At 61.0% G+C, this 57671-nt stretch carries 45 protein-coding genes (1 of these 45 running past the window's edge); 30 read left to right on the top strand and 15 right to left on the bottom strand.

What is annotated here, in order from left to right; all coding sequences use genetic code 11:
* The 5 genes from boxC to MA04_RS16850 form a co-directional block, all read right to left on the bottom strand.
* Positions 1–413: the 5' portion of a 2,3-epoxybenzoyl-CoA dihydrolase gene (gene boxC, locus MA04_RS16870; RefSeq protein WP_262461713.1), read on the bottom strand. 1231 nt of this gene lie to the left of the window's left edge; the window shows 413 of its 1644 coding nt (coding positions 1–413); its start codon is at positions 411–413; its stop codon lies off the left edge, out of view.
* A 162-nt stretch (positions 414–575) separates the two neighbouring features.
* On the bottom strand, positions 576–1370 hold the full coding sequence (locus tag MA04_RS16865; RefSeq protein WP_163126786.1) for an alpha/beta fold hydrolase: 795 nt from the start codon (positions 1368–1370) through the stop codon (positions 576–578).
* Positions 1367–2962 (bottom strand): benzoate-CoA ligase family protein, encoded by a 1596-nt coding sequence (locus MA04_RS16860; protein WP_163126787.1) that lies wholly within the window; start codon positions 2960–2962, stop codon positions 1367–1369. The genes MA04_RS16865 and MA04_RS16860 overlap by 4 nt, the downstream gene beginning before the upstream one ends.
* A gap of 230 nt (positions 2963–3192) precedes the next feature.
* Complete coding sequence (locus tag MA04_RS16855; protein ID WP_262461711.1) at positions 3193–4065, bottom strand: NADPH:quinone oxidoreductase family protein; 873 nt, start codon at positions 4063–4065, stop codon at positions 3193–3195.
* Entirely contained in the window at positions 4029–4187 is a 159-nt protein-coding gene (locus tag MA04_RS16850) for a hypothetical protein (RefSeq protein WP_262461709.1), read from the bottom strand. Before MA04_RS16850 ends, MA04_RS16855 begins: the two co-directional genes overlap by 37 nt.
* Before the next feature lie 256 nt (positions 4188–4443).
* Here MA04_RS16850 and MA04_RS16845 point away from each other — a divergent pair, with 256 nt between their 5' ends.
* From MA04_RS16845 to MA04_RS16835, 3 genes are all read left to right on the top strand, one after another.
* Positions 4444–7692, top strand: a complete 3249-nt coding sequence (locus MA04_RS16845) for a carboxyl transferase domain-containing protein (protein ID WP_262461707.1) — start codon at positions 4444–4446, stop codon at positions 7690–7692.
* Positions 7693–7765: 73 nt separating this feature from the next.
* Positions 7766–9490, top strand: a complete 1725-nt coding sequence (locus tag MA04_RS16840) for a class I adenylate-forming enzyme family protein (RefSeq protein WP_262461705.1) — start codon at positions 7766–7768, stop codon at positions 9488–9490.
* On the top strand, positions 9487–10134 hold the full coding sequence (locus MA04_RS16835) for a TetR/AcrR family transcriptional regulator (protein ID WP_205475442.1): 648 nt from the start codon (positions 9487–9489) through the stop codon (positions 10132–10134). Before MA04_RS16840 ends, MA04_RS16835 begins: the two co-directional genes overlap by 4 nt.
* Positions 10135–10143: 9 nt before the next feature.
* Here MA04_RS16835 and MA04_RS16830 read toward each other — a convergent pair whose 3' ends face one another.
* Positions 10144–12027, bottom strand: coding sequence for a hypothetical protein (locus tag MA04_RS16830; RefSeq protein WP_262461703.1), 1884 nt, complete (start codon positions 12025–12027; stop codon positions 10144–10146).
* Between the two features lie 173 nt (positions 12028–12200).
* Complete coding sequence (locus MA04_RS16825; RefSeq protein ID WP_262461701.1) at positions 12201–13208, bottom strand: helix-turn-helix transcriptional regulator; 1008 nt, start codon at positions 13206–13208, stop codon at positions 12201–12203.
* A gap of 165 nt (positions 13209–13373) precedes the next feature.
* Between MA04_RS16825 and MA04_RS16820 the strand changes: the two genes are divergently transcribed.
* Both MA04_RS16820 and MA04_RS16815 read left to right on the top strand, forming a co-directional pair.
* Complete coding sequence (locus MA04_RS16820; RefSeq protein ID WP_262461699.1) at positions 13374–14210, top strand: TauD/TfdA dioxygenase family protein; 837 nt, start codon at positions 13374–13376, stop codon at positions 14208–14210.
* Between the two features lie 46 nt (positions 14211–14256).
* Positions 14257–14991 carry a hypothetical protein gene (locus MA04_RS16815; protein WP_262461697.1) on the top strand — a complete coding sequence of 245 codons (735 nt, stop codon included), beginning with the start codon at positions 14257–14259 and terminating at the stop codon, positions 14989–14991.
* 12 nt (positions 14992–15003) lie between these two features.
* Here the strand turns inward: MA04_RS16815 and MA04_RS16810 are convergent, their stop codons facing one another.
* A complete protein-coding gene (locus MA04_RS16810) occupies positions 15004–16560 on the bottom strand; it encodes a long-chain-fatty-acid--CoA ligase (RefSeq protein WP_262461696.1) in 1557 nt (518 codons plus the stop codon).
* Between the two features lie 210 nt (positions 16561–16770).
* On the opposite strand from MA04_RS16810, the gene MA04_RS16805 reads away from it, so the two are divergent.
* The 3 genes from MA04_RS16805 to MA04_RS16795 all read left to right on the top strand — a co-directional run bounded on the left by MA04_RS16805 (position 16771) and on the right by MA04_RS16795 (position 19619).
* Positions 16771–17061, top strand: a complete 291-nt coding sequence (locus MA04_RS16805; RefSeq protein WP_014994520.1) for a DUF1330 domain-containing protein — start codon at positions 16771–16773, stop codon at positions 17059–17061.
* Positions 17062–17167: 106 nt separating this feature from the next.
* A complete protein-coding gene (locus MA04_RS16800; protein ID WP_262461695.1) occupies positions 17168–18097 on the top strand; it encodes an AraC family transcriptional regulator in 930 nt (309 codons plus the stop codon).
* A 121-nt stretch (positions 18098–18218) separates the two neighbouring features.
* The gene (locus tag MA04_RS16795; protein WP_262461694.1) at positions 18219–19619 is read left to right on the top strand and encodes an amidase; all 1401 of its coding nucleotides are present in this window, start codon (positions 18219–18221) and stop codon (positions 19617–19619) included.
* Positions 19620–19669: 50 nt separating this feature from the next.
* Here MA04_RS16795 and MA04_RS16790 read toward each other — a convergent pair whose 3' ends face one another.
* The 3 genes from MA04_RS16790 to MA04_RS16780 form a co-directional block, all read right to left on the bottom strand.
* Positions 19670–20929: an MFS transporter gene (locus MA04_RS16790; RefSeq protein WP_262461692.1), complete on the bottom strand. Its 1260-nt coding sequence runs from the start codon at positions 20927–20929 to the stop codon at positions 19670–19672.
* A gap of 177 nt (positions 20930–21106) precedes the next feature.
* Entirely contained in the window at positions 21107–22054 is a 948-nt protein-coding gene (locus MA04_RS16785; protein ID WP_262461690.1) for a pirin family protein, read from the bottom strand.
* A 69-nt stretch (positions 22055–22123) separates the two neighbouring features.
* Positions 22124–22969, bottom strand: a complete 846-nt coding sequence (locus MA04_RS16780; protein WP_262461689.1) for a hypothetical protein — start codon at positions 22967–22969, stop codon at positions 22124–22126.
* A 177-nt stretch (positions 22970–23146) separates the two neighbouring features.
* On the opposite strand from MA04_RS16780, the gene MA04_RS16775 reads away from it, so the two are divergent.
* The 7 genes from MA04_RS16775 (at position 23147) to MA04_RS16745 (ending at position 32885) form a co-directional block, all read left to right on the top strand.
* Positions 23147–23938 carry a M15 family metallopeptidase gene (locus MA04_RS16775; protein ID WP_262461686.1) on the top strand — a complete coding sequence of 264 codons (792 nt, stop codon included), beginning with the start codon at positions 23147–23149 and terminating at the stop codon, positions 23936–23938.
* Positions 23939–24130: 192 nt separating this feature from the next.
* The gene (locus MA04_RS16770) at positions 24131–25423 is read left to right on the top strand and encodes a PAAR domain-containing protein (RefSeq protein WP_262461685.1); all 1293 of its coding nucleotides are present in this window, start codon (positions 24131–24133) and stop codon (positions 25421–25423) included.
* Positions 25420–25899 carry a hypothetical protein gene (locus MA04_RS16765; RefSeq protein ID WP_262461684.1) on the top strand — a complete coding sequence of 160 codons (480 nt, stop codon included), beginning with the start codon at positions 25420–25422 and terminating at the stop codon, positions 25897–25899. Before MA04_RS16770 ends, MA04_RS16765 begins: the two co-directional genes overlap by 4 nt.
* 369 nt (positions 25900–26268) lie before the next feature.
* Complete coding sequence (locus MA04_RS16760) at positions 26269–27351, top strand: hypothetical protein (RefSeq protein WP_262461682.1); 1083 nt, start codon at positions 26269–26271, stop codon at positions 27349–27351.
* Between the two features lie 8 nt (positions 27352–27359).
* On the top strand, positions 27360–31112 hold the full coding sequence (gene tssM / locus MA04_RS16755) for a type VI secretion system membrane subunit TssM (RefSeq protein ID WP_262461680.1): 3753 nt from the start codon (positions 27360–27362) through the stop codon (positions 31110–31112).
* Entirely contained in the window at positions 31105–32103 is a 999-nt protein-coding gene (tagF, locus tag MA04_RS16750; RefSeq protein WP_262461678.1) for a type VI secretion system-associated protein TagF, read from the top strand. Before tssM ends, tagF begins: the two co-directional genes overlap by 8 nt.
* Positions 32100–32885, top strand: a complete 786-nt coding sequence (locus MA04_RS16745; protein ID WP_262461677.1) for an OmpA family protein — start codon at positions 32100–32102, stop codon at positions 32883–32885. Before tagF ends, MA04_RS16745 begins: the two co-directional genes overlap by 4 nt.
* Positions 32886–32904: 19 nt before the next feature.
* Here MA04_RS16745 and tssA read toward each other — a convergent pair whose 3' ends face one another.
* From tssA to tssJ, 4 genes are all read right to left on the bottom strand, one after another.
* Entirely contained in the window at positions 32905–33948 is a 1044-nt protein-coding gene (gene tssA / locus MA04_RS16740) for a type VI secretion system protein TssA (protein WP_262461676.1), read from the bottom strand.
* A gap of 31 nt (positions 33949–33979) precedes the next feature.
* Complete coding sequence (icmH, locus tag MA04_RS16735) at positions 33980–34771, bottom strand: type IVB secretion system protein IcmH/DotU (RefSeq protein ID WP_262461674.1); 792 nt, start codon at positions 34769–34771, stop codon at positions 33980–33982.
* Positions 34768–36096: a type VI secretion system baseplate subunit TssK gene (gene tssK, locus MA04_RS16730; protein WP_262461672.1), complete on the bottom strand. Its 1329-nt coding sequence runs from the start codon at positions 36094–36096 to the stop codon at positions 34768–34770. Before tssK ends, icmH begins: the two co-directional genes overlap by 4 nt.
* 151 nt (positions 36097–36247) lie before the next feature.
* Positions 36248–36841, bottom strand: a complete 594-nt coding sequence (gene tssJ / locus MA04_RS16725) for a type VI secretion system lipoprotein TssJ (RefSeq protein WP_240342785.1) — start codon at positions 36839–36841, stop codon at positions 36248–36250.
* Between the two features lie 550 nt (positions 36842–37391).
* Here tssJ and MA04_RS16720 point away from each other — a divergent pair.
* The 15 genes from MA04_RS16720 to MA04_RS16650 all read left to right on the top strand — a co-directional run.
* A complete protein-coding gene (locus MA04_RS16720; protein ID WP_163126812.1) occupies positions 37392–37955 on the top strand; it encodes a tetratricopeptide repeat protein in 564 nt (187 codons plus the stop codon).
* 35 nt (positions 37956–37990) lie between these two features.
* Positions 37991–38506, top strand: a complete 516-nt coding sequence (tssB, locus tag MA04_RS16715; RefSeq protein ID WP_133490773.1) for a type VI secretion system contractile sheath small subunit — start codon at positions 37991–37993, stop codon at positions 38504–38506.
* A gap of 5 nt (positions 38507–38511) precedes the next feature.
* Complete coding sequence (gene tssC / locus MA04_RS16710) at positions 38512–40002, top strand: type VI secretion system contractile sheath large subunit (protein WP_262461667.1); 1491 nt, start codon at positions 38512–38514, stop codon at positions 40000–40002.
* 123 nt (positions 40003–40125) lie between these two features.
* Positions 40126–40617, top strand: a complete 492-nt coding sequence (locus tag MA04_RS16705; RefSeq protein ID WP_022995904.1) for an Hcp family type VI secretion system effector — start codon at positions 40126–40128, stop codon at positions 40615–40617.
* Between the two features lie 119 nt (positions 40618–40736).
* Positions 40737–41246 (top strand): type VI secretion system baseplate subunit TssE, encoded by a 510-nt coding sequence (gene tssE, locus MA04_RS16700; RefSeq protein ID WP_163126814.1) that lies wholly within the window; start codon positions 40737–40739, stop codon positions 41244–41246.
* Between the two features lie 2 nt (positions 41247–41248).
* Positions 41249–43084, top strand: a complete 1836-nt coding sequence (gene tssF, locus MA04_RS16695) for a type VI secretion system baseplate subunit TssF (protein WP_163126815.1) — start codon at positions 41249–41251, stop codon at positions 43082–43084.
* Positions 43048–44142, top strand: coding sequence for a type VI secretion system baseplate subunit TssG (tssG, locus tag MA04_RS16690; protein ID WP_163126816.1), 1095 nt, complete (start codon positions 43048–43050; stop codon positions 44140–44142). The genes tssF and tssG overlap by 37 nt, the downstream gene beginning before the upstream one ends.
* Before the next feature lie 39 nt (positions 44143–44181).
* Positions 44182–46884, top strand: coding sequence for a type VI secretion system ATPase TssH (tssH, locus tag MA04_RS16685; RefSeq protein WP_262461664.1), 2703 nt, complete (start codon positions 44182–44184; stop codon positions 46882–46884).
* Entirely contained in the window at positions 46881–47231 is a 351-nt protein-coding gene (locus MA04_RS16680; protein ID WP_262461662.1) for a hypothetical protein, read from the top strand. The genes tssH and MA04_RS16680 overlap by 4 nt, the downstream gene beginning before the upstream one ends.
* Positions 47232–47298: 67 nt before the next feature.
* Positions 47299–50250: a type VI secretion system Vgr family protein gene (locus MA04_RS16675; protein ID WP_262461661.1), complete on the top strand. Its 2952-nt coding sequence runs from the start codon at positions 47299–47301 to the stop codon at positions 50248–50250.
* The gene (locus tag MA04_RS16670; protein WP_262461659.1) at positions 50247–51902 is read left to right on the top strand and encodes a hypothetical protein; all 1656 of its coding nucleotides are present in this window, start codon (positions 50247–50249) and stop codon (positions 51900–51902) included. Before MA04_RS16675 ends, MA04_RS16670 begins: the two co-directional genes overlap by 4 nt.
* Entirely contained in the window at positions 51902–52651 is a 750-nt protein-coding gene (locus MA04_RS16665) for a hypothetical protein (protein ID WP_262461657.1), read from the top strand. The genes MA04_RS16670 and MA04_RS16665 overlap by 1 nt, the downstream gene beginning before the upstream one ends.
* A gap of 59 nt (positions 52652–52710) precedes the next feature.
* Positions 52711–53640 carry a DUF4123 domain-containing protein gene (locus tag MA04_RS16660; RefSeq protein ID WP_262461655.1) on the top strand — a complete coding sequence of 310 codons (930 nt, stop codon included), beginning with the start codon at positions 52711–52713 and terminating at the stop codon, positions 53638–53640.
* Positions 53637–57110 carry a T6SS effector BTH_I2691 family protein gene (locus MA04_RS16655; protein WP_316252621.1) on the top strand — a complete coding sequence of 1158 codons (3474 nt, stop codon included), beginning with the start codon at positions 53637–53639 and terminating at the stop codon, positions 57108–57110. The genes MA04_RS16660 and MA04_RS16655 overlap by 4 nt, the downstream gene beginning before the upstream one ends.
* An 8-nt stretch (positions 57111–57118) precedes the next feature.
* The coding region (locus MA04_RS16650) for a DUF6708 domain-containing protein (protein WP_262461651.1) at positions 57119–57671 on the top strand (553 nt) is incomplete at its 3' end.

Here is a 57671-nt window from a genome sequence, read left to right as displayed (position 1 = left end):
AGTTCATAACCGCCGCCGGCGGCGGTGCCGTTCACTGCGCACATCCAGATCTGTCCGGATTCGGCGCTGGCTTCCTCGATGGCATTGCGGGTTTCGTTGGTGAACTTGCAGAAGTTCACCTTGTGGCCATGGCTGGCGCCGCCGAGCATGCGGATATTGGCGCCGGCGCAGAAGATTTTTTCGTTGGCGGATGCCAGCACCACGGCTTTTACTTCCGGGTGCTCGAAACGCAGGCGCTGGACAACGTCGTTGAGTTCAATGTCCACGCCCAGGTCATAGGAGTTCATCTTCAATTGATAGCCGTCGAACAGGCCGGCGTTTTCATTCACCGCCATGGTCACATGGGCGACGGGGCCGTCGGTGGTCAGTCGCCAGTGCCGGTACTGGTCGGGGGAGGTCCGGAAGTCGATCATTTCGCTGCCTCTTCGGTTGTTGTGGGTGGCGCGTTCCGGGAAGCCCGATGTCCTCGGGCCGAGCCGGTCATCAAATGTCATCTGGAATTATAATGCATCTTTTGAGATGATAATGAATTAAAATGCCATTCATGGCAAGGGTCATGACTTATAGTTCCTGATTCAGGTTGGAGGTCGGCCCTTGAGGTCGAGATCCGCGACAAAGTGCCGGATAGCTTTCAGAGTGGCTTCGGGTTGTTCGCGGTGAGGGGAATGGCCGCAGTGATCCAGCCAGACCACCTGGCAGGGCCCGGAACAACCCGTCTCAATGGCGTCCAGCTGCCTGTGGGTTCCGTACTGGTCCTGGCGCCCCTGCAGCAATAGCGAAGGGCATTGGATACCGGGAATGAACCCCTGCAGATTCCAGGCGGCGAAATCCGGATCCAGCCAAGCGTCGTTCCACCCCTGAAACGCCACATCCACATGGTGGTGATAACGGGCCAGGCCCTGACGCAGCGAGCCGCTTTGCCAGGCCTCCCGGGCGGTGCGGATGCTGTCCAGCCCCATCGGCTCGGTAAACACATGGGGCGCCATCAGGACCAGGCCGCGTACCCTTGGATCGACCACGGCCGCCGCATTGATCAGGGCGATGGAAGCGCCGTCGCTGTGGCCGATCAACACCGCCCGCTGTACGTTGGCGGCGTCGAGTACCCGAGGCAGAATCTCGCGAGCCTCTTCGTGCATATAGGTCAATGGACGCGGCAGAGTGACCGGATCGGAAGCGCCATAGCCGGCGCGGCTGTAGGCCAGCACACCACATCCGGTCAGTTCCGCCAGGCGCTGTGGAAACGCTTTCCACAACGCCACGCAGCCCAGTCCTTCATGGAGCAGCACCAGGGTGGCGGCCTGATCCGGAGGAGGGCCAAACCAGGCGGCTTCCAACCGCACACCCAAGACGGTCAACGCTGTCAGCGTCATGCCGGCACCTGTTCCCGGGCCCGCAGTTTGAAGCGCTGGATTTTGCCGGTGGCGGTTTTCGGCAGCTCATCAACGAAATACACCCAGCGCGGGTATTTCCACAGTTCAATACGTGAGCGCACGAAATCCTGCAGCTCCCGGCTGAATGCCTCTTCGTCGGCGACCGCGGCTTTCAACACCACGTAGGCCGCCGGCTTGAGGTTTTCGGTGTCGTCGCTGCGTGCCACCACCGCCGCTTCCATGACCCCCTCGTGTTGCATCAGCGTGGACTCCACCTCGAACGGAGAGACCCAGTTGCCGCCGGACTTGAACATGTCGTCACTGCGCCCGCAGTAGTGATAGCGGCCCTGTTCGTCGCGATAGTATTTGTCGCCGGTGCAGGTCCATTCGCCAACAAAGGTACGCAGACTTTTGTCCCGTTGATTCCAGTAGCCGCCGGCGGCGCTGGGGCCTTTCACCAGCATTTCGCCGATCTCATTGGCCGCTTCGATGTCGTCGCCGTTTTCATCCACCAGTTTCACCTGGTAGCCGGGTACCGGGCGGCCGGAGCAACCGTACTGAACGTCACCGGGTTGATTGGTGAGATAGATGTGCAACATCTCGGTGGAGCCGACGCCGTCGAGAATGGGAGAGCCGAAGCGCTTTTCCCAGCGTTCGCCGGTCTCTTTGGGCAGCGCCTCGCCGGCGGAAATACTGCGACGTAATGCCTTTGATCCAGGGTGTTGCGCCAATTCAGGATCGGCCAGCAGGGCCGCGTACAGCGTTGGTACGCCGCAGAAGATAGTCGGCTGGTGCCGCTCCATGATGTCCAGTGCCGCCGCGGGTGTCGGGCGGCCGTCGTAGAGGATGGCGGTGGCGCCCACCGACAACGGAAATGTCATGCCGTTACCTAAACCGTAGGCGAAGAACAGTTTGGCGATGGAAAAAATACGGTCATGGGGCTGAATACCCAATACGCCCTTGCCGTACAGCTCGGCGGTCCAGTACAGGCTGGCGTGACGATGGGGAACGCCTTTGGGGTTGCCGGTGGAGCCGGAAGAATAGAGCCAGAAGGCAATGTCGTCGCAGGTCGTCGCGACGCTGCGGCTTTCCAGAGAGGCGCTGTCGAGCCGTTCCGCCAGAGTATCGTGGTTGGCCTCCCGGCCATTCACCACAATCACTTTTTCGAGATTGGGCAGCGCCGGGATCAACTCGGCGAATTGGGCATAAAGGGACTGCTCCACGATCAACACCTGGGCGCGGCAATCGCCGAGGATGTAATGGTATTGGTTCGGGGTCAGCAGGGTGTTCAGGCAGACCGGCACAACACCGGCTTTCAACGCGCCCCAGAAACAGGCGAGGTAGTCGGCGCTGTCGGACATGGCGAGTGCCACCCGGTCTTCCTGGCGCAGTCCCAGGGCACGGTACATGGAGGCGGCTCGGGCCACCCGTTCGGCAAGGCGCGCGTAGTTCATTTCGCCGTCGCGGTCGATGATCGCCAGATGTCCGGCGCGGCCTTCTTTCAGGTGGCGGTCGATGAAATGGTCGGCGGCGTTAAAATGGCGGGGCAGGGGCTCACAGGCGGGCTCGTGCATAGCCTTGGCTTGTGTCATGTCGGCTTCTCTCCCTTGCTGTCGAGATTGTTGTGGTTATCGATTCGGTGCTAGGTACAGCCAGTACACTGACATGTACTATAATGCATGATGCGGCAAGGGCAAGAGGCAGGGAGGGGTGGAGTTATTGATTTATGATATGTATTTTGAAATATAGTGCGCTTTTTGAGATAAGGCACCCAGGGAGGGAATGGCCGCCGTATCGTCGTCCCATCCGGCGGCCAACGGCCTTACAGATCGGCGCTTTCCAAGTCGGCGATTTCGACCACGGTTTTACCCAATCCGGTGCCGCTCAGCGCGAACTCCAGCGCCTTGGCGAACGCCTCCAGAGGAAAGGCGCGCCCCACCGGCGGTTGCAGCCGGCCCTCATCCACCCAGCTCAGCAGTTGCGCCAGATGCGCCTGACCCCGCTGTTCTTCCAACTGCAGAAACTGCCTGACATCCACGCCGATCAGTCCGGCGCCTTTCATCAGCGGCAGATTGACTCGCAACGAGGGAATCGGCCCGCCGGTAAATCCCAGCACCAGATGGCGCCCACGCCAGTGCAGCGAGCGGAAAGCCGGCTCGAACAACGGACCGCATACCGGATCGAACACCACGTCCGGTGCCACGCCACCGCAGGCGGCCCGCAACCGGTCCCGCCAGCCGTCCGGCTCGGTATCCAGCACTTCGTCCGCGCCCAGTCCCTGGCAGAACGCCCGTTTTTCATCGGAGGAAGCCACCGCCACCACGCGGGCGCCGAGTAGCTTTGCCACCTGGACGCCCGCCGCGCCCAGACCGCCGGCGGCGCCGAACACCACCACGGTTTCCCCTGGTTGCAACGCGGCGCGGTCGACCAGCCCGTGCAGAGCGGTCAGGTAGTTGATGCGGAACCCGGCGGCTTCGGCGAACGTCATGGCATCGGGGATCCGCCGCACTTCCGCTTGCGGGGCCAGGGCGTACTCGGCCAGTCCGCCGTTGACGGTGGCCATCACCCGCTCTCCCACTGGTGATGGTTCGATGCCGTCGCCCACCGCGACGATCCGGCCCGCCACTTCGCGGCCAGGTGTGTGCGGAAGCGCGGGTTTCACCTGGTAGCGACCCAGGGCGACCAGGGAATCCACGTAACCGAGCCCGCAGGTGGCGATGCGTACCAGAATCTCCCCTTCGCCGGGGTAGGCCGCTCGGTTTCGATCAGTTGATAGTCGGTGATGGATGCCAGCGATTCGGCGATCACTTTTTGCATGGTCGGAGTTCCTGTTGTCCGGCGGCTCTGCGGCCGCGGTGAGAGTCCGGGGTGAGAGTCTGGAAGGTAAAGATGTAACGCCCGAAGAGGTCGTTGTACACGGCGGAACCGCTCCGATGTCCGGGAAAACAGCACGCTTTTGGCCAACCGGGAAGAGCCGGTCATAAGAACCATGAAAAACGTAAAAGGACTTGACGCATTAAACGGGCGCCCCGCATAGTCCTTTGACACTAATGTCAACAATAAAGAGGTGTTCATGGCCGGGACCACAGACCATGGCGTGACCAGCGTGCTGGTGGCCAATCGTGGAGAGATCGCCGTACGTATCATCCGGGCGATTCATGAGATGGGCGGGCGGGCCGTCGCGGTCTTCCCGGAGGACGACAAAGATGCGTTGCATGTTCATCGTGCCGACCAAGCGGTAGCGCTGCCGGGAACCGGGGTGGCTGCCTATCTGGATGCCGCTGCCCTAATCGAAGCCGCTGTCTCATCCGGTTGTGGCGCGATTCATCCGGGCTACGGGTTTCTCAGTGAGAACGCGGATTTCGCCCACCGTTGCGCCGAGGCCGGAGTGGTCTTCGTCGGCCCGAGCGCCGATACCCTGAGCATGCTCGGAGACAAGGCACGGGCGAGGGCCTTCGCGATGGAGCAGGGCGTTGCCGTCATGCCCGGCACCACCGGCGCCACCACGCTGGCCGAGGCGGAGGCGTTTGCCGATGAGCATGGAGTGGTGATGATCAAAGCGCTGGCCGGCGGCGGCGGGCGCGGCATGCGCGCGGTCACCGATCGCAGCGAATTGCCCGCCGCGTTCGAACGGTGCCGGTCCGAGGCCGGACAGGCTTTCGGCAATGATGCCCTGTACGTCGAGCGTCTGGCCCGTAACCCCCGTCATATCGAGATCCAGGTGGTGGGGGACGGTGTCAGCGTCCAACATCTGGGTGAGCGCGACTGCAGTATCCAGCGCCGCCATCAGAAACTCATCGAAATCGCGCCGAGTCCCGCGCTCGAAGCCGGCCAGCGTGACCGCATCATCGACGCGGCGCTCCAACTCGCCAGGGCGTTGAAGTATCGCGGTCTGGGAACCTTCGAATTCCTTGTCGACGGTGATGAGGTGTTCTTCATGGAGGCCAATCCGCGATTGCAGGTGGAACATACCATCACCGAACAAGTGACCGGGGTCGACCTGGTGGTGGCTCAGCTGCGCATCGCGAGTGGAGCGCAGTTGACGGATATCGGCCTGGCGGAACCGCCGGTGCCGCGAGGGTTCGCGATCCAGGCCCGGGTCAATCTGGAAACGCTGGACGCCGAGGGCGCGCCGCGACCGGGCAGCGGTGTGATCGACACCTTTACCTTGCCCTCCGGTCCGGGCTTGCGTGTGGATACCTATGGCTATGAGGGTTACCGCGTCAGTCCCCGCTACGACTCCCTGATCGCCAAGGTCATCGGTCATGCCGAGGATTTTAGCGGCGCCCTACGGAGAACCGCCGCGGCGCTGGCGGAATTCGGAATCACCGGGGTTCCCACCAACCTGGGCTTGCTGCATGGCATTCTCACCGAGCCGGATTTCGCGCGGGGACGGTTCGATACCGGGTATCTGGATACGCACCTTCCGGCACTGCTTGAGCATCGGCGACCCGGGCACCACCTGCCGACGGCAGTGAAGGCGGAGGAGGGCGGCAACGCCGGGCCCAGGGCGCCGGAAGGCGCCAGCGTCGCCCGCTCGCCCCTGGGAGGTGTGCTGCTGAGTGTCGAGGTGGCCGTCGGTGATGTGGTCGCGGCGGGGGCGCCGCTTCTGGTGGTCGAGGCGATGAAGATGGAACATGTGGTCCGCGCCACGGAATCCATGCGTGTGGACGCGGTGGTTGCGGCGGTGGGCGACTTCGTTGACGAGGGTGATCTGCTTGCTTATGGCAGCGCCGTGGACCATGCCGATGACCCCGCCGCCGAGGCCGCCGGGGAAGACTGGTCGGCGGAGGTGGCGGAGATCGAACGCCGTCGCCAACTCGCCGAGGCCATGGGCGGCACGGCGAAAGTCGAACGGCAACGGGCGGCGGGCAAGTTGACGGCGCGGGAGCGCATCACCGCGCTGGCCGATCCGGACAGTTTCCGTGAGATCGGTGCCCTGACCGGTTTCGCGGACTACAAAGGTGGGCACGCCGAACGTATCCTGCCGGCCAACTTCGTCGCCGGGACAGCGGCGGTGGCCGGCCGCAAGGTGGTGCTCGGCGTGGACGACTTCACCGTGCGCGGTGGTTCCGGCGATGCCGCGATCCACGACAAGCAGATCTATGCCGAGCGCTACGCGCGCGAGATGCGTCTGCCGGTGGTGCGTCTGCTCGATGGCGCCAGTGGCGGCGGCAGTGTCAAGACGGCGCGCGAGAATGGCTTCACTTACATTCCGGTCAACCCGGCCTGGGACGCGGTGGTGGACAACCTCTCCCTGGTGCCGGTGGCGGCGGCGTGCCTGGGGCCGACGGTGGGGCTGGGAGCGGCGCGTCTGGTGATGTCGCATCTGGCGGTGATGGTCGAAGGGCTGGGGCAGCTGTTCACCGCGGGCCCGCCGGTGGTGCGTGGTGGCACGGGCGAGGACCTTACCAAGGAGGAGCTTGGTGGCGCCGATATACATCGCGGTACCGGCTCGGTGGAACGGATCGTGCCCGATGAGGCCGCTGCCTTCGCGGTAATCCGGACGTTCCTGGGATATTTGCCCGCCAGCGCCTTCGAGACTCCCCCGGTGGTGGCGTCGGCGGATCCGGTGGATCGTCGGGAGACGTCGCTGCTGAGTGCGATCCCGCGCAACCCGAGGCACCCGTACGCCATCGGGCCGATTCTGGAAGCTATCTTCGATGCCGGCTCCGTGTTCACCTATGCCGAGTACGGGGACGGTATCGTCACCGCTCTGGCGCGGCTGGACGGGCACCCGGTCGGTGTGATCGCGTCGGATCCGATGCGGGGCGCGACCATGTCGGTGGAAGGCGCACAGGCGGTGGGCCGCCTGGTGGACCTGTGCGAGACTTTCCATTTGCCAATTGTCAGTCTCACCGATCAGGCGGGCATGACCATCGGTTCGGTGGCGGAGCGCCGCGCCACTATCCGTGCGGGAGCGCGGGCGATCGCCGCCGTCTATCAGGCGCGGGTACCGCAGGCCGAGATCATTCTGCGCCGCGTCTACGGCGTCGGCGGCGCCGGCATCATCAATCGTCACCGCGCCAGCCGCAGTTGGTCATGGCCGTCAGGCGATTGGGGATCGCTCCCGGTTCAGGGTGGCATCGAGGCGGCGTTCCGCGCTCAGATCGAAGCCAGCGATGATCCGGCCGCCACCATTGCCGAAATCGCCGCGGAGCTGAAGGCGATTTCGTCTCCGTTCCGAACCGCCGAGCACTTTGGCGCCCAGGACCTCATTGACCCCCGTGACAGCCGCGCCTTGCTGTGTGATTGGGTACGCGATGCTTATCGATTGCTGCCCGAGCAGGTTGGGCCGCCGGCGTTTGGGACGCGGCCCTGATCACAAAAACAAGGGCACAATAAAAACGGCGAAATAACAACAAATCAGACTTTGATTCGGGAGAGAAACCACAATGAATGAGACGGAACTGACCGCCCTGCTGCGGGAAGACGGCGAAATCATTACCGAACGGCTCGATCACTGGGCGAAGGTGGCCGGGGAAAGAGCGTTCTTCCATTACGGCGAGGACGGCGTCACCCTCACATACGCCGACTTCGGCGAACGTACCGACCACATTGCCGGTAACCTCGCCGCGCTCGGCATTGGCAAGGGAGACCGGGTCAGTGTCTTCACCCTGAATCCCATGGTGAGCGCGCTGATGATGTTCAGTATCTGGAAGGCCGGTGCCGTGTACTGTCCGGTGAACTTCAGCTACACCGGGCGGTTGCTTTCGTACCAGCTCAATGACACCGCGCCGAAACTGTTGCTGACTGATCCGGCCCTGCTGAGCGCGGTCAACCAGGTCGCCGGTGATCTGGCGGCGGCGCCCTCGGTGATCGTCTACGATCCGCCGGCCGGTGCTCACGATCATGTGAATAACCGTGACGAGGTCGATAGCCGTTTCGCCGAGTTGCCCTGGGGGGCACTCATCGCGCCGGCCGGGCGGCCGGACATTACCGTGTCCTTTGATGATCCGGCCAACGTGGTCTATACCTCCGGCACCACCGGACCGGCCAAGGGCGTGCTGCAGCCGTATCGCTGGATGGCGCAGTACACCTTCAAACTGCGGCAACCGCTGACTCCGGACGATGTGGTCTACAACGATCTGCCCATGTATCACGTCGGTGGCGCCATCGCCAATGTGGCGCGTGCCGCCTGGGTGGGCTGTGAGGTGGCGGTATGGAACCGTTTCAGCCCCGGTGATTTCTGGAAACGCGTTGCCTCCCGGGGAGCGACCACGGCGATCCTGCTGGATGTGATGATCCCGTGGCTGACCAAGGCGCCGGAAGGGCCGGATGACCGGCGCAATACCTTGAACAAGGTGCATATGCAGCCGTTGCCCGAGCATCATGCTCTGGTGGCGCGCCGGTTCGGGCTTGATTTCGTCACCGCCGGGTTCGGGCAAACCGAATCGGGCTCGCCCCTCGGCTTGCTTTTCGAGGAGACCGCGGAAGGCGAGGGCACGCCCGCGGAGTTGTACCGGGGCCGTTCCCACGAGGAGGTCAAACAGCGGGCGGCGGCGGCGGGCATGGCGGTCCTGCCCGGCGGCGAGGACCGGCCCAGGCGGTTGATGGGACACCCGGCGCCGTTTATGGACGTGGCGGTACTGGATCAACAGGATCAGCGGTGCGGCCCCGGCGAACCGGGTCAACTGGCGGTGCGTCCAAAGCTGCCGGGGCTGATCATGAGCGAGTATCTGGGTAAGCCGGAGGCCACCGTCGCGGCCTGGCGCAACCTGTGGTTCCATACCGGCGACGCGGCGATGCAGCTGGAAGACGGCATGTTCGCCTTCCTGGATCGGCTCGGTGACCGGATCCGGGTGCGCGGCGAAAACCTGTCGTCATTCCAGGTGGAGGATTTGCTCAATCAACATGCCTCCGTGGCCCTGGCCGCGGTGTTCGCCATCGCCAGCAGCGAGGGCGATGAGGACGATGTGGTGGCTTATGTGACGGTGGAGGAGGGTGCGCGGCTGAGCGAGCAGGCATTGCACGATTTCGCCGCGGAGACCATGCCCAAATACATGCGGCCGCGTCACATTCGGCTGATCGATGAGATTCCGCGTACCCCCACCAATAAAATCGAGAAGTACAAGTTGCGCGCGCGGATCCTCAAGGAACTGGGACGGGAGCCACAATGATGTCGGATCATGCCGCGGAACCGGCTTGCGGGAAGAATCAGCCGGCCTGGGCGGCGGCGCGTCAGCGACGGGCTGGCGAGGAGCATCGCATGCGCACGGTGCTGCTGGAGGCGGCGGCACGGGCCTTTGCCCGATCCGGGTACGGCGGCACTTCCATCGGCGCCATCGCCGCCGAGGCCGAAGTGTCCCGGCCGGCGTTCTATGCCTACTTTGCTTCGAAGCGGGAGGCCTTCCTCGAAGTTGTCGCGGCGTTACGGGATGAATTTCTTGCCGCCCATGAATTCCCCGGAATGGATGACCCCTATGAGCTGGGGCGGGCCGCCACCCGCGCTTTTCTTGCCGCCCATGCCGCCAACGCGGCGCTGCTCACGGTGGTGGAACATGAAGCGGAAGGGGATGAGGAAGTGCGTGCCATGCGTGACGAGATGCGGCGTCGCCCGGCCCGGCGCATGGCCCATTATGTCGAACGGCTGGTGGCGGAAGGGCGGGCCGACCCGGTGGCCGACCCGGAGTTGCTGGCGGGGGTGATGAACGCCACTTTCACCCGCTTCGCACGAGAGCTGCCCGATGATGCCGCCGCCTTCGAACAGAAGGTCGAAGAATTCACCGCGATTTATCTGAGGCTGATCGGAGTGCGTGGATAAACACCGGGGCTACGGACAGTCGCTGATAATGCCGAGACTGCTCACCGATTCCAGGCTGGGGTAGCTCATGTACAGATCCCGCACACCCACGACTTCAAGGGTCTGGCCAATCATGGCCGGGTTGTTGGCGGGACTGTATTCGGCCCGTTGATCCGCTTCCAGTTTCACGTAGACCGTGGCGTTGCTGTTCAGGTCTCCCAGCTCCAGCGCATAGGGATCGTTGACGCCGCTGATCACCTCGCCGATCACGGTAAGCGGGGTACCCGGGCTGGCGGCATAGGCCTGTTCCACCGAGGCGGCATCGGCACCGCAGGGGTTGGCGCCGGTGTCCGTCAACTGCATATCCGTGACGTATTCGATGCTGGCCTCGCCCATGTACAGATCCCGCTCACCGCTGACTCGCAGACTTTGCCCGATCAGGGCGGGATCGTTCTGCGGGCTGAATTCCTGTCGGTACTGACTTTCCAGTTTCACATAAAGAGTGGCGGTGCCGTCCAGGTCCTGGATTTCCAGAGCATACTCGCCGTTGATGGCCTGAGTGATGGTGCCTTCCACGGTAACGCTGCTACCGGCGGGCAGGGCCAGTGCCTGGCTGACACTAATGGCTTCGCCATCTCCGCCACCATCTCCGCCGCCACCACTGTCACCGCCCGGACCTTCCGGTGCACCGTAGGCGCCGTAGTCGAAGGTGCTGGCATCCCAAGGATTGTAGCCGCTGGAGGGGCTGCTCCAGGGTTGACCATTGTCCGGGTCGTCCATTTCCTCGGCGGCCATGGGCGTCGGTGTGGCGGTACCGGCGGGGTGGGCGCTGCTGTTGAACTGGCTGTAGCTTTCAGGGGTGGCCAGCCAGTCGACCAGATTGATGCTGAGCTGGGCGGCGTTGCCGGCATCGGTCCAGCCCGGGTAGGTGCTCTTGCTGTTGCCATTGTCCTGCCGCTTGTACTTGGGCGAGGCATCCTCGATCGGGCTGGAATCGCCGATGAAGGCCGCCTTGCCGGGGCCGGACTTGGCGATGGCGACATAGGGGCCTTCCGCTTCACCGCCGAAATAGAGGCCGGAGTCCACCGCATGGTTCCAGCGGCTGGGACTGTCACTGGCGGAAAAATAAACCAGCCCCTTGGCCCGGTTAGGGTCGGTGATGGCCAGGGTGGCGCCTCCGGCCATGAGGACCGGGCCAACACCGGTGGTGAGGCCTTCCACCTGACTGGCGGCTTCGATGCCGCTGGCGCCACTGTGCCAATCGATGGCGTTGAAGCGGAAGCGGATACCGAAGTTCTGCGCCAGCCAGCCGCTGCCGGGGTTCCCAGGGTTGCGCAGATCACCATAGCCGCCACCGATGTTGAACTGGGCCAGGGTGGAACGATTGTAGCCGTTGAACACCTCGGTGCTGTCCCAGGTGTTCAGGTTGCGGTCGGCGTTGTAATGATCGGCGATAAAGAAAATGCCTTTGCCGTCGGCGACGAAAGCCTCCAGCGCCTGCAGCTCGGCCAGACTGAAGGGACGGTTGCTTTCCGCCAGCACCAGCACATCGGCATGGCTGATGGCGGCGAAGGTAATGACCGCCTCGTTGGCATCGCTGTTGGCGCTGGCGGGGTCGGTGTAATCGTCCACGAACTGGATGACGCCGTCGCTGTTTTTATCCACGCCTCGATATTCCTGGACCGTGTAGCCTTCGGCCACCAGAGCATCGGCGAAATCGGAGAAGGCGCCATCGATCACCCAGTCCGCGTTACCCTCGGTGCCACCATGAGAGGCGTCGAACAGCACCACCTTGCCATTATCGTTGCTGCCCGGCGTTTTGATCGGCGCCGGATAATTCCATTGATAAGGGGCGGCCTGAGCCAGTCCCACGGTACCGCCCAGCAAGGCAGCCAGTAAGGTTGTTTTCATCATCGTTGCGCATCCTGCGAATAAAAATAGAGGAGCTTGCAGACTGGCAACGGAATAAGAACAGGCGATAAAAACAACGTGATGGTTTGGTGACGCAGTCAAGGTTTGTGGCCGGCTTGGCAATCACCGGGGGCTTCACGGGGGCGTCATGACACAGTCATTGTCCTGACTTGATTTTACACATGCGGCTGTTCCCTGAAGCGTCGGGGTGACACACCAAACCAGTTCTTGAAGGCGCGATGAAAGGTGCTGAGGTCGGCGTAACCCAATTCCTCGGCGACGGCATCGGTACGCCAGCCCTGAACGATCATGCGTTGCAGGGTGCGGGTCTTCAGCACGGAGATCTTCAACTGGCGAAAACTGGTGTCGTGTTCACGCAGGTGACGTTGCAGCACGCGTTTGTGCAACCCCAGAGCCAGGGCCACATCGTCGATGGTGCGGAGCGCGGGCTGGCCGTCATCAATCAGTTCCTTGATGCCATCGATGAAGGTCTGCCGACGGCGCTTGGCACGAATCAGCCCTTCAGCGTAACTGAGATTGATCTGGTAGAGGTGCTCGTCCCGCTCGCTGACCGGCGCCGCCATGGCCTCGCCGTCGATTTCGAGAAAGAAGTTCCCGGAATGTGCCCGGCAGGGACAGTTCAGCGCCTGGCCGATACGTTCCGCCGCCATCCCTTCGGGCACCAGGAAGCGCCGCACCTCCAACTGATGGTTGGTGACCGTGCGCAGCAGTCCCAGCGTTTGCGTGACAATGGACAGCACCTGTTGGTTGGAGACCAGCACGGCACCCGGTGCCGGAACATATTCGCAGCGTACCACCCGGTTTGCGGCCCTGGGGAGGATCCGGTACTGGCCGCTGTCGCTGAGCAGGGGCTGGTAGTCCACCATGTGGCGCAACGCCTGCAACGCGGTCGGGCTGTGCAGCATGATGGGCAGCAGGACGCCGCCGGTGCGCGGGCTCTGCCTCCGAGCCACGTCAATGCCCAACAGCGGGTTATTGCTGATGGCACTGGCACGATGCCACAGGGTGCGGGTGGCTTCGATGCCAAGATGGTGACCATCAATAATTTGCCCTTCACGAATCTCGCGGATTCCTATGCCAAGTTGCCGGGTATCGAGGCCGACTTTCTCGAACGCCTGCAACAGTCCGGAAACCCACAGATGGGCCACGTGGAAGTGGTTCATGGCTCGTCTCCTGATCCGGATAAGCATAACCAGAACGGGATGGGTGCGGTTAGTGGCAGGACGGACAGGTGTCGCCAACTGCAAATAAAGCTCGCCTTCCAGCAATGTATTGACCGGCGGGCTCCCGCATAGTCGTTCGCATGATAAACAAAACAGGAGCAAGCCATGTCTTTCACCGTAAGCCCCACCGGTGCTGCCTGCGGCGCCACGATTAACGGACTGGATCTGTCCCGGCCTTTGGACGCGGCCACGGTGGCGGCGGTTCGGGACGTTTGGCTGGAACACAAGGTGGTGGTGTTTCCCGACCAGGACCTGTCGGATGACGATCTGGAGCGGTTCAGCCGCTATTTCGGCGAGTTCGCCGGTGATCCCTATATCGCTTCGATGGAAGACCGGCCCAATATCATCGAGCTGCGCCGTACCGCGGATGAAACCTCACCGATCTTCGCGGACAGCTGGCACACCGATTGGAGCTTCGGTGAAACTCCGCCGGCGGCTACCATTCTGTACGGCATCACCATTCCGCCCCAAGGCGGCAATACGGATTTCATTAACCAGGAAAAAGTGCTGCGGGACATGCCGGAAGAACTGCGGCAGCGGCTGCAGGGCAAGGTGGCTCTGCATTCGGCGCAACGGGCCTACGCACCGGACGGGATCTACGGCGATCAGGATTCCAGCAAAGGGCGGGGCTTCAAAATCCTGGCCTCCGATGATGCCTACAAAGTACAGCCGCACCCGATCATCCGTTCGCATCCGGAAACCGGCAATGAGTCGATCTTCGGCTGTATTGGTTACATCCTCGGATTCCAGGATATGGAACCGGATGACAGCATGGCGTTGTTGATGGATCTGTACCGCTGGCAAACCCGGGAGGAATTCCAGTATCAGCATGAATGGCAACCGGGCATGTTGGTGATGTGGGACAACCGGGCGGTATTACACAAAGCCAACGGCGGTTATGAAGGCCATGAGCGGGTGTTGCACAGGACCGTGATCAGATAATCGAAACAGAAATCATCCGAGACGAAGCATGGCAAAGGCCGCTGTTATGACCGATCAGACTTCATGGATACCGCTGCTCGCGGAGGCCGTTACCCGGCACAAGACATTGCCGCCACTGCCGCCCGGTTTGACCGAAACGGAAGGGTATCAACTGGCACGCCGGCTGGCGGAAGCGGTGGCCGGGGATCAGGCCCATTGTGGATTGAAAGCGGGGCTGACCGATCCGCGCATACAGAACCATCTGGGGTTGAAAGAAGCGATGTTGGGGCATCTTTACCCCAATAGACGCCTGGAGCCGGGAGGCCGTTTGTGCCCCCGTGGCAAGGCCATGATCGAGTGCGAGCTGGCGGTCTTCGTGGACGCCGGGGGGCGACCGCTGTCGGTGGCACCAGCGCTGGAGTTCGTCAACGTGGACTTCGCCCGCCCCGAGGACCTGACGCCTCCCAATCTGGCGGCGATCAACCTGGGTGCCGACGCCTTTATGGTGGGTGAGACACGGCCGTGGGATAACGCCGCCCTGGCCAGTCTGGATAGCGCCCGGATTCAACTGTATCGGGAGGACGAGCTGTTGTTGGACGTGCCGGCCAACACTTCTCTTGGCGGTGCCGCGGAAGCGTCACGGTGGATGCTCGACAAGGCCCGCCGGCTGGGCTGGTCATTGAGCGATGAAACCCTGCTGATGACCGGCACCGTGGGCAAGCCATTGGCGTTCGTGCCAGGGCTTTACCGCGCCGATTATGGGCCGTTTGGCTCGGTGTCGTTCACCATCGATGACCAGTAAAACAGGCACGACTCAACTGACTTGCCGTTCGCGTCCCCCCCAATGCTCTTCACGCAGCTTGTACTTCAACAACTTGCCGGCGGGGGACAAGGGCAACTCGGAGCGTACTTCCAGGCTGCGTGGGATCTTGTAGTTGGCGATCAGTGTTTTGCAGTGCGCCATCAGTTCATCCAGTTCCAGTGTGCCGCCGTCCTGCAATACCACCGCGGCGTGGACGCGTTCGCCCCAGTCGTCGTCGGGAATGCCGATCACCGCGCACTGGGCCACCTGCGGCAGTTGCAGCACGGCTTCTTCCACTTCGGCGGAATAGACGTTCTCGCCGCCGGTGACAATCATGTCCTTGATCCGGTCGACCACATAAACAAAACCGTCTTCATCCATGTAGCCGGCGTCGCCGGTGTGCATCCAACCGCCGCGCAGAGCGTCCTCGGTTTGCTCCGGTTTGTTCCAGTAACCCTGCATCACCACCGGACCACGCACCACGATCTCACCGCGAGTGTGGGCGGGCACCGGTTCATCGTTATCGTCGACGATGCGCATTTCCACCATTGGCAGAGGGCGGCCGGCGGACATCATCTTGCCACTGCGGAAGCCTTCCTCGGTGTGCCAGTCCGGGGTGAGGATGGAGACCGTGGGGGACAACTCCGTCATGCCGTAGGCTTGCAGGAAGCGGGCCTGGGGCAGGGCTTCGCGGGCACGGTTCAACAGCGTGCTGTCAATCGGCGAGGCGCCATAAAGCAGATGTTTGAGGCTGCTCAGGTCGTATTGCGCGAAGTCCGGATGGCTCAACACCATGCGTATCATGGTCGGCACCAGAAAAGCCTCCAGGATCCGCTCCTGCTGGATCGCCCGCAGCACCGCCAGCGGCTCGAACATGGGAATGATGACACTGGTGTTCAGACGTGCGGTGGCCTGCAGGATCAGCCCCGTGCCGGCCACATGGAAGGTCGGGGCCGCGTGCAGGGTCACCGAGCGGTAAGGCATGCCGGACACCGCCTGGGAGCCAAGCCCGTCGATGTACAGGTTGGTGTGGCTGAGCATGACGCCCTTGGGTTTGCCGGTGGTACCGCCGGTGTACATCACCGCCGCCAGATCATCGCCATGACGATGGGCGTCCGCCACCGGCGCGCTGTCGGCGATCAGGGTTTCAAAATCATGGGTGCCGGCGGGAGCGGCTTTCTCGCCGGCATAAATGACGGTTTTCAACGAGCGGGATCCTTGCCGCAGTTCCTCAAGCAAAGGCAAAAAGGTATCGTCCACCATCAGAATGGTGCTGTCGCAGTCGTCCAGGGAGTAAATGATTTCCTTCGGACTCCAGCGAATGTTGACAGGATTGATCACGCCGCCGGCCCAGAAGGTGGCGTAGATGGCTTCCATGTAACGGTCGGAATTGAGACTCAGAATGGCGACGCGATCACCGGCGTCGAGCCCCAGTGTTCGCAGCCCGCCCGCCAGCCGCGAGACTCTCGAGACCAGATCGCGATAGCTGCGCCGCCGTTCACCGTGGATCGTGGCGGTGCGTTCGGGCACTTCCAAAAGGGCTTTGTGCAATGGCTGAGTGAGATACATGGGGCCTCCTGGCGTTATTGTTAGCGGGTCCCGCGGTCCGGGTTGTGCGATTTGGCGGCGGCCCGGCCAGCGTTTCTGAAACTAGAAGAGCGGCATGGGCCGAACCATCGTCGGAAGCGACGATTTGCCCGGACAGGCCGATCGGGCGCCTGGCTTCAGACGGAGTGCCATGCCGGCCTACCAGAACCGAAATTTAATCAGGAGAACGTTATGACCGCGTACATCGTATTGATGAAGGAAACCACCCATGACCCGGCGGAACTGGAGATTTATGCCCAAGGCGCCAAGGCCGCGCGGGGTGACCATCCGATCACCCCGCTGGCGTTTTACGGTGATCTGGAAGTGCTGGAAGGACCGGCAATGGAGGGCGCGGTCATTCTCCAGTTTCCGGATGTGGAGGCGGCACGCGCCTGGTATTACAGCCCGGCCTACCAGGAAGCCATGCAGCATCGGGTCAAGGGTGCGGATTGGCGCGCATTCATCGTCAAAGGGGTGGCCTGAAAGCTTGCCATCGGCGTCGACGCGGCGCAGCTTAACAGGTCGCGGGCCGACTCCGGGGGAGCACCGGGATACGCCTGCCGAACCCCGAGCCGCCTGGAGCCCGCCCATGCATGTGGAATACGCCACCGATCATCTTGAGCGTCCCCGCCGCTTCGAGTATTGGCATGATGTGGTGTGCCGGCACTGTATTCCCGCCGACAGCCGTTTGTTGAGTCAAACCCCGTTTGATGGCCGTCTGTCGGTGCGGGATCTCGGCTCCAGCGCCATCAGCACCATGGTGGCGCCGTTACACCAGTGGAGCCGGGAGGCCAGTCATCTGCGTACCCATCCGGATGAGGATTTATGGATTGGCTTCGCCGAATCGGGCCATGGCGTGTTGGAACAGAATGGTCATCAGACGCCGCTGGCCGATGGCACCCTGGTGCTTTATGACGCCGCCCGGCCGTTTCAATGCACACTGGAAGCCGGCCGGGTTTATCTGGTCCGGCTTCCGCGTCGGGCTCTGTTAAGACGCTTCCCTCAGGCGGAGCGTGGCATCGGACAGGCGTTGGCGCCACACCGGCCAGGGGTGGCGCCCCTGCGCACCATGATCCAGCAAGCCGCGACTCTGGAGGTGAGCGATGAGCGGATCGGCGCCGCGGAACAGTTTGGCCGGGCGTTGCTGGACCTGGCGGCGGTGGCGCTGGAATGGCAGGGCGAGTTTCTCGACGGCGCCATTGAACACGATCTCCATGGACGTCTCTGCCGGTTCATCGAGGCGCATTTCGAAGACCCGTCGTTATCACTGGTGGCGCTGGCCCGTGCCCACCATGTGTCGCCTCGCACCGTGACCCGCGCTTTCGCCCGCCATGATCAGACGGCCATGGGCATGGTCTGGCGTGTGCGTTTGGAAGCGAGCCGGCGGGCGTTGGAGGAGGGGCGTGTGGCCAGCGTCACCGAAGCGGCGTTCAATCACGGTTTTACCGACGTCTCCCATTTCAGCCGCGCCTTCCGCCGGACGTTCGGCAGGGCACCGCATACCCTGTTGCGGCACTGACCGCAAGAGCGCCACTGATTCTGTCCTTCCGGGCACAACGGCTTGTCCTTCTCAGTCCAGCGCCGGGTGGGCGGTCTTGCTAGCGTTGGCGCTGGTAATCCGGGCTCGAGGAGCAATGAGAATGACAAACAACGAACTGCACTATATGGATTTGATGGAAGTGGGCCGGCAGATCCAGAGCCGGCAGCGATCCTCCGAGGAGGTCACCCACCACATGCAGGAACGGGTCGATGCGGTGGATACACGCTTGCACAGTTATGTCACCGTGATGGCGGATCAGGCATTGCGGGATGCCCGCGCCGCCGACAAGGAGATTGCCGCGGGGCAGGCCCGAGGTCCGTTGCACGGCGTACCGCTGGCGGTGAAAGACCTGTTGTGGACCGCCGGCACCGCCACTTCCCATGGCATGCCTATTCTGCGTGATCATGTGCCCACGGAGGATGCCACCACGGTACGGCGTTTGCGTGCCGCCGGTGCCGTGCTGCTGGGTAAGTTGCAGCAAACCGAAGGCGCCTTCGCCGACCACCACCCGGACGTCACCGCGCCGCTCAATCCCTGGGGAGAAACCTTGTGGTCCGGTGTCTCTTCCAGCGGTTCCGGCGTGGCCACGGCCGCGGGGTTGTGCTTCGGCTCCCTGGGCACCGACACTGGCGGCTCGATTCGCTTCCCGTCCTCCGCCAACGGGGTCACCGGGCTCAAGCCCACCTGGGGCAGAGTCAGCCGTTATGGAGCGTTCGAACTGGCGGCATCGCTGGATCATATCGGCCCGATCGCCCGTAATACCGCGGACGCCGCCGCCATCCTGGGGGCCATCGCCGGTGCCGATCCACTGGATCCCACCGCCGCGCGGCAGCCGGTGCCGGATTATTTGGCATTGATGACGCGTGGCGTGACCGGTCTGCGTCTCGGGTTTGATCCCGACTGGGGAATGCAGCCGGCGGACCAGGCCACCCAGGCGGTGGTGCGCGAAGCTCTCAAGGTGTTGGAGAGCGCCGGCGCGGAACCCCGTGAAGTGCGTTTTCCCGACACCGACCAGGCCGTGGCGGACTGGAGCCCACTGTGTGGCCTGGAAACGGCGGTTGCCCATGAGGAGACTTATCCGTCTCGCCGCTCCGAGTATGGACCAGTGCTGTCGGCATTGATCGAAGTGGGACGTTCGCTGGATGCCATGGATTACCAGAAACTGCAGTTGCGACGGGCGGACTTCCGCGGGCGGGTGGATGCGCTGTTCGACAAGGTCGATTTGCTGCTGATTCCCGCCGTCGCCTACGCCGGTGTGACGGTGGAGACCATGGCTTCCTTTGCCGACGATGAGGCCCTATTGGGAGGGATGATGCGTTACACCTGCCCCTTCGATCTCAGCGGCCACCCGACCCTGACCCTACCTGGCGGGGTCACCGCGGAGGGCGCTCCGGTGGCGTGGCAACTGGTGGCGCCTCATTTCCGGGAGGATCTGCTGGTTCGCGGCGGTTGGGCTTTCCAGCGCATGACCGACTGGCACCGACGCCATCCACAGGTCTGACCGTCGGATCCGATCATCGGAACAGAAGGCGGGGTCGGGGCCCCGCCAAATCATGCGCGGCCTGGTTCGGGCTGCTGGAAGAAGCGGGCGTCGGGCAGGCGCAAGGAGACCATTCCGGCCACCGCCAGAATGGCCGCGGCGCTACCAAAGGCCACCCAGTGTGTGCCAAAGGTCTCGTAACCCCAGCCACCCAGCCAGGAACTGATCATCGCGCCGACCTGATGCCCCAGGTAGGCCCAGCCGTATAGCACACCCACCGAGCGGATACCGTAGACGTCGGCCAGGATCGCCGAGGAAAGAGCGATACTGCCGGCCCAGACGATGCCGCCCACCGCCGCCACGGCGTACAAATACCACACTGATGGCACCATCATCAGGCCGATGAAACCGAGACCGCGAATCAGATAGATGGCCGCCAGCAGGTTGCGACGCGGTACCTGGTCGGCGAGATGACCGAGCACCAGAGTGCTGGGAATCGCCACCAGGCCGATCAGACCGATGCCCAGGGCGGCGGTGATGGGATCGAAGCCATGGTCGGTGAGCATGGGCACGCCATGACTGCCAAGCAGGTTCATGCTGAAACCACAGGCAAACAGGCCCAGTGCGATTTTGCAGAAGGGCAGGCTGCGCATCGCCGCCAGGCTGGTGAGCTGCGCCAAGGGCGCCAGTGGCGGCGCGGATCTGCCGCCAGCGCTGTCGCCGGGCAATAGATCGGTATGCTCGGGGGCTTCGTCACGGATGATCATCAGTGCCGCAGGGATCACCAGCAGCACGAACAGCACGGTGAAGCCGATAAGAGTGTGCTGCCAGCCGTAGCGTTCAATGGTGAAGGTGAGCAACGGCGTCATCACGGCGATGCCCGCCATGGAGCCGGTGGAGAGATAGAACAGCGCCTTGCCACGCTGGCGTGTGAACCATCGGCTGATCACCGGCGTCAGGGCCACCGGGCTGGTGAAGGAGAACCCCAGCGACAACAGGATGCCGAAGGCCAGAAAGAAACTGAACGGGTCGGTGGCGTTGACCGACCAGATGCTGGAGAGCACGACGATGACGGTGCCCAGCAGCAAGACCGCCCGGCTGCCGTATTTTTGCGCCATGAAACCGGCCACCGGCATGCCGATGCCATAGGCGAGCATGCCGAGGGCGACGATGGTGGAGAGCGTTGTCCTGCTCAGTCCCAGATCCTCGGCGATGGGCTTGAAGAACGGCCCGATCCCCATGCGCATGCCCACGGTGAGCAGAGTAATGGTGGTCGCGGCGGCGACAATGTACCAGCCAAAATAGAGGGGGCCGGTCTGCTGACGAGTCATGACATGGATTCCTTCTTTCGAAGCCGGCGCCGGGCCGGCTCCGGTGATCGGGCGGGCTATGATTTACATCTTAAGGAACCAAAGTGCAAGCATTACATTCCGCGCGGTAGGTCATTTTTATCGCACGGTACAGGACGGCGGGAAAGGGCGGTCAATACCGCCCACGGTCAGGACGGTTCACTTCAGTTTGATATTCGGATCCAGGGTCGGGGCCGTCAGCGGCGGGCCGTCGTAGGCGTCCACCGCGCCGAAGCGGTCGTTGGGGTAGGACTGCCAATCGCTGATCGCCGCCTCGATACGCGCCTGGTCACGGCCGACAAAATTCCACCACAGCAATACCGGCTGCCCCAGTGGTTCGCCACCGAGCAGCATGATGTCCGCGCCGTCGTCCAGTTCCAGCGTCACCTGCTCACGGCCCTGGCCGAGATAATAGAGGCTGCCGGTATCCATGGCGGTGCCTTCCAGGCGGGCATGCCCCTGATTGACACAGACCCCCAGTTCGAAGGAGGCCGGTACCGGCAGACTCAGGGTGGTATCCCCGGTGGCGCGGATATGAGCGCCAACCAGAGGGGAAAACACCCGTGCCGGAGAGCGGCGTCCATCCAGCTCGCCCACCACCAGGGTGACGGTGGCATCACCGAGGCGCCATTGCGGCAGCTTGGTGTGGTGCGAGAACGCCGGGTCGGTGTCTTCGTCTGATTCCGGCAGGGCGATCCAGAACTGTAGTCCGTGGATCGGGCCGGAGAAGCCGGGCGGACTTTCCTCGGAGTGGCAGATGCCCCGACCGGCGGTCATCAGATTGAGCTGGCCGGGGCGGATAACCTGTTCATAGCCGAGGCTGTCTTTATGCAAAAGCGCACCCTCGAACAGCCAGGTGACGGTCTGCAGTCCGATATGCGGATGGGTACCGACATCGACGCCGTTATCCGCCTCCAGGTTGGTGGGGCCGATGTGGTCGAGAAAGCACCAGGGGCCGATGCGGCGTTGTTCACGTACCGGCAGGTGGCGGACAATCGGCAGGCCGCTTCCGAGAATCTTGCTTTGCGAGGGCAGGGCGCGAACAGTGGGACGTTCGCAGTTCTCCGGACAGTCGATCAGCTCTCCGCCGGTGGTGACGTTGCTCATGGCTGGCTCCCGAATGGGGACGGTATGGGAACCCCAGTATCGGTGTCGGAGAAGATCCGGTAAAGCGGCTCAGCGCGCTCTGGCACGCGGGGTGGGGCAGGCGGCGTCCTGGCCGGCGTAACGGCTGCAGACCTCGTTGCGGCAGCGAATGCCGTTGAGGGTGTTGCCCGGCGGGCAGGCACGCAGCTGCTGCTGCACCTCCAGTGAGGTGGGCAGTTGCGGAGTTTCAGACACCGGCGGTGCCGGTGGCTCCGATAGGGACGCCAGTGTCTGCTGGGTCTCGCCATAAATGCGCAGCATGAGGGCATCAATGGCCTCATTGCGGCCGCTTTCCACATCACGATGCTGTTCGCTGAGATGGCCGTCTCGTACCAGATCACGCAATACCGGACCCAGTGTGCCATCGTTGTTCACCTCCACCGGGTCCAGGCGGTTCACTCGTGAGGTCGTGCGTGACGCTGTGGGTGAGGCCGCCAGATGGTTGGCGGTGCGGCGGGGCGCCGACGTCTGTGATTGCCTGGCGGAGGTTCCCGGGGATGTCGATGCCATTTGGGGGGGCGGCGCGTCATCGCTCGTAATGCCGGAGGTGCCGCCACCGGCCTTTCCGCCAACCTCATCCGGATGGTCATCAATGATGACCGCGCCGCCGATCCGCGCCAGCGGGTCCGAGTGCGAGGAGGCGTCGGTTACCGGGTCAGGCGTGCTGGTTGGCGGAGGTGGTGTCACTTTCGTCAGAGAGGAGGGCGCCAAAGAGGCGGAGGGCTGAGCCGGGGGGATCGGTGTGGACCACCATTGGGCAAATAGCCAGGGCAGAATCAACAACAACGCGGCGGCGATCAGCGTGATCGGAGATAAGACGCGGCGCAGGCGCGACAGCATGTCGGGAACGCCCCTTTTGGCCGGGCGTTCTTCCATGTCCGCTAGGATTCTGCCTCCCTGGGCAGTGTCGGGCGCGTCCTTGCCGGAAGTCACAAGACTCGGCGCCGCTGAGTGACCGGTATTCAAAAGCTGTCCTTGCCGTTAAATTACCCTCCCGCATTCTAACTACTGGGTGAGTGCCGTCAACGACGGTATCGACATGGAAGGCATGCCGTGTTTCTGATTGTTGCGTTGATCACACTGTTTTTGCTGCTGTGCCTGGGGCTGGGCTGGTGGATGTTGCCCGAGCGGAGACGGGAGACGGTTTCCGCGCCAAGGCGTCAATGGCGTCTGCCGCGCTGCGTGCGGCGCCACGGTGTGCTGGCAGCGGTGGTGGCCCTGGTATTGGTGGTGCCACCTTTACTGGTGGTGTCACTGCGCCAGAATGTGGAGTTGAAGCCTTTTCGCAGCACCGATCTGGCGGAATCCCACTCGATGATCGCCGAACTGCTGCGGGGCGAAAGGCTGGTGCCGCCACCACCGCCGCCACCGGAGGTGTTCACCAATGCTGAAATGCGGCGGTTCCATCCGGAGGTGATCAGCGCCGACCGCCGCTGGGACAAGGTCGATGGTGCCCTGCGCCAGCGGGTATTGGCGATCTATCGGGTGATGAAGCAGCAATATGGCGTTGAGATGGTGCTGGTGGAAGGGTTTCGTGACGCCGAGCGGCAGAAAAAACTGATGGGCAAGGGGGCCAGTCTGGCCGGAGCCTGGCGCAGCTGTCACCAGTACGGGCTGGCGGTGGACAGCGCTCCGCTCAAGGACGGCATGCTGCAGTGGGATATGGAGGACCCGTGGACCCGGCGAGCGTATTTCCTTTACGGGGAACTGGCCAAGGAGGCGGGTTTAACCTGGGGCGGTGACTGGACCAATCTCAAGGATTACGTTCACGTGGAATTGCGCGACCGGTGTCTGGCGGCCCGGCGAGCGCGCCAGGCGCGACTTGATGCGCAAAGTGGTTCCTAGCGCCTGCATCGCTCAATATCGGCTCAATTCCCGGCGTACTTCGCAACCGTTTCTCAATCATTTCACAACAATGTCGATGCGATTGGTTCCCCAAGGTGGAACCCTGATATACTCCGACGGCTTAATGGCCTGCGCCCATCCGGTGCCGGCGCTAAGGAAAGATTCCGTTCACAGGATGTGAGGATTGGCGATATGTCACGGCCGATCATAGTACTGGGTGACAAGACCGACCATGGCGGCACCGTCATCGGCGCTTCCACCACCACCGATATCGACGGCAAGGGCGTGGCCCGGGTCGGCGACAAGGTCATCTGCCCCAAGCACGGCCCTTCCCCCATCATCACCACCATCGCCACCGGCGACCCCACCAATCTGGTCGATGGCCAGCCCGTTGCCCGTCATGGCGATAAAACCGCTTGCGGCGCGACCCTGATCTCCAGCCAGGCAGCGTCCGTGGTGGATGCCGGCGGTGGCAAAAAAGGCAGCGACCTCGGTGCGGTGGCCGCCGGCCTCGCCACCGTCGTGGGCGTTTCCGCCGCGGTCATTGGCGCCCGGGCCTCCCGATACGATGAGCAAATCCGCTTCGTCAACGCCAAAGGCGCCCCCCTGGCCGGGGTGAACTATCGCCTGGAAATGGACGATGGCAGTGTGGTCGAAGGGGAAACCGATGACGACGGACGCAGCCGTCGTATTGAAACCGACCAGCCGAGCAAGGTGGTCAAGGCGACGCTTTCCTCCTCACAGCCGGAGTGCTGCGGTGATCAACGGCACGGGCATGAGGCATCCAGTCTGGAGGTCGACGTGGGCAACGTAACCACCAGCGATCAGCAGGTGGGAAGCTCGGTGGCCACCGTGGCCACGCCGGAAGGTGAGTCACGAGGGCTGACCTCCGGGGAAATCGCCATGGCCCGGCAGATATTTGGTGATTCCATCGACTACGGTCGGGTCCGCGTCCATAACGGTGAATATTTGTGGTTTGGGCTGCAGCCCAACGATACGGCAATGACCCCTAATGGAGAGATGTATTTCAATCCTGACCGATTTCGGGAGGACTTTTCTCCTCCGGCTAATTCTTACCATAGAGATCAGGCCTGGTTCATGCATGAAATGACCCATGTTTGGCAGTACCAACTGGGCTATCCGGTTAAGTGGAAACGCGGAAATCCGCTCGGCTGGATTATGTCGTACAAATACAAGGTGGACCCAGCCAAACGCTTTTCTGACTACAACATGGAAGAGCAGGGTGACATCATTCGCGATTACTTTTCGCTGAAAATTCTTAGGAACCGCCATGTCGTCGTGCAGGAAGAGTATCGGCGCCTGGACCATTTGCCGGATCTGGAAAGCATCTTGGTGGATTTTTTGAAGCAGCCCGCTGATGTTCGCCACTTGCCCGGTGGTGGAAAACCCGGACGGGACGACAGGCGAGAAGAGCGTGGTTTGGAGAGGGCTGAGGCCTTTCCTGATCAAGGAGATGATGAATGAAAGCGGGCATTGTCTTTGTTATGGCGCTGGCCGTTGCCGGTTGCTACAGCATTTTGGGGCACCCCTCTGTGGGCACGACGCATACGATTGGGAAGAATGGCGTTCCCTGTTTTGCCCTCGCGGACCCTGGTTGGAGGGATTGGCGAGTTGGATTTATTCAGGTAATCGAAGAAGCACAGCCTCCTGAGGTGGTTTGGGAAGTGGGTATAGACGCCCCTTATCCGGTTATTAACAAAAAAGACTGCGTCGCCTGGGGGCAAACCTTTGACAACAGTGAAGTGCGAGTGCCCATGCCGCAAGGTGAAAGACTTAAAACCGGCCAAGTCTACGGCATCTCAATGATGACATCCCCTGTTGGCGATGACAGGGACGGTCGGGGGTACTCCGGCTATTTTTGCTTAACGGAGTCTCCAGCAGGCGGCTGGGAGGTCCAGGATCTGGGACTGAAAAAAGATGCCTGCCCCGTTGCACAGTAAATATGAACAGCGAAAACGTTTCGGGAAGCGATGGTGACTTTGGGTAAAGCGCTGAAGGGAATCTTGCTGGTTATTGTTGTCTTCGCCCTGTTCTGGGCCGGGACGATTCTCTTCTGGCGTATCAGAAACACCGATCCAGGCGTAGGCGAGTCGGTGGGTTGGCTTCTGCTTGCCCCGCTTGTGGTGCTCGTGTCGGTATGGGGCCTGATGCGATGGCGGCGTAACCGTCGGGCCGCAACCAATGACAAACCGGATACGCCGGCGCAGGCCCCGGAAATATCGGATGCTGCGCCGACACGGCTTAATTTGCTCGCCGCGGCGCTGCGCTTGCCAGCGGGGGAGACTCCGACAGAGGCCCTGCAAGGTTTGATGAAACCTCAGGTCCCCAAGCTTCATGGCACCTTGCGCGATGCCCAGGGGCTGCCGTTATTCGCCGCTCCGGTGCCGCTGTTGACCGCGGCGGCGCTGGATGCGGTGACATTGGAATTGAATCGGCTGGCGGGGATGACCATGCCGGTGGAGGAGTCCACTCGCCGCAGCCTGGCCTTACTGCTGCCCGTATTTGATGAATTACTGATGGAACTGGCCGCCGCCCGTCCCGAGGAGGGGCCCACGGATGAACGGGTCATTGCCGGCCTGCGGCACCGCTCGTCGCCGACGCGCTCGGCACCGGTGCTGGTACGGGTAATGTTGCCCGCATCCAGCCCTTCCTCGTTGTTCCCGCTGTGCGAGAAGATGATGCGGGGTCGGGTGGAGGACCTGGGGTTGGCAACCGGCCTGGGCTGGCGCTTCCAGTTTGAAGGCGCCAAGGGCGGAACCGCCTTCTGGTCGCGTCTGGCCGAACCCGATGAGGGAGAACAGTGGCAATTGTGGCTGGCGGCCGCCTCGCTGATCGACCCGGAGCGTCTGCAGTCGCTGCAGAGGCAGGGCACCCTGATGAGCAGCCGTACTCCGGAGGGAATGATCCCGGGAGAAGGCGCCGCCGGTGTGCTGCTGGGGCCGGCCGAAACAGACGCCGAAGCGGTGTCTTGTCGAGGCCCCTATGACGTGGCTACCGGGGACGTGGACAGCCCGCAGGCCCGGGTACGGAAGATGACAAAAGCATTGCGCCCGGAACAAGCGACGGATCAGCCGCTCCCGGATCTGCTGATCAGCAATGCGGATTATCGTTCCGGCTCTTTCGAGGAGGCCGCCTTGTTGGCGCTGAGCTTGAATCCGGATTTGGACGCCGGTCGCCAGTTGCTGGCGCTGGGGCGTGCCGGAGCGCTGGATAACGCCACACCGATGGCCATGTTGGCTTTGGTGTGGCAGGCGTTACGCGACGGTCATGAAACCGTCGCAATATTGTTCGTGGATGAACAACAAGGTCGGCGGGTGGCTGAATTCACCGCCGCGCCTTTGCCACAGAATCAAACCCAGCCGTCTCCGACGGCTGCCGCTGAATCGGAGTAAGGACACTTATGTCGGGCATGAGAAAGGGGCTTGCCAGCCTGGGCGCCTGGTTGATCAATTACCGATTGTGGGCGGTCTTGGCACTGGTGATCGGGATCTTCCTGTTATGGCGAGGCGGGGACCCGGGCAGCCAGATCGGCTTCGCGTTGCTGATTCTGGCACTGGTGCTCGGGCTGTTCACCCTGATCCGGTGGGGAATACGGCGCTGGCGCGAACGGCGGGCCACCCGGGATATCGACGGTTTGATGAACGAGCAGGCCGAGCGGGCGTCACGCAACGCCAAGGCCGAGGATCGCGGCGATATCGAGGAAGTGCGGGGCCGCATGCAGGAAGCGGTCAAGGCGATCAAATCGTCGCGCCTGGGCGTTCTCAAAGGCAAGGCGGCGCTTTATGAGCTGCCGTGGCATGTGATCATCGGCAATCCGGCGGCGGGGAAAAGCTCCGCCATTCTTAATTCCGGGCTCAAGTTTCCCTTTGAGGACAATCGCAACAGCGTGGTGCAGGGGATTGGTGGCACCCGCAATTGCGACTGGTACTTCACCTCCGAGGGCATCGTGCTGGACACCGCCGGACGTTACTCGGTGGGTGGCGAGGACCGTGGTGAGTGGCTGTCCTTCCTCGACTTGCTGAAGAAACACCGCCCGCGTGCACCGATCAACGGCATTATCATCGCCGCCAGTATCGCCGAACTGTCCGGTAACCGTCCGGAGTTCGCCATCGAGCTGGCCCGAAATCTGCGCCAGCGAGTGCAGGAGGTGACCGAACGGCTGGAAGTGTTCGCGCCGGTATACGTGGTCTTCACCAAGGCTGACTTGATCGCTGGTTTCATGTCGTTCTTCAGTGGTCTGGATCCGTCCGAACGGGAGAAAGTGTGGGGCGCCACCTTACCCTATGACCCCCAGGCTCAGGTGGACGAACTGTCGATCTTCGACCAGCATTTCGACGAGCTGGCGGAAGGCCTCAAGGAAATGGGCCTGTCTCACATGGCGATGCAACGGGGCAGGGAAGTAGCGCCGGGCTTGCTGACCTTGCCGTTGGAATTCGTCAGCCTTAAACCGGTACTGCGCACCTTTATCGCCAGTCTGTTCGAGGACAATCCGTACCAGTTCAAACCGGTGTTCCGTGGATTCTATTTCACCAGCGCGCTGCACGAAGGGGAGACGGTACTGCATGCCTCCGAGCGGATCGCCGACGAATTTTCCCTGGCACCGCGGCAGGACAAGGACGAACCGGTAAACGGCAAACCGGATCAGGCTCATTTTCTCAAAGACCTGTTCCGCAAAGTGATTTTTGCCGACAAAGAACTGGTGCGCCAATACTCCAGCCCCTACCGGACCCGCATGCGCTATGGCGCTTTTCTGGCGGGGGCTTTGGTAGTGGCGGCTCTGCTGGGCACCTGGGCGTGGTCCTACACCACCAACCGGCAATTAGTGGCGAACGCCTCCCGTGACTTGCAGCAGGCGGTTCAGATCCAGGAGGGGCGGCTGGATCTGCAGTCCCGTATTGACGCCTTGCTGCTGCTTCAGGACCGTTTGGAGCAGTTGCGCCAGTACCGCCGCGATGGCGGCATCACCACCACCATGGGGCTTTATCAGGGCGACAACATCGAAGCTGCTCTGTGGCGGGAATACTTCGCCGGCATGGATCAGGTGATGGTACGGCCGACCCGGGCCCGGTTGGAGGAATACCTGGGCAAGGTGGTGGCGAACGCGGACCAGCTGTCCATGGAAGAAAGCAGAGAGGAACCGCGCACGGCCTTGTACGTGCCGCCCTCGCCAAAGGACCCGGCCGAAGCCTATAACGCGCTCAAAGCCTATCTGATGCTCGGCGATCACGGGCGGGTGGAACAAACCCATCTGGCCAACCAGCTGACTCGTTACTGGCGGGGTTGGCTCGACGCGAACCGGGGCCAGATGAGCCATGAGGATGTGGCGCGGGCAGCGGAAAAGCTGATGACGTTTTATGTCGCCAGTGCCAGCAAGCCGGGGTGGCCGGAGATCGACACCCGGGTTTCTCTGGTCAATGATACCCGTCAGGCATTACGTGGCGTGATGCAAGGGCAGCCGGCGATGGAGCGGGTGTTCGCCCAGATCAAGGCCCGTGCCGCCGCGCGTTTCTCCACCATCACGGTGAATTCCCTGCTGGCGGGTGCCAACGGGCAGAATCTGCTGAATGGAAGCTATGCCATTTCCGGGGCGTTCTCCCGGGAAGCCTGGCAGGAATATATCAAGGACGCCATCCACGAAGCCGCCAATACCCAGCTCAACACCACGGACTGGGTGCTCGACACCACCGAGCAGAGTGATCTCTCTTTGGCCGGCAGCCCGGAACACATCGCCCGCCAGATTACCGCACTCTACAAGCAGGAATATGCCGCGGAATGGCAGCGTTTCCTGCGTGGCGTGAGCGTGGCGGGTTTCTCGTCCGGCTTTGACGACGCCACCAGCGCCATGAACCGGCTCGGCAACAGCGAAAGCTCCCCGCTGAAAGCCCTGCTACAGGCCGTGCATGAGCAGACCGTCTGGGATAATCCGAGAGCCCTGTACGCTCGGGTCAGTGAGCGCTCGGAGCAGAACAGCGGTATTGTCAACTGGTTCAAACGCGTGATCCTGCGCCGTGCTCCGGCAGGCATGTCCGGAATGTCCTTCGAAATCGATGAGAAAACCGGCGAAGCCATGCTGCCGCCATTGGGGCCGGTGGGCAAAGCCTTCGAAGGGTTCGCTCAGTTGATGGAGAAACGGAGCGGGCAGGCCCCGGCCATTGATGCTTACTTCGAGGCTCTGGCGGCGACACGATCCCGTCTGAATGACATCAAAATGGCGGAGGTGCCGGGTCCCGGCGCTCGTACCCTGATGCAGGAAACGCTGAGCAATCAGGGCTCGGAGCTGAGCTCCGCATTACGGCTGGTGGACGAGCAGTTGCTCACCGGGCTTGGCGCGGAAGAGAAACAGGCGCTCAGGCCGCTTTTGTTGCAACCGCTGACGCAAACCTTCGCGGCGCTGGTGCCGGCGGCCGAGAACGAGATCAACCGGACCTGGCAGGCTCAGGTGTACCAACCGTTTGATCAGGGTATCGGCCAGCAATTTCCGTTTGATCTGAGTGCCGATGAGGATGCGCCGAAAACCGAGGTGACGGCGATCTTCGGTCCCTCCGGCGCCATCGCCACCTTCAACAAGGACGCGCTGGGAAGCCTGGTGATCCAGCGGGGCAACGTTTTGACACCGCGTCGCTGGGCTGGAATGGGAATCCGCCTGTCACCCGAGCTGGTCAGTGGCTATGGCGATTGGGTGAGTGGTCAGAGTGGCGGTGCCGGTGAAGCTGATGTCACCATCTTCCAGATCCTGCCGGCGCCGGCCATCGGCGCGGTGGAGTACGTTCTTGAAATCGACGGCCAGTCGCTGCGTTACCGCAATACGCCGCCGCAATGGGAAACCATGCAATGGCCCAATCGCGGCGCCACCCCGGGCGCCACCCTGGTGGCCACCACCAGCGACGGTCGGCGGGTACAACTGGCCGACTTCCCCGGAGAAAACGGCTTCGCTCAGTTGATGGACGCGGCCAACCTGGAGAGCCGCTCGGACAGCAGCACGGTGACCTGGAGCAAGGGCACGGTGTCCATTTCCATGGAAATGCGCACCGTGCGCCGGGCTGGTTCCGGCAGCGACAGTGACAGTTGGCAGCGAGGATTGAAGCTGCCTCGAATCGTTGCCGGAGAAGGAGCGGATGAGCGGCTTGCCGGCCAGGGAGGCGAGGATGAGTGATACGGCGGAAACGCAAACCGTACAGGCGGGATACTTCGGCAAGGTGCCTTCCCGTGGGGACTTTGTGCGCAGCAACGATCAACATCGCCTGATGTCGCTGTTGGACCGCTGGGCAGCCAGCAGCCTGGACCAGTTCAGCCACAATCCGGACTGGAAAACGCTGTACGACCAGGCGCCATGGCTCCACTTCGCCTTTCTCGGATCACGCAGTCAACTGGCGATCGCCGGCCATATGCTACCGAGCAGCGACGCTTCCCAGCGACGCTATCCTTTCCTCTCCGCGCTGCGCTTGCAGGTGGCGGATACCGCCGGATTCATCGCCCGCAGTCCGCTGGCGCTGTTCCCCGTCTGGCGGGAATTGGCGAAGGAGTCGAGCCGGGCGGTGCACAGCGCGGACGCGGCCTCGGAGCTGGCCGGATTGGGGCAGCGCGATTTCGCGGTGGAGATCCAGCCACAGGCGTTTGAGGGCCGTTTCCAACAGTTACTGGAGCAGGAAACACTGGCCGGACTGGAGCAGAGCATGCATCGGGCTGGACATCCCACGGTGGCGCTTAAGCGCAGCCTGCCGGCGCTGGGGTTGTTGTTGCAGCCGTTGATGAGCCAGCAACAGGTAAGTATCGACAAAGGTTTGATCCTGCCGCTGCCCGCGGAGGCGGCAGCGCAGGCGCTGACCGCCACCTGGTGGCTGGACATGCTCACAGGCTTTGTTCGCCGTGGAGATTTCGAGTTGGCGGTGCTGATTCGCGGCGGCGAGGTGCCGGCAATGATCATCGGCTTTAATGGGGCCGATCACCAGATACTGCGTTCGGTATGGGATCCGAGCGTGGCGGAATCCCATTTGATCGCCGTGCAGGACGCCGACTGGGTAGAGGACTATATGGCCATGAATGTCAGCTTGAACCGGCTCGCCAGCTACATCGATCGTGGCGATTTGTCCCTGGGCAGCGCCCGCCGCTTTTTCATGGAAACCTTTCTCGGGGGTGAAATATGAGCTGGCGCAAAGGGATACTGATGTTGCTGTGTGGTGGCTTAATACAAGTGTCATTCGCTCAGGAGGCGGAGGAGGCTCCGGCGAAGCCTTCGTTGCCACCGGTGGTGGCCAAGGGCGTGGTCCCGGATCAGGCCACCCGGGCGGCTGTGTTGGAACGTCTGCATGACATTTACGGCGCCGAAAGGGTGGTGGACCGCATCCAGGTGGAAGCAGTGCCCGCTCCGCCGAATTGGGGCCAGTACGTGGCCAATATGTTGTCGCCGGAACTTAAATCAATCCGTGGCGGCGAGATCAACATTGAAGGCCAGAGTGTCCGCATCACCGGTGAAGTGGATAACGAAGCTCAGCGCCAGCGTGTGGCCAGCGCCTTGAGTATGGCGAGCAGCCGGGACTACACGGTGACCAACAGTCTGCGGCTCGGTGAGTCCCGCCAACAACGTCTGGACGATACTTTGGCGGATCGCTTGATCCGGTTTCAGAGCGGTAGTGACCGGCTGACACCTGACGGACAGCGCATTCTTGATGAAATGGCCGAGGTGATGCGCGATATGGGAGAGGCCCATGTCCAGATCATTGGCCATACGGATAATGTCGGCCGCCGTCAGAACAATGTGGCGTTGAGTTACGCCAGGGCCGACGCGGTGCGTCGTTACCTGATCGAACAGGGCGTGCGGGAAGACGCTCTGGGGGTGGTCGGCAAGGGGCCGGATGAGCCGGTGGCGGACAATGCCACGCCCGAAGGGCGCGCGCGCAATCGGCGCATCGAGTTCCGCATTCTCTGATGGCGCTCGGAAAGCGGGATCAGTTCATGTCCTGATCCCGCTCCACATCCAGCAATTCCTCCACCTGCGACAATATGCCGTCGTCCTTGATCACCGTTTTCAGCCATTGATGCAGAGGCATCTCGCCCCAGCGGGCGGCGCGTTCGGCCAGATAGGCCACCGGGCTGTGCGGTTCGGTGCGGCGAAAGAACGCTGCTACGTCCCGCAGCTGCTCCAGTGCTTGTTGTCGTGATTGGATCGGGCCGCCATGGCTGGCCGCCGGCGTGGCGGAGATGATCGGAGGATTGGGATCGCCAGCACCGACCTCGGTGTCATCGCCAGGAACGTCCACATTGGCATCCCGAGCGAAGCGGCGGGCGGTCTGATTCAACAGCGTCAGTAGATCCTCGGCCGCGCTGAAGCTGGGGCCGTCCACACCCAAATGCCGGTCCACCGCATCCCGCAACTCGCGTAGCGCGGCGCCACAGTCGGGGATTTCCTCGAGCAGACGCCGGTAGTAATCCGGCGAGGTGTCCCGCCGGGCCGCCTGCAACTGATCCTGATCCGGATGGTCGCCGGGATCCTGCTCGGGATTTTCCGCCCGGGAAAACACCGTCTCGAAATCGTTAAGCCCGAAGCGTCCCTGAGGGGCATTCACCAGCGGCAGGGTGCGCAGCCATTGCTGCGACTGGGTCAGCAGCCAGACCAGATTGCCAACCCTTTCTTCCGCGTCGCCCTGGTCCATCATCGGGTACACGGTGTCCCAATAATGATCACAGAAATAGGCGATCAGGCGATAGCCGCCGGCCAGCCCGGCAAAGCCATGCAACTGGGTGTTGGCTTCGGCGAGCCAGGATGCCACCCGTAAATCCTTGGTGCGATTCCGCAGCAACTCGCGACACTGTTTGGCCGCGCCCGGCCAATCCGCGTATTTGATATCGGTGACCCATTCCCCTTGATCCAGAGTGGGATCGTCGGCGCGCCTGGCTTCCTGAATGGCATCGAATTCCATCGAAAAAGACAGATCGTCACCAGTGGGGGCGTCATCTCGAATTGGGCTGATCAGGTCTTGCCAATGATCCATAACGGGGCACGACTCCGTGGCGTTCGCCGCATCAAGGCAGCGTGATGGTGATGTGCGCGGTGCGCTCTGGCATTTGCACGATGTCCTGGTAAGCCGCCAGGCTGGTTTCGGTTTGTTGATTCAAGGTCAGACGCAGACCGAAAAACGCCAGTACCGCGAAGCCGGCCAGGAATATCAGCGGCAACCAAAGCGGCACCACCCGACGGAGGGTATGGCGAACATTGTCCGGTGGTGCCCAGTGCGGGGCGAAGCCGCTGCGTTGTCCTTTCAGGTAGGCAATCTCATCGCCAAGACGGGCAATCAGGTAACCCAGCTTTTCGCTGCCATCGAGCCGGTACTTGCCTTCGAACCCCAGCAGCAGGCAGTAGTGATAAACCTCCAGTGAAGCCAGCCTGGGCGCGCCCTGGGCCCGCAAATCTTCCAGATAATCAAAGAAATGCTGACCCGCCAGATGATCGCCAAACAGGCGCAGTTGTAACGGATGGCGCTCCCATTCATCGCGGAGACTGGTCGGTTGCGACAAAATGACTTCGTCCACCGCCGCGCAGAAAGCATATTTGGCGGCATAGATATCTTCGGAAGCGATGCCGTTCTTCATCGCGCTGCGTTCGACCCCTTCCAGAAAGCTCTGAATCTCACTGGCAAAGGCATCCGCCTGACTCGGTAACTGGCCCCGTTTCAGCAGCACCAGCAAATAGAAGCCATCAAACATGAGGTCCAACAGGCGGCCACCGGCGACGGTATCCCGTGGCGCGGTACCGGTATCCGCTGGCGCGGCGCCGGTAAGGGAAGGGCGTGCGGAGAGAGAAGGGCCTTCGGTCATGAGGTCACCGCGATCAATTCAAGTTTCAGGTCCTGTACGCCGGTGGGGACATAGACCATCACCGATTGTCCCTTGAGCATCCGTTCGTACAGCGGACCACGGGGCTCCAGGGAAAAATAGTAGCTGCCGGGACGGACCGGAATGGCGGCCGGAATCTGACTGGCATGGATCAACTTAACCCCGGGCATGGCGGCCAGAACACATTTTTCCACATCGTCCGGTGCGCCCACCTTGAACCGGACCGGCACCGTTTCCACCAGTTCCTGGCCGGGCATGTCCGCGGCGACGCCCAGATAAAGCGCGGTCTGGGCGTCAATCCGCTGGGAGTCCAGCATGCCACGATGATAAGACGGTTTGATTTCGGCCAGCGGGATGGCGAAGTGGCGGGTGGAAATGACCGTGTCGAGCAGATCCCGCACCAGATGGAATAGAGCCGCGAAGGCCTCATCCGGGGCTTCGTGACGGTACTGAGGAAGATCCGCCAGGCTGTGTTGTGTCGAGTAGGTCAGCAGATTCCCGGCCAGACGCAGCAGCTCCTGATAGAGCCGCTCCGGGTGAAATTTGGGTTGAGCGAAGAAATGCGACAGCGTGGCGTAGGCGGTATTGGCGGTATGCAATAGCCAGAATGACGCCACGTCCGAAGAACGAAACTCGATCAGCCCTTGGGAAGCTTGACGTTGCTGATTGCCGAGAGCCTCGGATTTGGCCTGCAAGGCATCCAGCAGTCCACGCAACTGACGGGTCAGATAATCCGAGGCGTCCAGGTGCAGACACGGCGGCATGAAGCTGTCGTCCAGCTCGAACCCACCCGTGGAGGTGCGCTTGACCCGCAACAAAGGCACGGTCAGATAGCGATCGCGTGGGGTGTCATCGGTAAGCAACCGCACGGACTTTTTCAGATAGGTGAGCTCCGCCTGGGCGGAATCGGTGTACAGATCGGTGGTCCCCATCAGCGTCTGCGTGAACCGGGCGTTGCCGCCATCGTCATTGCAGTTGCCGCCATGTTCCTTGAGCAGAGGCAAAGCCAGATGAATCACTGTGCTGGACACTCCGGCGGGGAGTTCCTCCAGACGTAAGGGGTCGGGCAGAGCGTCGGCATCGGGTGCCTGGTAAATTTCGCCGTCCGGGAATACCAGTGACAGTTCCAGAATACGAACGGCACCACTTTCAAGGGCGCGCTGGTCCAGGCGGATTTGGCGAATACCCCAGGGGTAGGGGTGCAGGCTTTGCGCGACATGATGAAGGCGCGCTTCGTGGTAAGTGTCCTGGCGTTGAAAGTGCTGTGGGCGAAGGAACAGGCCTTCCCCCCAAAGTACCTTCGACATGCGGCTGACATGCGACACAGTATCTTCCCTTGATATCAATCCGGCTCCGCGCGGTTAGCGTCGAGCTTCGTCCTTAATTGACTGTCCGCGCAAGACTACCGGCCCCTTTCGGGGGATGCAATGGATAATGGAATCCGCGCTGGCGGTGGTTTCAGCGCGGTAACGCGGGGCATCTCACGGCCACCAGACTGGCGGGGTCGCCGGTGGGTGTCCGGATCAGGCCGGTGCCGTCGCTGGTCATCGCGCAGGCGTGAAACCCCAGAGTAAGCCCGGACTTGATGACGGGCTTTTCGGTGACATCGAAAGCCAAGCGCCAACGCTCCCTCGCCGGAGAGCGGAACAGCCCCACAACGCCGATCGCCTTCGCTTGTTCCGGAACACGGGCTTCGATCAGATGATGAGCACCGGGCGTCAAGACGACTTCACTGACGCTGATCAAATCGTTGCGTAAAGTGCGGGTCTCGGCATCGTCATCGAGAAAGTCCTGCAACGAAGCCTCATAAAAACGTTGGGTGTCGCGCAAATGATAAATTCGTACCACAAGCGAGTAGGCCTGATAACCGGTGCCGGCGTTCAGATTGTCGCCGCCGTAGAGGCGAACCGGGATGACGGTTTCCTTGGGGTCATCGGAGCCAAGCAGCGCGCAGCCTTGAAGCGATATTAACAGAGCGGTCAGCAGAATATTTTTTGTGAACTGGTTCAAAAAAACGGAGCGGCGCGGGACAGGGGAGCGCATCGTATCCATACGTAGAAAGTCCTGGTTTTATCCTGAAGTAGGCCGTGTTTCGATGGCATGCACTTTAGCAGTTTAGTCCCGCCTGGCCCAGTGCATCCAGGGCCACGGTGTGGTGCCAAACAACGGTGAAATGTGGCCTTGCTTGACAGGTCGGACATGCCCACTATACTCGGCCCAATTGGCCATGCCGTTGTTTTTCGTCACAAAGCTGACATCCATGCACGTTAGTATGAATATGCATGAGTGGCTTCGAACGGCGGCAACCACCGATCGAGCGGGGATGCGTATCACGTTTGTGGAGATCGGAAGGCCTTCTGACGAGAGCAAGGACGACACAGAGTACGATGTCCAGGGACTGGATTAATACCTCATTTTTCTTTTCCCCTGAACCCACATCACTCAAGCGTTTCGGCGCTGACTCGCCGTTCTCCTGTTGCTCTTTGATTATGGTTCGTCCGTTTGCCGACATGTCAGGCGTGGACGGAAAACATAACCTTAGAAGACATAAGAGATGGTATTGAACAGGGAACGCCTAATACGTCTTGTCACGGTAGCGATCATGCTTGCCACACTGAGTGCTTGCAGCATGATGTCCGGTCGCAAGTCCGCCGAATATGGCGAACAGATGGGGCGTGCCGAAGGCGCGCTGAGCAATGACAAGGTGGACGCCGCTCTGGTGTCGTTCGCCAACGCCGCCAAAGCCGATCCCACTCGCAAGGAACCCTGGGTTCGTATGGCCCAGATCCAGTTCGATCGCAATAACTATGCCCACGCCATCGTCGCCGCTGAAGAAGCGCTGCAGCGGGATGGCCGTGATCTTATCGCGGAAGGCATCCTCACCTTGAGTGGTTTGCGTATCGCCAGCCAGTCCCTGCAGCGTCTCGGTGAACGGGATGCACTGGGTTCCGAAACCGCGCGCCGCGAAGCGAGGGCGCTGGCGGAAACACTGAAAACCGCTATTGGCGAGGAGCCGGTGGTCGACGACGAGGAAGATAACCGCAGCGCCAGGGTCAGCCGCCCGGCGCCGCGCCCGAAACCCCGTGTCAGCGCGCCGCCCAAACCCAAGACAACGGTCAGCAAACGCAGCGCCAACGATCCGTTCAGTGGTATTGGCGGTGACTGAGTCCCGCCCCGTCGATTCAGCCAGGAGATAGCTCCATGTCCAAGAAGGATAGCACTCAAAAACGTCTTCAGAAGGTACGTCCGCCGCGAGTACAGCTCACCTATGACGTGGAGAAGGGCGATGCCATAGAACAGAAGGAATTGCCCTTTGTCGTCGGTGTGTTGGGCGATTTCAGTGGCAACCCGGAAGAGCCGCAGCCGAAGGTCAAGGACCGCAAATTCGTCAATGTGGATATGGACAACTTCGACGAAGTGATGGAAGGCATGACGCCGCGGGCGGTCTACCGGGTACCGAACAAACTGACGGAAGAGGGCGGTGAGTTCGGGGTCGAGTTGAAGTTCAAGTCCATGGAAGATTTCCGTCCGGAAGCGGTGGTTGAACAGGTGGAACCGCTGCGTCGTTTGCTGGAATCCCGCACCAAGTTGGCGGACCTGCGCAATAAACTGATCGGCAACGAGAAGCTGGAAGATCTGCTTTCCGACGTGCTGAAAAACACCGAGCAACTGAAGGCGCTGCGAGAAGACAGCGGCGCCGACGACGATCAGGAGTGATGACCATGGGAAAAGAGGTGGCAAGCACTAATGAGACGGGAACGGTAACCGAAACCGAAGGCCTTCTCGACCAGATCGTCGAAGAGAGCCGGGTGGCGAAGTCCGATGAGGAGCATCGCCGGGCCAAGGATATCATCTCCGAACTGGCGAAAGAGGTTATGGAAGGCACCGTGGTTGTGTCCGACAATCTCAACATGACGCTGGATGCCCGTATCGCCGAGCTGGATCGTCTGATCTCCGATCAATTGAGCGCGGTAATGCACGCGCCGGAATTTCAGGATCTCGAGAGTACCTGGCGCGGTTTGCACTACCTTTGCGAGCATACCTCCACAGGCTCGATGATGAAGATCAAGGCCTTTAACGCCAAGAAGCAGGATCTGATTCGCGACTTCAACTCCGCCATCGACTTCGATCAGAGCGCTCTGTTCAAGAAAGTCTATGAAGAGGAATTCGGCACCTTTGGTGGCGCTCCGTTCGGAACCCTGATCGGCGACTACGCCATTGGCCGGCAACCTCAGGACATGTACTTCGTGGAGCAGATGTCCCATGTGGCCGCGGCGGCCCATGCGCCGTTCATTACCGCGGCTTCGGAAGACATGCTGGGTCTGGAAAGCTTCACCGACCTGGGTAAACCCCGGGATCTCGCCAAGGTCTTCGACACAGTGGAATACGCCAAATGGCGCTCCTTCCGCGACGGGGAGGACAGCCGCTACGTGGGGCTGACGCTGCCGCGTTTCCTGGGCCGGTTGCCCTACAACCCGAAAGACGGCACCACCGTTGAAGGCTTCAACTTCGTGGAAGAGGTGGACGGCGCGGATCACAGTAAATACCTGTGGTGTAACACCGCCTATGCCATGGCCACCCGGCTTACCGCGGCATTCGAGGATTTTGGCTGGTGTGCCGCCATTCGCGGCGTCGAAGGCGGCGGGCTGGTGGAAGATCTGCCGACCCATACCTTCCGCACCGACGATGGTGAGGTGGCTCTCAAGTGCCCCACCGAAGTGGCGATTACCGACCGCCGTGAGAAGGAACTGAGCGATCTTGGTTTTATTCCGCTGGTGCATTGCAAGAACACGGACTATGCCGCGTTCTTCGGCGCTCAGTCAGCGCAGAAGCCGAAGAAGTACAACACCGACGCTGCCAATGCCAACGCCATTCTTTCCGCGCAGCTCCAATACATGTTCGCGGTCTCCCGCATCGCCCACTATCTCAAGGCGATGATGAGAGAGAAGATCGGCAGCTTCGCCTCCGCGGGCAACGTGGAAGAATTTCTTAACCGCTGGATTTCCCAGTACGTGCTCCTTGACGATAACGCCACTCAGGAAGCCAAAGCTCAGTACCCGCTGCGCGAAGCATCCATTCAGGTCTCGGAAGTGCCCGGCAAGCCGGGTTCCTACAGGGCAGTCGCGTTCATCAGGCCGCATTTCCAGCTTGATGAACTGTCTGTATCGCTGCGGCTGGTGGCGGAGCTCCCGGCTTCCGCCAAAAAGTCATAGCGATTTCACGGGGTCCGGCGTGGCGGGGTGCCGTTGCCGGATCGATTAATGAGTTGCCAAAGAAGGGGCAACGGAAATGGGCGGCATGGCGTCGTCTAGACCGCATGAAGGAAGGAACTTGACATGCAACATGCATTTTTAAACATCGATTCCATTAAAGGCGAATCCAATGATGATAAGCATCCAGGATGGATCGAGATTCAATCGTTTTCGCAGGACATCCTGCAACCGCGTGCTCCCACCGCGTCCAGCTCTGGTGGTCAAACCGCGGAACGGGTGAGCTTCGGCCCCATCGAAGTGGTCAAATCCATCGACCTGTCCAGCACCGTGCTGTGCCAGGCCTGTGCCAACGGGACCACTTTCGCCAAGGCCGAGATCGATTTCATGCGTGCCGACAAGGACGGCAACGCCATCAACTACTACAAGGTCGAGCTCAAGAATGTCCTTGTACACCGGGTGACCACCACCATCGGTGAAGATGGCTTGCCCCAGGAAGTAGTACTGCTCAGCTTCGCCGCCATCCGCTGGACCTATAACCAGCAGAAACCGGAAGGTGGTATCGGTGGTAAGACCATGGGCCAGTGGAACCTCAACAAAAACGCTCCTCAATTCTGATGAGCGGCGGTGGCGTCCGGCTCTGGGCGCCACCGCTTTTTTTGCCGCACCGAGCCAGGGAATGGGCGGTGAGACTGGCGCAATCCCGATAATGTCATGAAGTCAGGGCGAAAAAGGGGATGAGCGTGAAACGATGGGATAAGGGACTGGAACCCAGTCTGCTCGACAAGTTGTTTGATGACGCGCCGAAACAGCCGGGCGACCAGAATATCTTTAAAGCGTCTTCGTTGGGGCAGTACAAGGAAACCGTGGCGAGAGACCTGGAAGGTCTGCTCAATAGCCGCATGGCGTTATCGGAAACCCTGTTCGACGCCTTTCCCCAATGCCGGAAATCCCTGATGGTTTATGGGCTGCGAGACTTTTCCGCCATGAGTCTGGTCAATGCCTATGACCGGGCGCTGATCTGCCGCTCCCTGGAGGATGCGATTTCCCGTCACGAGCCCCGATTACACGAAGTCACCGTCACCCTGGATGAAGGCAATGCACCAGGCGGCGGACTGCATTTTACCATTCACGCCTTGTTGGATATCCGTCCCGCGCGGGAGCCTGTCAGCTTCGATGCGATGCTACAACCCTCGACGCTGCAGTATTCGGTGAGCGGATTCCGCCGTAACGCCAGGGCGTCCTGAACATGCGTGATCTGCTTCCATATTACGAACGGGAACTCGGCTTTCTGCGCCGGTATGGCAAGGAGTTCGCCGAGCGTTATCCCAAGATTGCCAGCCGTCTGCTGCTGTCGGCGGACGTCAGTGAAGATCCTCATGTGGAACGGCTGATTGAGTCGTTCGCATTATTGAGCGCGCGTATTTCCAAGAAACTGGATGACGATTTTCCGGAATTCACCGATGCGCTGCTTGAAGTGCTGTACCCCCATTACTTGCGTCCATTCCCGTCGTGCTCGATTGCTCGCTTTGATGTGGGGAATGCTCTGTCGACGCTTAGCGAGCCATTGCGCATTCCGCGCGGCACGGCGTTGCGTTCGCGACCGGTACGAGGGGTGAATTGCCGCTTCCGCACCGCTTATGATGTCACGCTGGTGCCGATTGTGCTCACCGAGGCCATCTACCGCCCGGTAATGCGGGCCCCCATGGCGATGGGGGGCGTTGGCGCGGGGCAGGGGCAGCTTTCTCTACGATTCGAGCTGGCCTCCACGCAATTGTCGTTCGCCACTCTTGGCGTGGACACCCTGAGACTGTTCACCGACGGAGAGCCCTCCTTCTGTGCCGCCCTTCGCGACGCGCTTGCCTATGGCATAGGCGCCACTTACGTGGAAGCGGATGACAGCGGGCGGTGGCTCGCGATGGACCAAACACCAATACGGCAGGTCGGATTCGACGACGAGGAATCCTTGATCGATTATCCGAGTCGCTCCCATCCGGCTTATCGTTTACTGACTGAACTGTTTGCCTTTCCGGAAAAATTCGGTTTCTTCGATCTCGATATAAAATCGCTGTCGTCCATGGCATCCGGCAGTTTTACCGTCCATTTCGCGCTGGATGCACCGCACACCGACGGTGAGCAGCAGCAATTGCTTGAGGGGCTCAGCAGGGACAATGTGCTGCTGGGGTGTTCACCGGTGGTGAATTTGTTCCGCCAGCGGGGTGAGCCGATTCACGTGCATGAACGCCAGGCCAGCTATCCGGTGGTGGCCGACGCCCGCAATGCCTTTGCTCACGAGATTTACTCCATCGACACGGTGAAACGGGTGCGGCAAACGCCGTTGGGAGAGGATATCCAGACGTTCCGCCCGTTCTATTCCCTGCACCATGGTGAGGATGCCGGAGGCGAGGGGCTTTACTGGATGGCCAGACGGGATGAGGAACTGGCCGAACAGAGTCCCGGCTACGAAACCGAAATCACCTTCGTCGATCTGCGTTTCAACCCGACCGTGCCCAAGACGGATGTGGTGGGTCTGGACCTGACCTGCACCAACCGGGATCTGCCCAGCCACCTGGCCTACGGCGTCAGCGGTGGTGATCTGACCATGGAAACCGACACTTCGGTGAAAAGCATCACCATGCTGCGCAAGCCTTCGCGCCCGCGCCGATTCATCGGCGGCAGAAACGCGCACTGGCGGTTGATCTCCCATTTGTCCCTCAATCATCTTTCGATCGCTGGTAGCGGCCTGCCAGCGTTGAAAGAGATGCTGTCACTTTACGATCTGTCCTCGGCGGCGGTGGCACGGCGGCAGATTGAAGGGCTGCTCGAAGTGCAGCACCGTCCGGTCACCAGCTGGTTGCCGGGCCGGCCTTTCGCGGCGGTGGCAAGGGGAGTGGAAATCAATCTCACCATCGATGAAAGCAGCTTCGTCGGCACCGGGCTATCGGCTTTCGTAGCCGCCCTGGACCGTTTCTTTGGCCTTTATGTCCATGCCAACAGCTTCACCCAGTTGAACATCCTTTCCCGTCAAAGCAATGAGGTACTGATTCAATGCCCTCCCCGAAGCGGCGAATCGACGCTGGTATAGCCCAGCAGTTGCTCAGTGAGCCTCACCGCTTTGGGTTTTTCCAGTCGGTGCGGATCATCGAGCAGTTGTTCAAGCGCCAAACGCGCAGCGCGGATGACGACGCGGTGGCCCGGCACATGCGCTTTGGCAGCAGCCTGTCTCTGGGTTTTCCCGCCAGTGAACTGGAGAAACTGGAGGCCTGGTCGGAGGAGGGGGAGCGACTGGATCGGCCCGGGGCGGTGGATTACACCCTGACCATGGAGAAACTTGGCAAAGTCCAGTTGACGCCGAGTTTCATGGGCCTGCTTGGCGTCAAGGGCGCCTTGCCCTGGCATTACGGTGAATGGCTGCATGAGCGGGAGATCTTTCAGCGAGATCGGGCCGCCCGCGCCTTTCTTGATATTTTCACCAACCGGGCGGTGGCGCTGCATTACGGGGCCTGGAAGAAATACCGGCTGGCAATTCAGTATGAGCTGGATCAGCGAGAGCGCTTCCTGCCATTACTGTTGTCGCTGGCCGGCGTAGGCGTACCCGGGCTGCGAGACCGGTTAAATGAGGCTCCGGGCGCGATTCCGGATCAGGCGGTGGCCTTCCATGCCGCCACGGTGGGGCAGCGGCCGGTGGCGGCGGTGCAGATGCAGCGTTTGTTGGCCGATTACTTCCAGGTGCCGATCAAAGTAGAGCAGTTCGTCGGCGCCTGGTATGAGATTCCCGAGCAACAGCGCACCCGTCTGGGGGCGAGTAATGCCCGGCTTGGGGTCGGCGCTGTGGCGGGCGAACGGGTTTGGCAACGGGACCTGAGGATGCGTTTGGTGGTGGGACCTTTGGCGAAGGACAGTTTTGACGCCTTCCTGCCTGGTGGTGAAGCCGCCCAGGCACTGGAAAAGTGGTTGACCATGCTGACCGGCGCCAGCCTTGAGTATGAAGTTCGCCTGGTGCTGAAAGCGGAAGAAATTAACGGATGCCTGCTGGGTGATCCGGAGCGGGGCGGGCGTCTCGGCTGGGACGGGTTCCTGTCCACGCGCCAGGATGCCGGCATCCGAACGGATACGACTTACGGTATCCATACACTTCAATGAAGGACGCAACGATGACCGGCAAGGAGCGTAAGCCGCGCCATGAGCATTAACCTGAAAACACTGATCAGCAAACTCAACGACCGCTGCCGACAGGCGGCGGAGAGAGCCGCCAGCCTGTGCATGGCCGCGGGACATTACGAAGTCGACCTGGAGCACCTGTTCGTGGCATTGCTGGAGCAGCCACAAAGCGATCTGGTGCTGGTGGCACGCCGCAGCGGCATAGCGCCGGATGCCCTGGAACGGGACCTTCGCGTTGAGATGGAAAGGCTGAAAACCGGCAATCAGCGCACCCCGGTATTCTCTCCGCATCTGCCGACACTGTTTGAGCATGCGTGGCTGCTGGCCTCGCTGGATTCCGGCACCACCCGTATCCGCAGCGGACATTTGTTGCTGGCGTTGTTGACGGAACCGGACCTCTCTCGCCTGGCGCAACGCAGTTCCGCGCTATTTACCCGGTTTGATCTGGAGCAACTCAAGCACGACTTCGACAAAATGACGGAAGGGTCGGAGGAAGGGCATCGTGATGCACCTCTGACGGAAGACGCGCCCAGTGAGGAAGGAGAGGATAAAGCGCTCGGCAAGACACCGGCTCTGGATCAGTTCACCCAGAATCTCACTGACCGGGCCCGGGAAGGCGCTATTGACCCGGTTATCGGCCGTGATGGTGAGATCCGTCAGTTGGTGGACATCCTCATGCGCCGGCGCCAGAACAACCCGATCCTCACCGGTGAGGCCGGGGTGGGTAAAACGGCGGTGGTGGAAGGGCTGGCGCTGCGCATCGCCGCGGACGATGTGCCGGAACCGCTGAAAGGCGTGGCACTACATGTTCTTGATATGGGCCTGTTGCAAGCCGGCGCCAGTGTCAAAGGTGAGTTCGAGAACCGGCTCAAGACGGTGATTGACGAGGTCAAGAAAAGCGCCCACCCGATCATCCTGTTCATCGACGAAGCCCATACCCTGATCGGTGCCGGCGGCCAGGCCGGCCAGAACGACGCTGCCAATCTGCTGAAGCCGGCACTGGCCCGTGGCGAACTGCGTACCATCGCCGCCACCACCTGGAGCGAGTACAAGCGTTACTTCGAAAAAGACGCGGCGCTGGCCCGGCGCTTCCAGGTCGTGAAGGTGGACGAGCCCAGTGAGGCTCTTGCCGCGGCCATGCTGCGTGCCATGGTGCCGCTGATGGAGCAGCATTTTAGCGTGCGGATCCTCGACGAAGCCGTCACCGAGGCAGTGCGACTGTCACACCGCTACATCAGCGGCCGGCAGCTTCCCGACAAGGCGGTATCGGTGTTGGATACCGCCTGCGCCAAGGTGGCATTGGGGCAGGGCGCCACGCCCGCCGCTATCGAGGACGCCGATAAGTATCTTCAGCGCATGGATCAGGAAATCGCCGCGCTGTCCCGGGACGAGCAGGCCGGGGCCTCCCATGGAGAACGCCTGGCGGATTTGGAAAGCGAGCGTGCGGAGACCCAGGACCGCATCGTTACCCTGAGGGAACGTCTCGACCAGGAAGTGGCATTGGTGCAGAGCATCCAGCAATTACGGGATGGCCGGGAGGAAACGGCGACCTCTGGCCAGGCCGATCCTGGTCACGGTATCCCCGAGCTGTTGTCCCGGTTGCGGGAGGTGCAAGGTGAGACGCCCATGGTGCCTCTGCAAGCCGATGGGTCGGTGGTGGCGGAAATTGTTTCCAATTGGACCGGGATTCCCCTGGGCCGTATGGTCAAGGATGAGATCGCGACCATTTCCAATCTGTCCGGCCTGTTGGCGGAGCGGGTTACCGGACAACAGCATGCGCTGGATGCCATTGCGCAACGGGTGCGCACCGCAACCGCCAGGCTGGAAGATCCCAACAAGCCCAGAGGCGTGTTTCTGTTCGTAGGCCCCTCCGGTGTGGGTAAAACCGAAACCGCGCTGGCACTGGCCGACATTCTCTACGGTGGCGAGCGCAAGCTGATCACCATCAATATGAGCGAGTATCAGGAAGCGCATACGGTTTCCGGCCTCAAGGGCTCGCCGCCCGGGTATGTAGGTTATGGCGAGGGCGGGGTGCTGACCGAAGCAGTACGTCGCAATCCCTATAGTGTGGTGTTGCTGGACGAAGTGGAGAAGGCGCATCCGGACGTACTGGAAATGTTCTTCCAGGTCTTCGACAAGGGCGTGATGGATGATGCCGAAGGGCGCGAAATCGATTTTCGCAACACTCTGATCATCCTCACTTCCAACGTGGGCTCCTCGCAAATCATGCAATCCTGTCTGAACCAGGAGGCGGAGCAACTGCCGGACCCCGAAGCACTCCATGAACTGTTGCGGCCGGCGCTTTACAAGGCCTTCAAACCCGCCTTCCTGGGACGCCTCAAAGTGGTGCCGTACTACCCGATCAGCGATGACGTTCTGGCCCGTATCATTGAGATGAAACTGAGCCGCATCGCGCGCCGGGTGGCGGAGAACCATGGCGCCCTGTTCGAATGGGACGACGCCTTGGCGGAATCGGTGCTGGCCCGTTGCACCGAGGTGGACAGCGGCGCCCGCAATGTGGACCACATTCTCAACGGCACGCTTTTGCCGGAAATTGCCGAGTCTGTCCTCGCCGCCATGGCCGAGGGCGCTAAAATAGCCGGTATCCGGGTGACCGCGGATGATAACGGTGATTTTCAATACACGGTAACGCCGGAAGGGGTACCGTCAACCGGAGCCGAGTCTCCACAAATCTTGTCCTTTCATCACAGGAGTGAATCATGACCGTCTACGGAGTGGATCAGGAAAAAGCCGCCACCAACTGCGACGCGGGCCCCAGCGTTGGCCGAAAAAGGCCGTTGGCCGAAGTGCGCCGCTGGCATCGCGTGGCCCCGGGGCATGTGGTCGAGTTGCTGATTGAATCGCCCATCGAGCAGCGTCATCAGGCACGTCAACTGCTCGGCATGATGGAGCATATGCCGTGGCGGATTCAGGCGCCGGCACAGGCGCAGGATCGGGCCGGGCGTCTGGTCAGCAACGTAAGACTGATCGTGTTGACGATCGCCGGCCGCAATCACCAACTGCATTGTTCCGAGTCCCCTTCGCTTCAGCTGGAGCGGATCTCCGCGTAATCGGGAGTTGGATAACGCTGCCTTACTCGAAGCAAGGCAACGAGAAAATTGATTAGGGACCGCTGACATGGATGTGATTGCCAGTCTGATGAGTGCGTTGTCCGCGCCGGGGCAGGGAGCCCGTTTATTGCAGCTCCAAACCCCGTTGGGGCCGGATGTTCTGGTGCCGGAGAGTTGCCACGGCGTTGAGGCGGTTTCCGGCGCCGGTGTTTCCGCCGGCGCCGGGTTTCGCTTTGACATCACGGCCCTGTCGGTGGACGCCCGTCTGCAGGCGCACGACTTGCTCGGGCAGCCGGTTCTGCTCACCTTGCTTACCGCGGACTCACGGACGGATCGCCGCCCCTTCCATGGTCATGTCACCCATTTCGAGTATCTGGAAAGCAACGGCGGTCTGGCCCGATATGCATTGGTGATCGAGCCGTGGACCGTGTTTTTGCAACAATGGGTGGACAGTCATGTCTATCAGGACATGACGGCCATGGAAGCCCTCGACACCCTGTTCGGGCGGTTGGCGGCCCGTGGCGGCGTGGTCACGCCCCGCTGGCGATGGGACCTGGCGGACAACGCGCTTTACCTCAGGCACAGCCTCGCCGCGCAACTGGAGGAAGACGGTCTGGACTTCATGACCCGAATCCTGTCGGAGCAGGGGCTGTTTTTCTGGTTCGAGCACCAGGCCGACAGCCATACGCTGGTGATCGCTGATTATAACAGCGCTTTCTCGGACCTTGGCCGGATCCGTTATCACCGCAGCGATGTCACCGAACAGGAAGACGCGATCCAGCAATGGCGGCCGGGACGCCGCGCCCACGCCGCTGGTATCCGCCGGGCCACCTGGGATTACCGGTCGCTGAAAATATTGTCCTCGCAACAAAATAGCGCGGATATGGCCTGGTCACCGGCGGAGGATGACGACAGCCCCGCGGCCTATGCCTGGCACAATCAGGCGGAAACCGAATGGCGCAGCCGTCGCCACATTGAGGTCCTGGAAGCGGCCGGAAAACGGGTGGAAGGGAATGGCACCTGGCGGCGTCTGCGTCCCGGCGGGCAATTTCAGCTTCACCAGCACCCCGGATACGCAGAGGAGGCCACCTTCCTCTGTCTGGCGGTAACACACGATGCTCGCAATAATTTGAGCTCGGATCTGATGGCGCAAACGGATCAGCGGTTCGAGACGCCACGGCGTGGCTTTCCTGATGCGCCTGAGCCTCTCGGCGACGACGCCTTACCGTCTCTGGATAGCGCGCCGGAGTCTGATTTTTATCGCAACGGTTTCGTCGCTCTACAAGTCGATACGCCTTTTCGCCCCTTGGATACCGTGTCACGCCACGGCCAGTCCCGGATCCGCGGTCGCGGCCTGCACAGCGCGGTGGTAACCGCGGACAATACACCGGTGCACACCGACCGTGATCATCGCATCAAGATGCAATACCCCTGGCAACGGGGCGAAGGCGCCAGTAGTGGGGAATCCCACCCTGAAAACGGCATCGACAACGCTCCGGCCAGCGGAGCCGCCTGGACCTGGGTGCGCACGCTAACGCCATGGGCTGGCGAGGATTGGGGCGGTGTCGCCGTGCCCCGAACCGGGCAGGAAAGCCTCACCCTGTTTCTGGAAGGCCAGCCGGAGAGGCCCGTCGCCATCGGCACCGTTTATAACGGCCAGGGCAACGACGAGGCCCAGCATAACCAGGTGGGCGGCGGTCACGCCCGGGCCACCGGTAACGCCGCCCCCTGGTTCAATGGAAACGATCATAAAGCGGTCTATACCGGTCTGAAGAGTCAGGCACTCTCCGCCAGCCAGCAAGGCAACAGCGGCCACCAATGGCTGCTGATGGACAGCACCAAGGCGCAGGCCCGTACCGAAGCTGGCAGCACCCAACATCAGAGCCGTTTGACCCTTGGCCATCTGAAAGGCGGGAATGACAACCTGCGGCAAGGAGAGCGAGGCTTTGGCGCCGATCTGAGCACCGCATCCACTGGAGCCCTTCGGGCCGGACAAGGTGTCCTGCTCAGCACGGAGGCGGGGCAATGGCAAATGAGCACCGATGGCGCCCAGGCGCGACTGCAGGGTAATGCGGACCTGCTGAAAACCCTCAATGACGCCGCACGCAACCAGAACGCCGGACAGACAGGCGAAGCCGACGAATTGCCTTCCCAGCAATCATTGAGCCACGTATTAACCACGCTGAAAGACACCCGATCCGGCTCCGGAGGGGAACAGGGAGGTGACGGCTCACCGCCTGGCTGGTCCCGCCCGCTGATTGTCGCCACCAGCCCGGATGGGCTGGCCAGCGTTACCCAGCAGGCACAAACCTGGGTGGCGGGCACCACCACCACGCTGGTTAGTGGCACGGACATCAACTGGATGAGCAAGAACAGCACCGTCATGACCGTGAGCGGCGGACTAAGCCTCTACAACAACGGCGCCTCGCCGGCCAGCGGCAAACCCAACCAGGAAAGCGGGATTCAACTGCACGCCGCCCAAGGTAAAGTCAGCGCCCGCGCCCCAAAACAACCCTTGACGCTCGCCGCAGCACAGGATGTCTCCCTGGCCAGCACCAACAGCCAGGTCACCCTGGCCGCCCCCAACCAGCCCCTCCTGCTCGCCTCAGGCGGCGCCTATCTTAAACTCGATGGCGGCAACATCGAGCTGGGTGCTCCGGGCGGCGTGCATTTGCAGGCGGCGATGAAGCAATTTGTCGGGCCGGCAAGCGCTTCGGCGCAGGCCGCGCCCTTGAGTGCGGGCAATTTAAAAGCTTGCCCGGAAGGCGATGCGCAGGCGGCGGCCGGCGGTGCGGCGTTTCTCATGGAATCTTCTTCCGCCGGGATCACAGAGTTCGATGAAGCCTTCGTTCTACGCTCCAAAAAGACGGGACAGCCCCTGGCGAACCGAGCCTATCGTGTTATCCGCGCAGATGCTTCGGTAGAGGAGGGGGTAACCGATGAGAACGGCTCAACCCATATCGTCGTCACCGGTGACTCTGAAGATCTACAGATTGAAGTTGGGGGAAGGCCGGCATGACAACCTTTTCGCTCTTGGGAGGTTCCCAAACTTCGCCTATCGAAAACCGGGAACGCAAGATCATCGAAGTGGATGATCCCGAGCTGAATGTTTGCCTCTACGTAATGGACGCCGGCACCAAGCAGGACGCGTTACCCTACGTGGCTTATTCCCCGGTTGATCCCTCCTCCTCGCCCGGGGAAAACGCCGCACTGTGCTTGCGGGCATTGGCTCCGGAAGAGAGTGCGACCATCGAATTCGACCTGCTGGGCGAGGACCGGTCACCTGAACTGGACGAGTCCATCGACCGTGCGGAGATCCATTGGCGGGTCGTGGATATGGAGGATGACAGTATCATCGGTGAGGGCGACTTCGCGGAAGGCCTGGCGTCATTGGATCTGTCCTTGAAACAAGGCGGCGAGGTGTCTCCGGAGCGGATATTCGAGGTGCAGATCGGCCCCGTGGGCATGGAACCCTTTGACGTCGCACAGAGTGTGGAAGTGCACTTGTTGCGGGACCGGCTATCCTGGTGGTTCGAACCGTGCTCAATGGATTTCGGATGGCGCCCATCCCAACCGGAGATGCGCAAGGATACAGGGGAGTACCGGCACCCTCAGAGAACCACTTATACGCGTGAAGCCTTACAATCCATCTATGCCTTTCTGGCCATGGAAGAGAAAGGGCGATTCCGGAAAACCTCCTGGCTGAAACCCTCGGTGACCTGCTTCGGAGAGTTCAATGAACAGCTTAAGGAAGTCCATGGCGCCGATCTCATTGATCTCAACACTATCGAACGCCTTGATCTGAGTTCCGTCGTTTCTTTGGATTCTTATGATGAGAGAGTCAAGGCTCTGGGTTACACGCTGACGAAACAAACTGCCTACCATAACCTGGATCGCGAGCCCGCCTTTCAGGTGAGGAGGAAGGAAGAAAGGGTGAACTGGGCCATGGAAGCGGTGGAGAACATCGGTGACCCGAGGCTCCCCCTGGCGGTGCTGTTGGCCAAATGGCAGACGGAAGGCTCACTGAAGGTTAATAGCTATGATCGTATTGTCGAGGACTACCGAGGCGGATGGCTTCGTGATCCTGAAAACGGTTTTGACCCCAAAGGCCTCTGGGATTCGTCAGTCGGCGCCAAACTTTATTACGTCTACATGACCGCGTACTGGGGACTGGGTGCGGATTTTTTGACCACGCATGTCAAAGAGAAAAATGACAACCGTTTGATTCTCAATGATTTCGACAACTCCTACGGGACTTTTATCGCTCAGGCCGACCGGTTTGGAGGAGACGGATTCGGTGCCTCGATATTGGACGCTCTCAATGTGTCTTCAGTTGAGAAATCCTTGGGCCAGTATTATGTGGTGACCGGGACCTCTGTTTTTTTCATCAAGATGTTGGAGATGGCAGGCCGATTTTTTCTGACTGAGTGGCGGGAGTATGGCCCCGAAGCCAGCCCTGATATCACCTATATGGCCTATAACGGCGGAAACGATGTATTCAACAATACACTCGGTGCTTACAACGCCGGAGAATATCTTGAGCGAACCCGGCTGAGTTTCGTTGACTGGGTCATGCACTATGAAATTCGGGATGGTGAATGGAAACAGCCCAGGCTGAACGCTCTGCGATTCCATTTTTACCGTAAGGCATTCGAAGGGGAGAACATCTGATGGCGCCGCTGAGAAGATTGAATCCGTTCGTCGCCACCGCAAGCCTATTGTTATTCTCGCTTTCCAATCCTGTACATAGCCAATGCCCGCTCCTTGGGGAGGCTCGCCAGCTAGAACCAGCCCTGCTCCCATGGGATGAGCCGATAGCGGAAACGGATCTGCCTTGGTTCGAGGCTCATGCCTCTGAAACCAGAATTGTCAGCCGTACGTCCAAAACTGGCATTGAAGAAGTCACCATTGAGTACCAAGGTGGATATTTGCTTCTTGATGAAGGCCCTCCCTCCTATCAGGTCCAGGTTCAATCCATTGCGGGGCCTTTGCTTTTCAGCCGGGACTCTGATGGTCGCAGCCGGGTCCGAATTCGCAATGTGGACCGGCTGGTCAGTCACGACGATGGCTCCTTGTCACTGGATCGCCTGGCCGAAGTGAGCACACCGGAATGGTCGGAGTGTGGATTTGTCCTTGATGGCAACGAGAACCCGACGGAACGAGTTGGCATCATACTGCCGGACCTCCACCTTCTGACGGATGGGGATCGCTCTCAATACAGCGTTCTTATCCGGGATAAGGAGGCAGCAACTCGTCTGCCCGTTCCTTTTGAGCAATGGAGAAACGTGCCGGTGCAGCAGTTGGAAGAGCACGCCATTGTGTTCATGGCTCCGGAGAACCTGGATAGAAGCAGGCTGCGGGTGGTTTGGCTCCGCCTGGACAGCAAGGGAACAATTGAGTCGCGGGCAAGCGGACAATGAGCAGGGCAGGGAGTCTGGCCCAGCCGGGAAAGCGAAATCATGACGGAGTAGCTTCGTTATTGACGCGGGCGGCCCAATCGAGTGCCGGCGCCTATCTACTGGTTGACCCCTTTCTGGCCACGTGGCGCCAGGCCCGAGACCGTTTGCGGATTCCGGTTTCAAACGACGTGACCGTGGTAAAAGTTGGCTATGCGGGGATTACTGACGACCACTGTCCCCATCTGATCCGATGGAAAAGCAGGGATGATACTTGGTTGCGGCACTCGATGATGCTCGCCGATGAAGAGCAAGCCGATGGCGGCCAGGAATCCGTAAAGGGATTGATGATATCCGGTTGGCTTTTTTCCGATGAGGCACCCGCCACCATCGCCCACCATCTTGCCCGGATTTCCACGCTGCGCCATCCGAAAGCGGGCCGGTGTTATCTGCGGTGGGCGGATCGACGGGTGTTGGAGTGGATGTGGCCCAGTTTTTCCTCCTGTCAGCGTCGCCGATTGCTGGGCCCGATCAACGCCTGGTATACCCTGAACCGCCGGGGAGGCCTGATTGAGTATCAGACGCCCAAAGAGGAACGAGAATCTGAAGAACACTTTTTGCCCCCTTTGACGGTGGAACAATGGAAGAGGGCGGAGCAGGGGCAATTGGTGCAGACGTTGTTGAGGGGCTGGGCGGGCGGTAACACCGAAGCCTTGCCTGAGGACTATTTGCTCCAAGCCGGCAATGCTATCCAAGGTGCCCTGACATTGGGCCTGAGCCGCCAACGGGACGTTCTGTTGCTCGCGGGATACACTCTGCAAATACACCCTCGGCTGGCGGAACATCCCAGTGTAATCGAAGTGGTGCAGCGGTCCCGCAAAACGGGCGTCCCTCTGCAGGCTGCCCTGCAGGAAATTGAGGACCCTTCCGGTTGGGAACGTATCCGCAAGGAACTTAGTGAACACGCTCCCAGGCAGGGAGCAGCGATTGACAGAAAGGAATCTGCAACATGACCACATCCCCCTCCGCTTTAGGCACGTACACTCAAAAAGCCATTGCCATAGCCGCGGGAAGCGGTGAAAGCGAGGCTCAGGGCTGCCCGTCCTGCGTCAAGGCGGGGCTTCCCGTGTTGCTGACAAGGCCCGGCCTGGCCGACAAGCAATATGCTCTGCGAAAGCGCCGAGCGGTGGCGCCTCTTCTACCTGGGGTGGCGGCCCCTGCCTTGCGTCATGCTGGCTATGTGATGCGCACATTGCGCAAGGGCTACCTGTTTGCCTACTACGAGGAACCCCATACTCCGCAGATTACGCAGCAGCAAGGCTGGCAGGCCTTTCGGGTGGATGATGGTGGTTTCATGTCGCCCCATGCCATTGACGATTTGCCGTTGGACGGCCAGGAACAGGACACGACGTTCAGTTGCGAGCGGGTGGCCGGTTACGCATCGGCCATGCTGTTCGTCATCCCGGATGCAACGAACACCGGCAAGGTCTGGGTCGGTTTCAGTGATCACCCATGGAGTGAGAAGGTTCGCGAAAGCTATGCCGGGAGCGAGTCCCTGCGTCAGGAAAGAATGGTATGCATTAACGCCCGGGAGGCCAGCTGCGAGCGAGCTGTGCCGCTTACCACCACCAATCTTGAATCCACGGTGGCGGATTATGACCCGGAGCGTCCCTTCGAGGCGTTGCGCGGCTCCCCCTTTCCTCCCTTGGTGCCGTCCGGCGGCTTCCTCGGTATCGGAAGAACACTGCCGTTCCTGGAGTCCATCCAGTTACCCGTGCGGGAAGAACGGGCGTCTGACGTCCTCGAACAAGCCAGAGTGATCCTTGGCCGGGATGGCAATCAGTTCAGCCCCGCCGACGTAAAAATTGTCAGTCTGCCGGATCCGGTGGGCGTCACGTTCGAGGCGGCCCAGCGCCGGATCACACTGTGCAACACCGCGGCGGAGTGGGTGAATCAGCAGGCCGGCGGTGACACCGAAAAGGCGCACTGGATGCTGACCTCGGCAATGAGCGTCGAGGGGCTGCTCATTGAGCTGGACCGCTCTGCGGAGAGTCGGAAGGCGGGCTTCAATACCCAATATCCGGAATTCAATGCGCAGAGAGAAGGCCGCGGCCCTGGCCTAAGAATGACCCATGAGGAATTCCGGCGGAAGCAAGAATCCGGCGAACTTCCTCCGGAAGCCACGTTCGACCTGGTGGTGCCTTACACGGGCATGTCCAGCCAGGAACTGGAGGATTACCGGAACAACATCAGCACGGTACGCCTCCCCACCAACAGCAGCATCGACCGTGAAACGGAAAGGCTCAAACAGAATGTGCTCGACAAGCTGGAACCCGGGAATGGGGGGCAGCTCAAATACAAGGCATTTCTCACCGCTTTCAACGACAAGGTGAAAGAGGACCAGCTCAGACTGGCGGAACTGGAAGCCGACTATTTCGCCTGGCTGGATTGCACCGCCCGGAAGCAGGTGACTGCGCATGACTTCGACGAGGAATGCATCGTCGATGGCGTCTTTTATTGCGATTGCGTCAGCAAACTGACCTTTGCCGGGCACCTTACTGATAATGGCCTGGAATGGTACAAGAACTTTCTTACCGAGGACCCCGAGGACAAAGAGAATCTGTTGTTACGCGCCCTGTTGGGTAACCAAAAGAGCGCTTTCGAGGAGTGGGTCGCTAAAAAGAGCGGCCCTTACGGACAGCTCAAGTCGATTATCGGTGAGGTGGAAAAGGCGCTGAAGGAGGATCCGGAGGCGCTCGGCCCGCAGAGCCGGATCATTGCCCGGTGGCTACCGCACTTGAAATTAGGACTCACCGCCATGGTCAGCCCGGTGTTGACGGTAACCGGAGCAGTGGCCACGGGTCTGGCCAAACGGGACCAGATCACGGCTGCCTTCCGCGAGCAGTTGCGTAACCTGTCCGGCGTGATCGCCGCGCGCAGCAGCGGCAACCAACTGCCAGCGCTGCTGAAAGTACAGATGTCATTGAGCGATGCCACGCGATTCTGGAATCGGCAGATGGGCACCCTGCAAGGCGCGATGCGCACCTTTGCTGGCCAGGTACGAGGCGAGAAAGTGCAAAGCCTGGTGCTGGGTGGCGCCATTGCCCTGGAGGCCCGTGGTGCCAGCGCAATGAGCGATGCTCTGGTGGATGTGTATCTGTGGGCCAGTGACGTGCCGGATGCGGTGGGCGATGCCCTGGACGGTGCCATGGACCTGCCATCCCGGGCTGCGGCAGGGGCCAGCGTAGGCGCGGCTGCCGTGGCCCGAGCCGGCAGCTATATTCTGAGACCGGCGGCGGCCAACTTGAACCAGGCCTGGCAGGGCGCCGCCCGCCTGGTGACCCGAACCCAACTTGATCGTCTGGCCCGCAATAGTGTGACTCTGGCCAGCAATGGCAGTGCTCTGTTGGCAGTGGGCTCTGGTGTGTTCTCCTCCCTGGCGCTCCTGGACGCCTGGGATAAATTCAAGCACGGTAATGCTGAGGAGCGGCAGCAGGCGGGTACCAGCTTGCTGACTTCCGGGTTGGGCCTTTCCGGCGCCTTTCTGGCTCTTGGGGCGGAGATGGCGAAACAGGCTGCTAAGGAGGCCATGAAGGAAAGCCTGAAAAAGGCGGCAGGGATAGTGGGGGCTGCGGCGGCGCTTATTGATGCAGCTCAACTAACCTTTAGCGGCCAGAGCGAGTTTTCTAAATCAAACCCCGGCGCCGGGCTTGCAAGTATTTTTCAGGCTTTTTTCCTTACCGTTGCCGGTGGTGCGAGCGTTGCAGCTGCCTTTGGTCTGGGGCAAGCAGCAATACTTGGTTTATCCGTCACGGGATGGGGGTTGGTCCTTGTTGCTCTTGGTATTATTGCGGGCTTTTTTGTGGCCGCTCTCCAAGATACACCCACAGAGGAGTGGGCTGCACGCAGTCTGTGGGGAAAGGCCTCGGACAAATGGGGGAGTTTGGAGCGGGAGCAGGGGGAGTTAAATACGTTGATGTTGGGCATACGGGTGGACTTTGATTTCCGCAGCCGTTTTACCAACATGAGTAACTACGGCCGATCCCTGGCTCATCAGATCAACCCGCTCAATATTGTTCGCGACGCGGGAAAACTGATTCGCGGTGAACGGCCAGGGCCAGAGGTGATGCGCGAAGCCTGGGCCCGCATTGTCATCCCGAAAGCCCTGGAGAGCCGTATATGCTGGCTGGTGCGGATCATTGCCCGGCGCAAGGACGGTAAAGATGCATTGGTGGCGGACTACAGCCACCGTCCCGGTAATGTAATCTGGGTGGTGGCCCGGCGGGATACCTATGAAGATGACATGGGAAGTGTGAATCCGGAGCAAGACGACAGCAAACGGGAAGACAATTTCTGGACCGTGGAGCTTTCCGCCCAGTTGGATATTGAGATCTACGAGGAAGCATGGGCCGAGGTGATGATCTACGGGGATCCAACGGCTTCGGAAGCTCCACTGGTCAACCATACACTGAGAGAGGAATAGCTGATTCCATGCCGGTAGACGATAAAGAACGTGGCATTTTGATTCCGGAATGGCGCAAAGAGGAGCCGGAGCTGATCTTTTCGGAAGCTCAACGCAGGCGAAATATTTACGCACGTAAAGCCCCTCTCAGAGTAGTGCCTAATGAGAAAAAAAAATCAGTACATCAAGCACCATTTGCCTTCAGGTCAGTGCTTAGGGTGCACCCAGAAGGAATTGAAGTGGGAACCTCTATGGGAGAAGGTGTCGCGAAATACCTAGGCTTTGGGGGGGGGGCGGTAATCATTACCGGGCTTTTCCTACTGTATGGAATACTGCCTACATTTGATATCAGTATTTACTTGTTCTTATCCCTATTATTGCTTCCGATCGCTCCTATCCTCTTAGGGATCATGTTTATCCGTCGAGGTTTCTTCAGCCCTTCCGACCACCCAACCTTATTCAACCGCAAGACCCGTCAAGTTTATGTCATTCCCGTGAAGCCGCTAAACTTCCTGAAGTTCTGGGAAAAGGGCGAGCCGGGTAAGATGAAAACCTACTCCTGGGATAATGTTACCGTACGAA

Source organism: Alloalcanivorax balearicus MACL04, from assembly GCF_025532145.1.
In the GTDB taxonomy this organism is placed as follows: domain Bacteria; phylum Pseudomonadota; class Gammaproteobacteria; order Pseudomonadales; family Alcanivoracaceae; genus Alloalcanivorax; species Alloalcanivorax balearicus.
Note: the sequence above shows the minus strand (reverse complement) of the source record. Positions and strands in the feature narration are given on the sequence as shown.

Bases quoted from the DNA above. Each gene is read 5' to 3' on its own strand.
- MA04_RS16865 (WP_163126786.1), bottom strand. From the start codon at position 1,370: ATGACGCTGACAGCGTTGACCGTCTTGGGTGTGCGGTTGGAAGCCGCC.
- MA04_RS16860 (WP_163126787.1), bottom strand. From the start codon at position 2,962: ATGACACAAGCCAAGGCTATGCACGAGCCCGCCTGTGAGCCCCTGCCC.
- MA04_RS16850 (WP_262461709.1), bottom strand. From the start codon at position 4,187: ATGCAAAAAGTGATCGCCGAATCGCTGGCATCCATCACCGACTATCAA.
- MA04_RS16845 (WP_262461707.1), top strand. From the start codon at position 4,444: ATGGCCGGGACCACAGACCATGGCGTGACCAGCGTGCTGGTGGCCAAT.
- MA04_RS16840 (WP_262461705.1), top strand. From the start codon at position 7,766: ATGAATGAGACGGAACTGACCGCCCTGCTGCGGGAAGACGGCGAAATC.
- MA04_RS16835 (WP_205475442.1), top strand. From the start codon at position 9,487: ATGATGTCGGATCATGCCGCGGAACCGGCTTGCGGGAAGAATCAGCCG.
- MA04_RS16830 (WP_262461703.1), bottom strand. From the start codon at position 12,027: ATGATGAAAACAACCTTACTGGCTGCCTTGCTGGGCGGTACCGTGGGA.
- MA04_RS16825 (WP_262461701.1), bottom strand. From the start codon at position 13,208: ATGAACCACTTCCACGTGGCCCATCTGTGGGTTTCCGGACTGTTGCAG.
- MA04_RS16820 (WP_262461699.1), top strand. From the start codon at position 13,374: ATGTCTTTCACCGTAAGCCCCACCGGTGCTGCCTGCGGCGCCACGATT.
- MA04_RS16815 (WP_262461697.1), top strand. From the start codon at position 14,257: ATGACCGATCAGACTTCATGGATACCGCTGCTCGCGGAGGCCGTTACC.
- MA04_RS16810 (WP_262461696.1), bottom strand. From the start codon at position 16,560: ATGTATCTCACTCAGCCATTGCACAAAGCCCTTTTGGAAGTGCCCGAA.
- MA04_RS16805 (WP_014994520.1), top strand. From the start codon at position 16,771: ATGACCGCGTACATCGTATTGATGAAGGAAACCACCCATGACCCGGCG.
- MA04_RS16800 (WP_262461695.1), top strand. From the start codon at position 17,168: ATGCATGTGGAATACGCCACCGATCATCTTGAGCGTCCCCGCCGCTTC.
- MA04_RS16795 (WP_262461694.1), top strand. From the start codon at position 18,219: ATGACAAACAACGAACTGCACTATATGGATTTGATGGAAGTGGGCCGG.
- MA04_RS16790 (WP_262461692.1), bottom strand. From the start codon at position 20,929: ATGACTCGTCAGCAGACCGGCCCCCTCTATTTTGGCTGGTACATTGTC.
- MA04_RS16785 (WP_262461690.1), bottom strand. From the start codon at position 22,054: ATGAGCAACGTCACCACCGGCGGAGAGCTGATCGACTGTCCGGAGAAC.
- MA04_RS16780 (WP_262461689.1), bottom strand. From the start codon at position 22,969: ATGGAAGAACGCCCGGCCAAAAGGGGCGTTCCCGACATGCTGTCGCGC.
- MA04_RS16770 (WP_262461685.1), top strand. From the start codon at position 24,131: ATGTCACGGCCGATCATAGTACTGGGTGACAAGACCGACCATGGCGGC.
- MA04_RS16765 (WP_262461684.1), top strand. From the start codon at position 25,420: ATGAAAGCGGGCATTGTCTTTGTTATGGCGCTGGCCGTTGCCGGTTGC.
- MA04_RS16760 (WP_262461682.1), top strand. From the start codon at position 26,269: ATGAAACCTCAGGTCCCCAAGCTTCATGGCACCTTGCGCGATGCCCAG.
- tssM (WP_262461680.1), top strand. From the start codon at position 27,360: ATGTCGGGCATGAGAAAGGGGCTTGCCAGCCTGGGCGCCTGGTTGATC.
- tagF (WP_262461678.1), top strand. From the start codon at position 31,105: ATGAGTGATACGGCGGAAACGCAAACCGTACAGGCGGGATACTTCGGC.
- MA04_RS16745 (WP_262461677.1), top strand. From the start codon at position 32,100: ATGAGCTGGCGCAAAGGGATACTGATGTTGCTGTGTGGTGGCTTAATA.
- tssA (WP_262461676.1), bottom strand. From the start codon at position 33,948: ATGGATCATTGGCAAGACCTGATCAGCCCAATTCGAGATGACGCCCCC.
- icmH (WP_262461674.1), bottom strand. From the start codon at position 34,771: ATGACCGAAGGCCCTTCTCTCTCCGCACGCCCTTCCCTTACCGGCGCC.
- tssK (WP_262461672.1), bottom strand. From the start codon at position 36,096: ATGTCGAAGGTACTTTGGGGGGAAGGCCTGTTCCTTCGCCCACAGCAC.
- tssJ (WP_240342785.1), bottom strand. From the start codon at position 36,841: ATGGATACGATGCGCTCCCCTGTCCCGCGCCGCTCCGTTTTTTTGAAC.
- MA04_RS16720 (WP_163126812.1), top strand. From the start codon at position 37,392: ATGCTTGCCACACTGAGTGCTTGCAGCATGATGTCCGGTCGCAAGTCC.
- tssB (WP_133490773.1), top strand. From the start codon at position 37,991: ATGTCCAAGAAGGATAGCACTCAAAAACGTCTTCAGAAGGTACGTCCG.
- tssC (WP_262461667.1), top strand. From the start codon at position 38,512: ATGGGAAAAGAGGTGGCAAGCACTAATGAGACGGGAACGGTAACCGAA.
- MA04_RS16705 (WP_022995904.1), top strand. From the start codon at position 40,126: ATGCAACATGCATTTTTAAACATCGATTCCATTAAAGGCGAATCCAAT.
- tssE (WP_163126814.1), top strand. From the start codon at position 40,737: ATGAGCGTGAAACGATGGGATAAGGGACTGGAACCCAGTCTGCTCGAC.
- tssF (WP_163126815.1), top strand. From the start codon at position 41,249: ATGCGTGATCTGCTTCCATATTACGAACGGGAACTCGGCTTTCTGCGC.
- tssG (WP_163126816.1), top strand. From the start codon at position 43,048: ATGCCCTCCCCGAAGCGGCGAATCGACGCTGGTATAGCCCAGCAGTTG.
- tssH (WP_262461664.1), top strand. From the start codon at position 44,182: ATGAGCATTAACCTGAAAACACTGATCAGCAAACTCAACGACCGCTGC.
- MA04_RS16680 (WP_262461662.1), top strand. From the start codon at position 46,881: ATGACCGTCTACGGAGTGGATCAGGAAAAAGCCGCCACCAACTGCGAC.
- MA04_RS16675 (WP_262461661.1), top strand. From the start codon at position 47,299: ATGGATGTGATTGCCAGTCTGATGAGTGCGTTGTCCGCGCCGGGGCAG.
- MA04_RS16670 (WP_262461659.1), top strand. From the start codon at position 50,247: ATGACAACCTTTTCGCTCTTGGGAGGTTCCCAAACTTCGCCTATCGAA.
- MA04_RS16665 (WP_262461657.1), top strand. From the start codon at position 51,902: ATGGCGCCGCTGAGAAGATTGAATCCGTTCGTCGCCACCGCAAGCCTA.
- MA04_RS16655 (WP_316252621.1), top strand. From the start codon at position 53,637: ATGACCACATCCCCCTCCGCTTTAGGCACGTACACTCAAAAAGCCATT.